This is a genomic window from Pseudomonas sp. RW10S2, from assembly GCF_014268985.1.
Lineage (GTDB): Bacteria > Pseudomonadota > Gammaproteobacteria > Pseudomonadales > Pseudomonadaceae > Aquipseudomonas > Aquipseudomonas wayambapalatensis.
The window spans coordinates 1-45200 of the sequence record NZ_JABWRO010000031.1 but is presented as its reverse complement, the minus strand read 5'-3'; the positions used below and the strand labels follow the sequence as shown (position 1 = coordinate 45200).

The 45200-nt window shown below is 63.3% G+C and carries 42 protein-coding genes and 2 tRNA genes; 34 read left to right on the top strand and 10 right to left on the bottom strand.

Annotated features, from left to right (window positions below; all coding sequences use genetic code 11):
* Nucleotides 1–23: 23 nt before the first annotated feature.
* Genes asd through HU729_RS09555 form a run of 3 tightly spaced genes read right to left on the bottom strand, consistent with a single transcriptional unit; the run spans nucleotide 24 to nucleotide 3287 of the window.
* Nucleotides 24–887 (bottom strand): archaetidylserine decarboxylase, encoded by an 864-nt coding sequence (asd, locus tag HU729_RS09565; RefSeq protein ID WP_186709720.1) that lies wholly within the window; start codon nucleotides 885–887, stop codon nucleotides 24–26.
* Nucleotides 888–896: 9 nt separating this feature from the next.
* On the bottom strand, nucleotides 897–1706 hold the full coding sequence (locus HU729_RS09560; protein ID WP_186709718.1) for a rhodanese-like domain-containing protein: 810 nt from the start codon (nucleotides 1704–1706) through the stop codon (nucleotides 897–899).
* A 45-nt stretch (nucleotides 1707–1751) separates the two neighbouring features.
* Nucleotides 1752–3287: an HDOD domain-containing protein gene (locus HU729_RS09555; RefSeq protein WP_186709716.1), complete on the bottom strand. Its 1536-nt coding sequence runs from the start codon at nucleotides 3285–3287 to the stop codon at nucleotides 1752–1754.
* Between the two features lie 130 nt (nucleotides 3288–3417).
* Between HU729_RS09555 and motA the strand changes: the two genes are divergently transcribed.
* Nucleotides 3418–4269 carry a flagellar motor stator protein MotA gene (gene motA / locus HU729_RS09550; RefSeq protein WP_151926055.1) on the top strand — a complete coding sequence of 284 codons (852 nt, stop codon included), beginning with the start codon at nucleotides 3418–3420 and terminating at the stop codon, nucleotides 4267–4269.
* A 3-nt stretch (nucleotides 4270–4272) separates the two neighbouring features.
* A complete protein-coding gene (gene motB, locus HU729_RS09545) occupies nucleotides 4273–5298 on the top strand; it encodes a flagellar motor protein MotB (protein ID WP_186665912.1) in 1026 nt (341 codons plus the stop codon).
* Nucleotides 5299–5340: 42 nt separating this feature from the next.
* Here motB and rsgA read toward each other — a convergent pair whose 3' ends face one another.
* The gene (rsgA, locus tag HU729_RS09540) at nucleotides 5341–6372 is read right to left on the bottom strand and encodes a small ribosomal subunit biogenesis GTPase RsgA (RefSeq protein ID WP_186665913.1); all 1032 of its coding nucleotides are present in this window, start codon (nucleotides 6370–6372) and stop codon (nucleotides 5341–5343) included.
* Nucleotides 6373–6464: 92 nt separating this feature from the next.
* Between rsgA and orn the strand changes: the two genes are divergently transcribed.
* Both orn and HU729_RS09530 read left to right on the top strand, forming a co-directional pair.
* Nucleotides 6465–7007 (top strand): oligoribonuclease, encoded by a 543-nt coding sequence (gene orn / locus HU729_RS09535; RefSeq protein WP_054893178.1) that lies wholly within the window; start codon nucleotides 6465–6467, stop codon nucleotides 7005–7007.
* Nucleotides 7008–7092: 85 nt separating this feature from the next.
* Nucleotides 7093–7704, top strand: coding sequence for a trimeric intracellular cation channel family protein (locus HU729_RS09530; RefSeq protein ID WP_054893179.1), 612 nt, complete (start codon nucleotides 7093–7095; stop codon nucleotides 7702–7704).
* 127 nt (nucleotides 7705–7831) lie between these two features.
* Here HU729_RS09530 and queG read toward each other — a convergent pair whose 3' ends face one another.
* Nucleotides 7832–8899 (bottom strand): tRNA epoxyqueuosine(34) reductase QueG, encoded by a 1068-nt coding sequence (queG, locus tag HU729_RS09525; RefSeq protein ID WP_186665915.1) that lies wholly within the window; start codon nucleotides 8897–8899, stop codon nucleotides 7832–7834.
* A 65-nt stretch (nucleotides 8900–8964) separates the two neighbouring features.
* Between queG and HU729_RS09520 the strand changes: the two genes are divergently transcribed.
* The 21 genes from HU729_RS09520 (at nucleotide 8965) to HU729_RS09420 (ending at nucleotide 30600) form a co-directional block, all read left to right on the top strand.
* The gene (locus HU729_RS09520) at nucleotides 8965–9825 is read left to right on the top strand and encodes an NAD(P)H-hydrate dehydratase (protein ID WP_186709715.1); all 861 of its coding nucleotides are present in this window, start codon (nucleotides 8965–8967) and stop codon (nucleotides 9823–9825) included.
* Nucleotides 9813–10283, top strand: coding sequence for a tRNA (adenosine(37)-N6)-threonylcarbamoyltransferase complex ATPase subunit type 1 TsaE (tsaE, locus tag HU729_RS09515; RefSeq protein ID WP_186665919.1), 471 nt, complete (start codon nucleotides 9813–9815; stop codon nucleotides 10281–10283). Before HU729_RS09520 ends, tsaE begins: the two co-directional genes overlap by 13 nt.
* 3 nt (nucleotides 10284–10286) lie before the next feature.
* Nucleotides 10287–11732 carry an N-acetylmuramoyl-L-alanine amidase gene (locus HU729_RS09510; protein WP_288374136.1) on the top strand — a complete coding sequence of 482 codons (1446 nt, stop codon included), beginning with the start codon at nucleotides 10287–10289 and terminating at the stop codon, nucleotides 11730–11732.
* A complete protein-coding gene (gene mutL, locus HU729_RS09505) occupies nucleotides 11729–13630 on the top strand; it encodes a DNA mismatch repair endonuclease MutL (RefSeq protein WP_186709706.1) in 1902 nt (633 codons plus the stop codon). The genes HU729_RS09510 and mutL overlap by 4 nt, the downstream gene beginning before the upstream one ends.
* Before the next feature lies 1 nt (nucleotide 13631).
* The gene (gene miaA / locus HU729_RS09500; protein ID WP_186709704.1) at nucleotides 13632–14603 is read left to right on the top strand and encodes a tRNA (adenosine(37)-N6)-dimethylallyltransferase MiaA; all 972 of its coding nucleotides are present in this window, start codon (nucleotides 13632–13634) and stop codon (nucleotides 14601–14603) included.
* A gap of 93 nt (nucleotides 14604–14696) precedes the next feature.
* Nucleotides 14697–14957, top strand: coding sequence for an RNA chaperone Hfq (hfq, locus tag HU729_RS09495; protein WP_023533024.1), 261 nt, complete (start codon nucleotides 14697–14699; stop codon nucleotides 14955–14957).
* A 12-nt stretch (nucleotides 14958–14969) separates the two neighbouring features.
* Nucleotides 14970–16271 (top strand): ribosome rescue GTPase HflX, encoded by a 1302-nt coding sequence (gene hflX, locus HU729_RS09490; protein WP_151926062.1) that lies wholly within the window; start codon nucleotides 14970–14972, stop codon nucleotides 16269–16271.
* A 96-nt stretch (nucleotides 16272–16367) separates the two neighbouring features.
* Nucleotides 16368–17549, top strand: coding sequence for an FtsH protease activity modulator HflK (gene hflK, locus HU729_RS09485; RefSeq protein ID WP_063546405.1), 1182 nt, complete (start codon nucleotides 16368–16370; stop codon nucleotides 17547–17549).
* Nucleotides 17549–18418: a protease modulator HflC gene (gene hflC / locus HU729_RS09480; protein ID WP_054893186.1), complete on the top strand. Its 870-nt coding sequence runs from the start codon at nucleotides 17549–17551 to the stop codon at nucleotides 18416–18418. The genes hflK and hflC overlap by 1 nt, the downstream gene beginning before the upstream one ends.
* Nucleotides 18419–18698: 280 nt before the next feature.
* Complete coding sequence (locus HU729_RS09475; protein ID WP_063546403.1) at nucleotides 18699–19886, top strand: ATP phosphoribosyltransferase regulatory subunit; 1188 nt, start codon at nucleotides 18699–18701, stop codon at nucleotides 19884–19886.
* Between the two features lie 55 nt (nucleotides 19887–19941).
* Nucleotides 19942–21234, top strand: coding sequence for an adenylosuccinate synthase (locus HU729_RS09470; protein ID WP_028688256.1), 1293 nt, complete (start codon nucleotides 19942–19944; stop codon nucleotides 21232–21234).
* Between the two features lie 216 nt (nucleotides 21235–21450).
* On the top strand, nucleotides 21451–23385 hold the full coding sequence (locus HU729_RS09465) for a methyl-accepting chemotaxis protein (protein ID WP_186665925.1): 1935 nt from the start codon (nucleotides 21451–21453) through the stop codon (nucleotides 23383–23385).
* Between the two features lie 256 nt (nucleotides 23386–23641).
* Nucleotides 23642–24352: an autoinducer binding domain-containing protein gene (locus HU729_RS09460; protein WP_186665926.1), complete on the top strand. Its 711-nt coding sequence runs from the start codon at nucleotides 23642–23644 to the stop codon at nucleotides 24350–24352.
* 112 nt (nucleotides 24353–24464) lie between these two features.
* Nucleotides 24465–25085 (top strand): acyl-homoserine-lactone synthase, encoded by a 621-nt coding sequence (locus HU729_RS09455; RefSeq protein WP_186709702.1) that lies wholly within the window; start codon nucleotides 24465–24467, stop codon nucleotides 25083–25085.
* A 47-nt stretch (nucleotides 25086–25132) separates the two neighbouring features.
* Nucleotides 25133–25729 (top strand): NAD(P)H-dependent oxidoreductase, encoded by a 597-nt coding sequence (locus HU729_RS09450; RefSeq protein WP_054893190.1) that lies wholly within the window; start codon nucleotides 25133–25135, stop codon nucleotides 25727–25729.
* Between the two features lie 16 nt (nucleotides 25730–25745).
* The gene (locus tag HU729_RS09445) at nucleotides 25746–26267 is read left to right on the top strand and encodes a DUF2867 domain-containing protein (protein ID WP_186666122.1); all 522 of its coding nucleotides are present in this window, start codon (nucleotides 25746–25748) and stop codon (nucleotides 26265–26267) included.
* A 9-nt stretch (nucleotides 26268–26276) separates the two neighbouring features.
* The gene (locus HU729_RS09440; RefSeq protein ID WP_186709700.1) at nucleotides 26277–27491 is read left to right on the top strand and encodes an AfsA-related hotdog domain-containing protein; all 1215 of its coding nucleotides are present in this window, start codon (nucleotides 26277–26279) and stop codon (nucleotides 27489–27491) included.
* 5 nt (nucleotides 27492–27496) lie between these two features.
* Nucleotides 27497–28636 (top strand): NADH:flavin oxidoreductase, encoded by a 1140-nt coding sequence (locus HU729_RS09435; RefSeq protein WP_186665929.1) that lies wholly within the window; start codon nucleotides 27497–27499, stop codon nucleotides 28634–28636.
* Between the two features lie 11 nt (nucleotides 28637–28647).
* Nucleotides 28648–29421, top strand: a complete 774-nt coding sequence (locus HU729_RS09430; protein ID WP_186709698.1) for an SDR family NAD(P)-dependent oxidoreductase — start codon at nucleotides 28648–28650, stop codon at nucleotides 29419–29421.
* A 7-nt stretch (nucleotides 29422–29428) separates the two neighbouring features.
* Nucleotides 29429–30172, top strand: coding sequence for an SDR family oxidoreductase (locus HU729_RS09425; protein ID WP_186665931.1), 744 nt, complete (start codon nucleotides 29429–29431; stop codon nucleotides 30170–30172).
* Nucleotides 30169–30600, top strand: coding sequence for a hypothetical protein (locus HU729_RS09420; RefSeq protein WP_186709696.1), 432 nt, complete (start codon nucleotides 30169–30171; stop codon nucleotides 30598–30600). The genes HU729_RS09425 and HU729_RS09420 overlap by 4 nt, the downstream gene beginning before the upstream one ends.
* A 38-nt stretch (nucleotides 30601–30638) precedes the next feature.
* Here the strand turns inward: HU729_RS09420 and HU729_RS09415 are convergent, their stop codons facing one another.
* From HU729_RS09415 to HU729_RS09400, 4 genes are all read right to left on the bottom strand, one after another.
* Entirely contained in the window at nucleotides 30639–32204 is a 1566-nt protein-coding gene (locus HU729_RS09415; protein ID WP_186709694.1) for an iron ABC transporter permease, read from the bottom strand.
* On the bottom strand, nucleotides 32204–33217 hold the full coding sequence (locus HU729_RS09410; protein WP_186665935.1) for an extracellular solute-binding protein: 1014 nt from the start codon (nucleotides 33215–33217) through the stop codon (nucleotides 32204–32206). The genes HU729_RS09415 and HU729_RS09410 overlap by 1 nt, the downstream gene beginning before the upstream one ends.
* Before the next feature lie 170 nt (nucleotides 33218–33387).
* A tRNA-Leu gene (locus HU729_RS09405) sits at nucleotides 33388–33474 on the bottom strand.
* An 81-nt stretch (nucleotides 33475–33555) separates the two neighbouring features.
* A tRNA-Leu gene (locus HU729_RS09400) sits at nucleotides 33556–33642 on the bottom strand.
* A gap of 273 nt (nucleotides 33643–33915) precedes the next feature.
* Here HU729_RS09400 and rnr point away from each other — a divergent pair.
* From rnr to HU729_RS09360, 8 genes are all read left to right on the top strand, one after another.
* Nucleotides 33916–36516: a ribonuclease R gene (gene rnr, locus HU729_RS09395; protein ID WP_186665936.1), complete on the top strand. Its 2601-nt coding sequence runs from the start codon at nucleotides 33916–33918 to the stop codon at nucleotides 36514–36516.
* A complete protein-coding gene (gene rlmB / locus HU729_RS09390; RefSeq protein WP_186665937.1) occupies nucleotides 36513–37259 on the top strand; it encodes a 23S rRNA (guanosine(2251)-2'-O)-methyltransferase RlmB in 747 nt (248 codons plus the stop codon). Before rnr ends, rlmB begins: the two co-directional genes overlap by 4 nt.
* Before the next feature lie 316 nt (nucleotides 37260–37575).
* On the top strand, nucleotides 37576–38001 hold the full coding sequence (gene rpsF / locus HU729_RS09385; protein ID WP_029612766.1) for a 30S ribosomal protein S6: 426 nt from the start codon (nucleotides 37576–37578) through the stop codon (nucleotides 37999–38001).
* A gap of 28 nt (nucleotides 38002–38029) precedes the next feature.
* On the top strand, nucleotides 38030–38260 hold the full coding sequence (gene rpsR / locus HU729_RS09380) for a 30S ribosomal protein S18 (RefSeq protein WP_003249563.1): 231 nt from the start codon (nucleotides 38030–38032) through the stop codon (nucleotides 38258–38260).
* Nucleotides 38261–38293: 33 nt separating this feature from the next.
* Entirely contained in the window at nucleotides 38294–39184 is an 891-nt protein-coding gene (locus tag HU729_RS09375) for a hypothetical protein (RefSeq protein ID WP_186665938.1), read from the top strand.
* 20 nt (nucleotides 39185–39204) lie between these two features.
* Nucleotides 39205–39651, top strand: coding sequence for a 50S ribosomal protein L9 (gene rplI / locus HU729_RS09370; RefSeq protein WP_003249568.1), 447 nt, complete (start codon nucleotides 39205–39207; stop codon nucleotides 39649–39651).
* Between the two features lie 111 nt (nucleotides 39652–39762).
* A complete protein-coding gene (gene dnaB, locus HU729_RS09365) occupies nucleotides 39763–41160 on the top strand; it encodes a replicative DNA helicase (protein ID WP_054894540.1) in 1398 nt (465 codons plus the stop codon).
* Between the two features lie 215 nt (nucleotides 41161–41375).
* Nucleotides 41376–43673: a YgiQ family radical SAM protein gene (locus HU729_RS09360; RefSeq protein ID WP_186709692.1), complete on the top strand. Its 2298-nt coding sequence runs from the start codon at nucleotides 41376–41378 to the stop codon at nucleotides 43671–43673.
* Between the two features lie 64 nt (nucleotides 43674–43737).
* Here the strand turns inward: HU729_RS09360 and HU729_RS09355 are convergent, their stop codons facing one another.
* Nucleotides 43738–44325 carry a TIGR00730 family Rossman fold protein gene (locus HU729_RS09355; RefSeq protein ID WP_054894542.1) on the bottom strand — a complete coding sequence of 196 codons (588 nt, stop codon included), beginning with the start codon at nucleotides 44323–44325 and terminating at the stop codon, nucleotides 43738–43740.
* A 372-nt stretch (nucleotides 44326–44697) separates the two neighbouring features.
* Here HU729_RS09355 and azu point away from each other — a divergent pair, with 372 nt between their 5' ends.
* A complete protein-coding gene (gene azu, locus HU729_RS09350) occupies nucleotides 44698–45147 on the top strand; it encodes an azurin (protein ID WP_186665943.1) in 450 nt (149 codons plus the stop codon).
* Nucleotides 45148–45200: the final 53 nt, after the last annotated feature.

The window sequence follows — 45200 nt, the reverse complement described above, 5'->3', positions numbered from 1 at the left end:
CCCCCCCCCCCGCCAATCCTGAGTCAGCCCTGTGCCGGCAGCGCCAGTTGCTCACCCATGCGTACGGCAGACCCGGCGCCCAGGGCTTCGGCCCATTTCACCTGCTCTGGTCCGAACAGCACGATCGCGGTCGATCCCAACTTGAAACGCCCCAGTTCCGCGCCTTTTTCCAGATGGATCGGCGCGCGGCTGGCTTCGTCGTAGCGGAAGGTCTTCAGCTCGCGCTTGGGCGGCGTGACCAGCCCGGCCCAGACCGTCTCGATCGAGGCAACGATCATCGCCCCCACCAGCACTACGGCCATCGGCCCGCGTTCGGTGTCGAACAGGCAAACCACGCGCTCGTTGCGGGCGAACAGTTCCGGGACGTTTTCTGCCGTGGTCTGGTTGACCGAGAACAGGCGGCCCGGTACGTAGACCATTTCACGCAGGGTGCCGGCCAGCGGCATGTGCACGCGGTGGTAGTCCTTCGGCGACAGGTAGATGGTGGCGAACTCGCCGCCCATGAACGGCGCGGCCAGTGCCGGATCGCCACCGAGCAGCTCGAGGGCGCTGAAGCTGTGGCCCTTGGCCTGGAAGATGCGACCGTGCTCGATCGGACCGAGCTGGCTGACCGCGCCGTCGGCCGGGCACAGGATCGCGCCCGGGGTTTCATCCAGGGGGCGCGCGCCGGGCTTGAGGGCGCGGGTGAAGAACGCGTTGAAGTGCTCGTAGGCGGTCAGGTCTTCGACCAGCGCCTCGGACATGTTCACCTGGTAGCGTTTGGCGAACCAGGCGGTGAAGGCATTCTTGAACCAGCGTGCGCGGCACTCGGCGACGCAGCCGGCCAGGCGCGACAGCAGGTGATGCGGCAGCAGGTGCTGGCTGATGATGAACAGACGGGATTTCATGCAGGTTCCTTAAACTTCTACAGGCGTGTCCGGGTGATTGCCCCACTCGCTCCACGAGCCGGCGTAGGCCTTGACCCGTGGATAGCCGAGTGACTTGGCCACCAGGTAGGTGAATCCGGAGCGACGGTGGGTCTGGCAGTGGGTGATCACTTCCTTGTCAGGGGTGATGCCCAACTGCTGCAGTACTTCGGCGATGTCCTTGCGAATGCGCAGGTGGTCGTTGAGGTCCATACCGGCAGTCCACTCGAAGTTGACCGCGCCGGGGATATGGCCGCCCTTGGCTGCCAGGACTTTCTCGCCATTGAATTCCTGCGGGCCGCGGGCGTCCCAGACCACCAGGTCGTCTGCGCCCAGGCGGCTTTGCAGGTATTCGCGAGTGGCGGTGGGTTCGGCGCGCAAGCGCAGGCGTACAGGCGTGCTGGCGGCTGGTGGCACTTCAGTGACGAGCTTGTCCGCGGGCCAGGCCTGGATGCCGCCGTTGAGGTAGTGGTAGCGCGTGTGGCCGATCACGTCGAGCAGCCAGATGAAGCGCCCGGCCCAGCCGCCGCCTTCGTCGTCGTATACCACGTACACCGCGTCGTCCCGATGGCCAAGCTCGCTGAACAGCTTTTCCAGGTCGGCCTGGGTCGGCAGCAGGCCGGGGGCCGGGGGCTGGCCCAGTTGGGTGCGCTTGCCCTCGACGAACCGCGCGCCGGGAATATGGCCGCTGACATAGCGGTTGGCGCTGCTCAGGTCGACCAGGATCAGCTCAGGCGAATCCAGGCGTGGCAGCAGGTCGGCGGCTTCGATCACCAGGGGCAAGCCGGAAAAATCAGTCATCCACGGTCTCCGGGGAGCAAGGGAGGTGCGATTGTAGCGCAAGGCTCAGGCATTGCGGTTGGCGAAGCTGGCCAGCGCGCGCTCGATACACTGTGCGGTTTTCCCGAAGGCCTGCACGCTCACGTCGGCAAGCGGCTTGCCGCCCTGGTCGGCGATCGCCAGCATCAGCACCTGGTCGTTCACGGCCAGCGAGCGCAACAGCAGGTGTTCGCTGGGGAACAGCGCACGCAGCGGTGCGGGCAGCAGGGCGGAAAACTGGGCATGGTTGTCGGGTGTCAGGCGCAGTTGCGCGGCTTTGCTCAGCAGTTTTTGCAGCAGCTTGCTCTGGCCCAGTGCCAACGTCAGCCCTGAGGCTTCGCGCGGCAGGCCGGCGCTTTGCTGGACGCGCAGGCAGTCGTTGGGTTTGTCGAGCAACAACAACAGCACCCGCTGCATGCCGCAAGCCAGCAGCGCCTCGCGTGCCTGGGTGGCCAGGTGCACGGTGTTGGTGAAGGGGCTGGGCTGTGCAAGAAGGTCGCCGCACAGCGTGCGCCAGCGCGCCAGGTCTTGGGCGGGTGGCGGTGGCGGGGTGAGCATGTCCGGGTGCGGACGGCGCTGCTGCCAGGGCCAGATCAGCGCCTCGGCCGGGTGGAACAGCGCATGCCGGGCGTGGTGACGGGCGCTGGCCGCCGCTTGCTGGTGCACTTGCTGCTGCACATCGTCCAGCGTGGTTTGCAGGTACATGGCTGTGAGCAGTTGCCAGCGCAGCAGGTGCGGGTTGTCCCAGCCGACCTGGGCCGACAGCGCGAGGCCGTTGGCCAACAGCACGGTGTTGGCCGGTTGGTTGAACCAGCGGCGCAGCCCGGGCTCTTCGTCCAGTCGATGCTGCTTGCTCAGATCGTCGGGCTCGCGGGCGATGTTCAACACCTGGGCCAGTTGCTCGCGTTCTTCGAGCAGCAGGCGATAGCCCTGGGTGACCCATTCCGGCAGGCGCCAGTGTGTGGCGACGGCGCGGCACAACTCCATGATGCGCACACCAAACAGTGCATGTTCCACCTCTGAAGCTTCTTCGCCCTTGTGAATGACCCGCAGTTCCCAGGTGTCGAGCAGCTTGGGGTAGGCCAGGGCCAGCGCCCACAGTGGCGAGAGGAACAGCAGGCTGCCCCAGTGGATTTCCTGCCACAGGCGTGCCAGGCGGCTGGCGAACAGGCCGTTGGCCTGCTGGGTGGCGTGCTGGCTGATCAGCAGGAACTGGCGCAGTACTGGGGGGATGTCGTCGCCCGGTATCGATGGCAGGCGCCCCATCAGTTGCAGGGTGCGGCTCAGGCCCAGGCGATTCAGGGCGACTTCCAGGCTCTCGGCGGGCTCGGCCTGGCTGGCGTGGGTCGGGTGGTTGGCTTCGCGCATCACGCACAGCACCAGCGACGGGCTGTCCTGCATCAGTTCGGCGATGTCGCGCAGCGAGCGACGGTTGTCGTTGATGGCCGCCAGAACGCGGTCGTGACTCTCTTTGGGCACCGGCACGCGGATGCCGTCGAGCAGCCTTACCCAGGCATCTAGAGAGGAGGGGATCTGCGCTGGCACCTTGGTTTCGATTGGCATTTTGACATCAGTCCGAACTGGCTTTTCGCATTGAGTGGCTATAGTCTGGCGCAGTTCTGCCGATAAGGAGAAGAAGAGTTTCCAAGCTTCCGCCCCTGACCCTGACCACGACAGCAAGTGCTTTCAATCTATGGCTAAAATTATCGGCATCATCGTCGTATTCGCGAGTGTGCTCGGCGGATACGTGCTCTCCCACGGCAAGATCGCGGCGCTGATCCAGCCGTTCGAAGTGCTGATCATCGGCGGTGCGGCCTTTGGCGCGTTTCTCCAGGCCAACCCTGGCTACATGACCATGCACGTCATGAAGAAGTCGCTGAAGATGTTCGGCAGCCGCTTCACCCATACGTTCTACCTGGAAGTGCTGGGCCTGATCTACGAGATTCTCAACAAGAGTCGCCGCGAGGGCATGATGGCCATCGAGGGTGACATCGAGGATCCCGCGGCCAGCCCGATCTTCGCCAAGTACCCTGCGGTCATGGGCGATGCGCGGATGACCGCGTTCGTCTGCGACTACCTGCGCATCATGTCGACCGGCAACATGGCGCCCCATGAGCTCGAAGGCCTGTTCGACATGGAGCTGCTGAGCATGAAGGAAGACCTCGAGCACCCGTCCCATGCAGTGACCAGTGTCGCCGACGCCATGCCCGGCTTCGGTATCGTCGCTGCGGTACTGGGTATCGTGGTGACCATGGCCTCGCTGGGCGATGGCGACCAGAAGTCCATCGGCCTGCACGTCGGTGCAGCGCTGGTCGGCACCTTCTTCGGTATTCTCGCCGCCTACGGCTTCTTCGGCCCGCTGGCCAACTGCCTGCGCCACGATGCCAAGGAAGAACTGAACGTCTACGAGGCGATCAAGGCTTCGCTGGTGGCCTCGGCGTCCGGCATGCCGCCGTCGCTGGCTGTCGAGTTCGGGCGCAAGGTGCTGTACCCGGCGCACCGACCGAGCTTTGCCGAACTGGAACAAGCGGTTCGCGGTCGCTAAGTCATGGAGAACAATCAGCCCATCATCGTCAAGCGCGTCAAGCGCTACGGCGACGGCCACCATGGCGGTTCCTGGAAGATCGCCTTCGCCGACTTCGCCACGGCGATGATGGCGTTCTTCCTGGTGCTGTGGTTGCTGTCCACGGCCACTCCGGAGCAGAAGATCGCCATCGCCGGCTACTTCAAGGACCCGATCGGCTTCTCCGAAAGCGGTACGCCCTACGTCATCGACCTAGGTGGCTCGCCGCAGCTGGCACCGGAAAAGACCATCAACCCGGAAGAGAAGTCCGAGCCGACGCCTGACACCAGCGTGCAGATGGACAAAGACCGGATCGAGACCATGGCCGAGCAGGTCGAGCAGGAGCGTCTGCAACTGCTGCTGCAGGAGCTGCAGAACAAGGTCGAGGAAAATCCGCAACTGCAGAAGTTCAAGGACCAGATCCTGTTCGAGATCACCCAGGACGGCCTGCGCATCCAGATCATGGACGCCGAGAACCGACCGATGTTCGACCTCGGCAGTGCGCGCCTGAAGCCCTACTTCGAAGACATCCTGCTGGCGATGGCCGACACCATCAAGGCTGTGCCGAACAAGATCAGCGTCAGCGGCCATACCGATGCCAAGCCTTATGCCGGCACCGGTGATTTCGGCAACTGGGAGCTGTCGGCCAACCGTGCCAACGCCGCGCGACGTGCGCTGGTGGCGGGTGGTTATCCGGATGGGCAGGTCGCAAGGGTGGTGGGTTACGCCTCCTCGTCGCTGTTCGACCGCGAGAACCCGTTCAATCCGGTCAACCGCCGGATCGACATCATCGTGCTGACCAAGAAAGCCCAGCGGGATATCGAGGGCGAGCAGGGCGCACCTGAAGCACCGGCCAATCCGACCCCGCCTGCCGATGCGGCGCCAGGAGCACCTGGTGCCTCCGCCGCGCCGGCCGATGGCGCGGCGCCGATGCAGCCGCGTGAATTGCGTCAGAAGCTGAACATCTTCGAGGATGGCGTGCTGAAGATGGACGAGCCCAAGGAAAACTGAGCACGTAATCTGCAAGAGCGGCGCAATGCCGCTCCTGCATCTTCAGTAGGTGTCTTGCGTCAGGCTAGCCACGATCGAGCGGTAGCTGTGCATCCGCTGCGCCGAGATACGCCCTTCCTCCAGCCCTTTGAGCAGCGCACACCCCGGCTCGCGGTCGTGCTTGCAGTCGCGGAAGCGGCAGTTGCCGAGCAGTTCGCGGAATTCGATGAAGCCTGCTTCCACATCGTCCCGGCTGACATGCGCCAAACCAAACTCGCGGATACCGGGTGAGTCGATCAGGTCGCCCCCGTTGGGGAAGTGGTAGAGCCGTGCGGTGGTGGTGGTGTGGGTGCCCTGGCCCGACCACTCCGACAGGTCGCCAACCCGCGTCTGTGCCTGCGGCAGCAGGCTGTTGACCAGCGACGACTTGCCCACGCCCGATTGCCCGACGAACACGCTGATGTGCTCGTCCAGTGTCTGCTGCAGGCGTTGCATGCCATCGCCGTGGTGTGCAGACACCTCCAGCAGCGGGTAACCGAGGTCGCGGTACACTGCCAGCAACGCATTGAGCGTCGCTGCGTTGTCGTCGTTGATCAGGTCGGCCTTGTTCAGCAGCAGCAGCGGGCGGATGCCGGCGTGCTCGGCGGCGACCAGGTAGCGGTCGATGAGATTGGCCTGGGGCTCGGGTGCCGGGGCGAAGACGATCACGATCAGGTCGACGTTGGCCGCCACCGGCTTGAGTTGCCCGTGGTTGTTCGGCCGACACAGCTCGGTGCTGCGCGGCATCTGCGCGACGATCACGCCGTTGCCCTGGTTGCCGGCCCGCCAGACCACCTTGTCACCTGTGACCAACGCCGGCAGGTTGGCGCGCAAGTGGCAGCGGAACACCTGGCCTGCGACGTCGCCGTCCTGGGCCTCGACCTCGACCGTGACGCCGAAGTGGGCGATCACCAGGCCCAGTTGTTCAGGCCCCAGGTCGCCGCCTTCGAGCTCCTGCAGGGCGTGCTGCTCGCGTTTGGCGGCGCGGGCGGCGCGTTCACCCTGGATCTTTTCGATGCGCCAGTTCTGGCGGCGGTTGAGCTGGCGTTTGGCCATGGAGGTTCCGTGTTGGCGGGGCAAAAGAAAACGGCAGGCAGTTTAGCACGCTCCACTAGGCTAATATGTCGGCCTATTCGAGGAGCTCATTCATGCACAACCCACAGAACCTGATCTGGATCGATCTGGAGATGACCGGCCTGGATCCGGACAACGACGTCATCATCGAGATGGCCACCATTGTCACCGACAGTGAACTGAACACCCTGGCCGAGGGCCCGGTTATCGCCATTCACCACAGTGACGAAGTACTGGCGCGCATGGACGAGTGGAACACCCGCACCCATGGCGCCTCGGGCCTGACCCAGCGCGTGCGCGAAAGCCGTATCGACATGGCCGAAGCCGAAGCACAGACCATCGCCTTCCTCGAGCAGTGGGTACCCAAGGGCAAGTCACCGATCTGCGGCAACAGCATCTGCCAGGATCGCCGCTTCCTCTACCGCCACATGCGCGCGCTGGAAGGCTACTTCCACTACCGCAACCTCGATGTCTCCACCCTCAAGGAGCTCGCTGCACGCTGGGCACCCGACGTGCGCGACAGCTTCAAGAAAGGCAGCACGCACCTGGCACTGGATGACATCCGCGAGTCGATCGCCGAGCTGCGTCACTACCGCGAACATTTCATCAAGGTCTGATGAATCAAGGGGCGTACATGCGCCCCCTTTTGGTGCCCCGCGCGAGTGAGTAGACTGCGCGCCTTTTCTCGCACGGATCTGCGCCATGCTGTTGATGCTCTACCTCATCGCCATCACCGCCGAAGCCATGACAGGCGCCTTGTCCGCCGGTCGGCGCGGCATGGACTGGTTCGGCGTGGTGCTGATCGCCTGCATCACCGCCCTGGGTGGCGGCTCAGTGCGCGACGTTCTGCTTGGGCACTACCCGCTGACCTGGGTGAAGCACCCTGAATACCTGGTGCTGACCAGTTTCGCCGCATTGCTGACGATCTTCATCGCGCCGCTGATGCGCCACCTGCGCTCGCTGTTCCTGGTGCTCGACGCCCTTGGGTTGGTGGCCTTCACCTTGATCGGCTGCATGACGGCGCTGGAAATGGGGCAGGGGATGCTGGTGGCGTCGATCAGCGGCGTGATCACTGGCGTGTTCGGCGGGATCCTGCGCGACATCTTCTGCAACGATATTCCCTTGGTGTTCCGGCGCGAGCTGTATGCCAGCGTGTCGTTCGCAGCGGCCTGGTTCTATCTGGGCTGCGTGTACTTCAAGGTGCCAGCCGAGCAGGCGATGCTGTTGACCCTGTTTGGCGGCTTCCTGCTGCGGTTGCTGGCGATCCGCTTCCACTGGGAAATGCCCAAGTTCCACTACAACGACGAGCATTGAATCTTCGGGATCGACTGCGGCCTTTTCACGGGCAATCCCGCTCCCACAGGGACTGGCTGGCCTTTAGATTTGAGCAAGACAGTCTCCTGCAAGAGGTGCCGCCCGCGAAAAGGTCGCACTGTGCCTGTCAGCTCGCCGCCTCGTGCCGCGCCAACGCCCACTCCACATGCTCCCTGACCAATGCCGAAGGATGCTCGCGCCGCGCTTTCAGCGCCTCGAGCACGGCAATCGTCGAAGGTGCATTGCCCAGCCCAACCGCCAGGTTGCGCAGCCAGCGCTCGTAACCGGCACGACGCAGCGGCGAGCCTTCGGTGCGGCTGAGAAAGGTCTTTTCGTCCCACAGGAACAGTGCCGCCAACTCGACATTGTCCAGCCCGTGACGCGGCTTGAAGTCGTCCTCGCCAGTCGATTTGGCGAAGCGGTTCCAGGGGCAGACGATCTGGCAATCGTCGCAACCGAACACCCGGTTGCCGATCAATGGACGCAGCTCCACGGGGATCGCGTCCTTGAGCTCGATGGTCAGGTACGAGATGCAGCGCCGCGCATCGAGCTGGTAGGGGCCGACGAAGGCTGCGGTGGGGCAGATGTCCAGGCACGCCTGGCAGCGTCCGCAGTGCTCGCTGGTCTGGGCTTCGTCGGCGGGCACAGGCAGATCGACGAACAGTTCGGCCAGGAAGAAGTAGCTGCCCGCTTTACGGTTGAGCAACAGGGTGTTCTTGCCGATCCAGCCGAGCCCGGCCTGTTGGGCGATGGCTTTTTCCAGTACCGGGGCGCTGTCGACGAAGGCACGGTAGCCGAAGGGGCCGATGGCTTCGTGGATGCGGTCAGCCAGGTGCTGCACGCGCTTGCGCACCAGCTTGTGGTAGTCGCGGCCCAGTGCGTAGCGGGAGATGTAGGCTTTTTCCGGCTGAGCCAGGCGTTGGGCCATCAGCGTATCGCCGGGCAGGTAGTCCATGCGCAGCGAAACCACCCGCAAGGTGCCGGGAATCAGTTCGGCGGGGCGCGAACGTTTCGTGCCGTGCGCTGCCATATAGTCCATCTCGCCGTGATGGCCGGCCTCCAGCCAGCGCTGCAGGTGCTGTTCATGCTCGCCAAGCTCGACATCGGCGATGCCCACGTGGGCAAAACCGAGTTCGCGGCCCCAATCCTTGATCGATTGGGCCAGTGCTTGAAGGTCTAGAGAGGAGGCGGACATGGATGGACAAGGCATTGCAGGCTCAGGTGCGTATAATTCTGCCAGACATCGGAGCCTTTGACCCCATGCCTCAGACCAAACACCCCACCAACACCCCGCAAACGCTCAGCAGCGTGACCGTCGCGCACCTGCCTGCGCGGCCGGCGACTGCCCACAAGGGCGATTTTGGCCATGTGCTGGTGGTCGGCGGCGACCTGGGGACCGGCGGCGCCGTGCTGCTCAGTGCCGAAGCCGCCCTGCGCTGTGGCGCGGGGCTGGTCAGCCTGGCGACACGCCCCGAACATGTGTCCGCGAGCCTCAGCCGCCTGCCGGAAACCATGTGCCTGGGCGTCAGTTCGGCCAACCAGTTGATGGCGGTGCTGGAGCGCGCCTCGGTGCTGGTGGTGGGGCCTGGTCTTGGCCAGGCTGCCTGGGGCCGCAGCCTGCTTTCGGCTGTTGCCAATGCGCACCTGCCGCAGGTCTGGGACGCCGATGCGCTCAACCTGCTGGCGCGCACGCCCCTGGCCTTGCCGAGCGGCAGCATCCTGACCCCGCATCCTGGGGAGGCTGCGCGTTTGCTGGGCGTTTCCACCGAGGCCGTACAGGCCGATCGGCCTGGGGCTGCGCGTAAACTGGCGCGTCGCTACGACAGTGTCTGCGTGCTCAAGGGCGCCGGGACCCTGGTCGCCAACCCGGACGGCCAGTTGCGGCTGTGCGAGCGAGGGCACCCGGCCATGGCCGGTGCCGGCCTGGGCGATGTGCTGACCGGCGTGCTGGCCGCGTTGCTGGCCCAGGGCCTGGACGCCTGGCAGGCGGCGGGCCTGGGCGTGTGGTTGCACGCCTGCGCTGGCGAACGTCTGGGCGCGCAGGGCAGAGGTCTGGCGGCCAGCGATCTGGTTCCGGTCATTCGAGAATTGTTGGAGGAGCATTCAGCGTGTCAGGCATAACCCTGTTTCTGGCCGACGAGCCGGCCACCGTCGCGTTCGGCGCGACACTCGCCAAGGTCACCGGCGGCCATGGCGTGATCTTTCTGGAAGGCGACCTGGGCGCCGGCAAGACCACCTTGTCGCGTGGTCTGATTCGTGGATTGGGTCACACTGGCGCAGTGAAAAGTCCGACCTTCACTGTGGTGGAACCTTATGAAATAGGCGACATCCGCGCCTTCCATTTCGATCTTTACCGCCTGGTCGACCCGGAAGAGCTAGAGTTCATGGGGATTCGCGACTATTTCGAAGGCGATCCGCTGTGTCTTTTCGAATGGCCGCAGAAGGGCGAGGGCGTTTTGCCAAAGCCCGACCTGACCATTACCATAAGCCCCCAGGCGGGCGGCCGCTCGCTGAACCTGTCGCCGCAGGGGGCTCGCGGCGAAGCCTGGTGTGCCGCTCTGGCTGCCGAAAACAAATAGTAAGTGGGGAAAGGTATGCTGCGCATTCGCGCACTGGTCGCCGTCGTTGGACTGCTGCTGACAGCGGTGACCGTTGACGCTCTGGCCGTCACACAAGTCAAGAGCATGCGTCTGTGGCGCGCGCCGGACAACACGCGCCTGGTCTTCGACCTGTCCGGCCCGGTGCAGCACAGTGTCTTCACGCTCAGCGCGCCTGATCGCCTGGTCATCGACATCAATGGTGCGACGCTCGCCTCGCCATTGAATGTCTCCACCTCGAACACGCCTATCACCAGCGTGCGCTCGGCCCAGCGTACCGCCACCGACCTGCGCGTGGTGGTCGACCTGAAAAAGGCGGTCACGCCCAAAAGCTTCACGCTTGCGCCCAACGCCCAGTACGGCAATCGCCTGGTGGTCGACCTGTACGACCAGGAAGCCGATGCGGTTGCCGCCAGCAATCCCACGCCGCCGCCGGTCACCCAGGCACCGGCCACCACGCCTGCGGTGCCAGTGACACCGGCGCAACCGGCGATCAAGCTGCCGCCGGTGCCCAACGGCAAGCGTGACATCGTGGTCGCCATCGATGCTGGCCACGGCGGGGAAGACCCCGGCGCTTCCGGCTCGCGCGGCCAGCACGAGAAAGACATCGTGCTCGACATCGCCCGCGAGCTTCAGCGCCAGATCAACACCGAGAAAGGTTATCGTGCCGAGCTGACCCGTACCGGCGATTACTTCATTCCGCTGCGCAAGCGCACCGAGATTGCCCGCAAGAAGGGCGCTGACCTGTTCATCTCCATCCACGCTGACGCCGCGCCGTCGAAAGCGGCCTTTGGTGCGTCGGTGTTTGCCCTGTCCGACCGTGGCGCCACCTCCGAGACCGCGCGCTGGCTGGCCGACAGCGAGAACCGCTCCGACCTTATCGGCGGCGCCGGCAACGTCAGCCTCGATGACAAGGACCGCATGCTCGCCGGCGTGCTGCTCGACCTGTCGATGACGGCCACGCTCAGCTCCAGCCTCAACGTGGGCCAGAAAGTGCTGGGCAACATGGGCCGCATCACGCCGCTGCACAAGCAGCGCGTGGAACAGGCCGGGTTCATGGTGTTGAAGTCGCCGGACATCCCGTCGATCCTGGTCGAAACCGGGTTCATCTCCAACGCCAACGAAGCCAACAAGCTGGCAACCAAGAGCCACCAGCAGGCGCTGGCCCGCTCGATTCATACCGGTGTGCGCCAGTTCTTCCAGCAGAACCCGCCACCAGGCACCTACATCGCCTGGTTGCGCGATTCCGGCAAGATCGCCCAAGGCCCACGTGAACACAGCGTGCGCCCGGGCGAGACGCTGGCGATGATCGCCGTGCGTTACCAGGTCAGCGTGGCCAGCCTGCGCAGCACCAACAACCTCAAGAGCGATGAGCTCAAGGTGGGTCAGCACCTCGACATCCCGGCCACTACCCTGGCGTCCCAGCAATGAGTGGTGGTTCGCGAATCCAGCTGCTCAGCCCGCGGCTGGCCAACCAGATCGCCGCCGGCGAGGTGGTCGAACGCCCTGCGTCGGTGGCCAAGGAGCTGCTGGAGAACAGCCTGGACTCCGGTGCCCGGCGCATCGACGTGGATGTCGAACAGGGCGGCGTGAAGCTGCTGCGCGTGCGTGACGATGGCAGTGGCATCGCCCCGGACGACCTGCCTCTGGCGCTGGCGCGCCACGCGACCAGCAAGATCCGCGAGCTGGAAGACCTTGAGGGTGTCCTCAGCCTGGGCTTTCGCGGCGAGGCGCTGGCTTCGATCAGTTCGGTAGCACGCCTGACCCTGACCTCGCGTACCGCCAATGCCAGCGAAGCCTGGCAGGTCGAGACCGAGGGCCGTGACATGCTCCCGCGGGTGCAGCCGGCGGCGCACCCGGTCGGCACTTCCGTCGAAGTGCGCGACCTGTTCTTCAACACTCCGGCCCGGCGCAAGTTCCTCAAGGCCGAGAAAACCGAATTCGATCATCTGCAGGAAGTGATCAGGCGCCTGGCGCTGGCGCGTTTCGATGTCGGCTTCCACCTGCGTCACAACGGCAAGAGCATCCTCAGCCTGCACGAGGCGCCCGACGAACTGTCGCGTGCGCGGCGGGTCGGGGCGATCTGCGGGCCCGGCTTCCTCGAGCAGGCGCTGCCGATCGAGGTTGAGCGCAATGGCCTGCGCCTGTGGGGCTGGGTCGGTTTGCCGACCTTCTCGCGTAGCCAGGCGGACCTGCAGTACTTCTTCGTCAATGGCCGCGCGGTGCGCGACAAGCTGGTCGCCCACGCGGTGCGCCAGGCCTACCGCGACGTGCTGTTCAACGGGCGGCATCCGACCTTCGTGCTGTTCCTGGAACTCGACCCCACCGGTGTCGATGTCAACGTGCACCCGACCAAGCACGAAGTGCGCTTTCGTGAAGGGCGCATGGTCCACGACTTCCTGTACGGCACCTTGCACCGTGCACTGGCCGATGTGCGCCCTGAGGACCAGCTCGCGGCGCCGGCGGCGACCACGGAAATCGTGCGTCCCAGCGGCCTGCAGGCCGGCGAGTTCGGCCCCCAGGGCGAGATGCGCCTGGCCGCCTCGGTGCTCGAACAGCCCCAGGCGCAACCGCAGCCGTCGTTCTCCAGCGGTGGCGCCGGTGCAGGCTACCAGTACCAATACACGCCGCGCCCGTCGCAGCCGGTCCCGGCAGCCGAGGCGCAAGCGGTCTATCGCGAGTACTTCGCCCCGCTGGAGAACAGCGCCCAGCCAGCTGTGGCGCTGCCGCAAAGCCAGGGTGACATTCCGCCGCTGGGCTATGCCCTGGCTCAGCTCAAGGGCATCTACATCCTCGCCGAGAACGCCGTGGGCCTGGTGCTGGTAGACATGCACGCCGCCCACGAACGGATCATGTACGAGCGCCTGAAGCTGGCGATGGCCAGCGAAGGGTTGAGCGGCCAGCCGTTGCTGGTGCCCGAATCGCTGGCTGTGAGCCAGCGTGAGGCCGACTGCGCTGAGGAGCATGCCCAGACCTTCCAGCGCCTGGGCTTCGAGCTGCAGCGCCTGGGCCCGGAAACCCTGGCGATCCGCCAGATTCCCGCGCTGCTCAAGCAGGCCGAGGCCAACCGCCTGGTGCAGGATGTGCTCGCCGATCTCATGGAGTACGGCACCAGCGACCGCATACAGGCGCACATCAACGAGCTGCTCGGCACCATGGCCTGCCACGGTGCGGTACGTGCCAACCGACGCCTGGCGATCCCCGAGATGAACGCCTTGCTGCGTGACATGGAAAACACCGAGCGCAGCGGCCAGTGCAACCATGGCCGACCGACCTGGACCCAGATGGGCCTGGATGATCTGGACAAACTTTTCCTGCGCGGTCGATGACATGAGCGGCAAGCCCCCAGCGATTTTTCTCATGGGCCCGACGGCTGCCGGCAAGACCGACCTGGCCATCGCCCTCACCCAGAGCCTGCCGTGCGAGCTGATCAGCGTCGACTCGGCCATGGTCTACCGCGGTATGGACATCGGCACCGCCAAGCCCTCGCCAGAGGTGCTGGCTGCCCATCCGCACCGTCTGGTAGACATCCTCGATCCGGCCGAGAGTTATTCGGCGGCGCAGTTCTGCAGCGATGCGCTGCAGGCCATGACCGAGATCACTGCGCGCGGCAAGATCCCGCTGCTGGTCGGCGGCACCATGCTGTACTACAAGGCGCTGGTGGACGGCCTGGCCGACATGCCGCCCGCTGATGCCGAGGTTCGTGCCGAACTCGAGGCGCAGGCCCGCGAGCTGGGCCTGGGTGAACTGCACCGGCAGTTGGCCGAGATCGACTCGGTATCGGCGGCGCGCATTCATCCGAACGATCCGCAGCGGCTGATCCGTGCGCTGGAGGTGTACCGGGTGAGCGGCCAGAACATGACTGCCCACCGCGAGCGTCAATCAGCCGAAAGCCGCGGTTCAGACGCAGGCGCGGGCGGGCATTTGCCCTATACTGTCGCCAGTCTGGCGATTGCGCCTACAGATCGTCACATTTTGCATGAGCGAATTGCGCTACGATTTTCGCAGATGCTGGAACAGGGCTTCGTCGACGAGGTCCGAGAGCTGCGGGCCAGAAGTGACTTGCATGTCGGGCTGCCGTCTATACGGGCAGTGGGGTACAGGCAGGTATGGGACTATCTGGACAGCAAACTGACAGCCGAGCAGATGCGCGAACGCGGTATCATCGCCACCCGCCAGCTGGCCAAGCGGCAGTTCACCTGGTTGCGTAGCTGGTCCGACGTACATTGGCTGGACAGTCTGGCCTGCGACAATCTGTCCCGCACCTTGAAATACCTGGAATCGGTCTCCATATTGAGCTGAGTCCCTGCAATTGCCGTCTATTCTTGCGACTGACGGCCTTAATGAACGAATTTTTTCAGTTTTTTACTATTGATCCTTACAGGAGTGCGGCATATGTCAAAAGGGCATTCGCTACAAGACCCTTACTTGAACACCTTGAGAAAAGAAAAGGTCCCGGTTTCGATCTACCTGGTCAACGGCATCAAGCTGCAAGGCCAGATCGAGTCCTTCGACCAGTTCGTCGTGCTGCTGAAGAACACCGTCAGCCAGATGGTCTACAAGCACGCGATTTCCACTGTCGTACCTGCCCGTCCGGTTCGTCTGCCAAGCCCTTCCGATTCCGACCACGGCGACAGCGAGCCAGGCAACGCCTGATAGGAGCCTGCATTGTTCTTTGAGCGCCACGGTGGTGGTGAACGGGCGTTGCTCGTTCACTTGGAAGGTCAGAACCCTGAGGCGCGCGAAGACCCGCAGGAGTTTCAGGAGCTGGCACTGTCGGCCGGAGCGGACATCGTCCACCTGGCTACGGTTGCCCGGCACCAGCCCACAGCCAAGTTTCTGATCGGCAGCGGCAAGGTCGAGGAACTGCGCGACCTGGTCAAGGCCGAAGAAGCCGACCTGGTGATTTTCAATCACACCCTCACGCCCAGTCAGGAGCGCAACCTCGAACGCGTCTTCGAGTGCCGCGTGCTTGACCGTACCGGCCTGATTCTCGATATCTTCGCCCAACGAGCACGTACTCACGAAGGCAAGCTGCAGGTCGAATTGGCCCAGCTCGAGCACATGAGCACGCGGCTGGTGCGTGGCTGGACCCACCTTGAGCGGCAGAAGGGTGGTATCGGCCTGCGCGGCCCGGGTGAAACCCAGCTTGAAACCGACCGCCGCCTGCTGCGGGTGCGCCTGCGTCAGATCAAGGCGCGTCTGGAGAAGGTGCGCAGCCAGCGCGAGCAGGCCCGACGCGGGCGCAAGCGCGCGGACATCCCTTCGGTGTCGCTGGTGGGCTATACCAACGCCGGCAAGTCCACGCTGTTCAACGCCCTGACGCAATCGGAGGTCTACGCGGCCGACCAGTTGTTCGCCACACTCGACCCTACATTGCGCAGGCTCGAACTGGATGACCTGGGGCCGATCGTGCTGGCCGACACCGTGGGTTTCATTCGCCACCTGCCGCACAAGCTGGTCGAGGCTTTTCGGGCTACGCTCGAAGAGTCGAGCAACTCCGACCTGCTGCTGCATGTGATCGATGCGCACGAACCCGAGCGCATGGAGCAGATCGAGCAGGTGCTCGCCGTGCTGGGCGAGATCGGTGCCGAAGGCTTGCCGATCCTCGAGGTCTATAACAAACTCGACCTGCTCGAAGATGTCGAGCCGCAGATCCAGCGCGATGCCGACGGCAAGCCGGAGCGGGTATGGGTTTCGGCCCGCGACGGGCGCGGTCTTGAGCTTGTGGGGCAGGCGATAGCCGAATTGCTGGGGGATGATCTGTTTGTCGGAACCCTGCGCCTGGAACAGCGACTTGCACGCTTGCGCGCGCAATTCTTCGAACTGGGGGCAGTGCAAGGCGAAGAACATGATGAACAGGGCAGCAGCTTGCTGAGCGTGCGTCTGCCCCGGGTAGAGCTCAATCGCCTGGTCAGCCGCGCAGGCCTGGAGCCTGAGGTGTTCATCGAGCAACACACTTTGCAATAAATGCCCGTCGAGGTCGCCGGGCAGCCGTGACAGGCATTCTGTAGCATTGGACGGCGCGCCGTGGGCGCGTCTTTGCTTTATCAGATGGAGAGCGCTATGGCTTGGAACGAGCCGGGTGGCAACTCGAACAATCAGGATCCCTGGGGCGGCCGCCGTGGTGGCGGTGGTGGTGGCGACAAGAAGGGACCACCGGATCTCGACGAGGCCTTCCGCAAGCTGCAGGACAGCCTGAACGGCATGTTCGGCGGCAGCAAGAAACGCGGTGGCGGTGGTGACCGCAACATCGGCAAGGGTGGTGGCTACGGCTTGCTAGGCATTGGCCTGGCAGTACTGGCGGCCATCTGGCTGTACAGCGCCGTCTACGTGGTCGACGAGCAGGAGCAGGCCGTGGTGCTGCGCTTCGGCAAGTACTACGAGACCGTGGGGCCGGGCCTGAACATCTACTTCCCGCCGATCGACCGCAAGTACATGGAAAACGTCACGCGTGAGCGTGCGTACACCAAGCAGGGCCAGATGCTCACCGAAGACGAGAACATCGTCGAGGTGCCGCTGACCGTGCAGTACAAGATCAGCAACCTGCAGGACTTCGTGCTCAACGTCGACCAGCCGGAAGTCAGCCTGCAGCATGCCACCGACAGCGCCCTGCGCCACGTCGTGGGCTCCACCTCGATGGACCAGGTGCTGACCGAAGGCCGTGAGCAGATGGCCGTGGATATCCGCGAACGCCTGCAGCGCTTCCTCGACACCTACCGCACCGGTATCACCGTCACCCAGGTCAACGTACAGAGCGCGGCAGCCCCGCGTGAAGTGCAGGAAGCCTTCGACGACGTGATCCGCGCCCGTGAGGACGAGCAGCGTGCGCGCAACCAGGCCGAGTCCTACGCCAATGGCGTGGTGCCTGAGGCCCGTGGTCAGGCGCAGCGCATCATCGAGGATGCCAACGGCTACCGCGATGAAGTGATCGCCCGCGCCAAGGGTGAGGCGGATCGCTTCACCAAGCTGGTCGCCGAGTACCGCAAGGCGCCTGACGTCACCCGTCAGCGTCTGTACCTGGAGACCATGCAGGAGGTGTACAGCAACACCAGCAAGGTCATGGTGGCCACCAAGGACGGGCAGAACAACCTGCTCTACCTGCCACTGGACAAGATGGTCGAAGGCAGCCGCAACACTGCAGCGCCGTCCAGCAGCGTGTCGCCGTCGGTCAACGACGCTGCCACCCGCGCTGTACAGGACCTGCAACAGCAACAACAGCCGCTGCGCACTAGGGAGAGCCGCTGATGAGCAATAAATCGCTGTTCGCCCTGATTGCCGCCGTGGTGCTGGCGATCGTCGCCTGGAACTGCTTCTACATCGTGTCGCAGACCGAGCGGGCGGTATTGCTGCAGTTCGGCCGTGTGGTCCAGGCGGATGTCCAGCCGGGCCTGCATGTGAAGGTTCCGTACGTCAACCAGGTGCGCAAGTTCGACGCCCGTCTGATGACCCTCGACGCCCCGACCCAGCGTTTCCTCACGCTGGAGAAGAAAGCTGTGATGGTCGATGCCTACGCCAAATGGCGCGTGAAGGACGCCGAGCGTTTCTACACCGCGACCTCGGGCATGAAGCAGATCGCCGACGAGCGCCTGTCGCGTCGTCTGGAAAGCGGCCTGCGTGACCAGTTCGGTAAGCGCACCCTGCATGAGGTGGTTTCCGGTGAACGTGACGCGCTGATGGCCGACATCACCGCTTCGCTGAACCGCATGGCCAACAAGGAGCTGGGGATCGAGGTCATCGACGTTCGCGTCAAGGCCATCGACCTGCCGAAGGAAGTCAACCGCAGCGTGTTCGACCGTATGAGCACCGAGCGTGAGCGTGAAGCGCGCGAGCACCGTGCCAAGGGTAACGAGCTGGCTGAAGGTATTCGTGCAGATGCCGACCGTCAGCGCCGTGTGCTGCTGGCTGAAGCCTACCGTGAAGCTGAAGAAACCCGTGGTGATGGCGATGCCCAATCGGCTGCCATCTACGCCAAGGCCTACGGCCAGGACGCTGACTTCTACGTGTTCTACCGCAGCCTGCAGGCTTATCGCGAGAGCTTCGCCAGCAAGAGCGACGTGCTGGTCCTGGATCCGAAGAACGAGTTCTTCCGCTTCCTGGACAAGAGCAAGCCGTAACAGGAAAGACCCCCACCGGGCAGCTAAAACGCCCGGTGGGGTGCATCCCGAATCAAAAGGGGTGTATGATGAGTCAGCCGGGAAATTCCCGGCTTTTTTGCGTCTGCAAGGTTGATTGGCCCCAGGCTTTTTGACGACTTGGACAGGACGCGCGGTTTTTCGAGGGTGTTGGCACGGCGGCGGCGCTGGGATCGGTGCTGCCTGCTGTTGTGCGCCAATGCCTGCTTCACAGACGGCTAACCTGTTGGGCAGCCGCCCGGACCAGAGGGGAAATGGCGTAATGGCAACGGTAGACCGCTGGCTTCTGCCAGATGGCATCGAGGAAGTACTGCCACCTGAAGCGGCGCGCATCGAGATTGCGCGTCGCCAGGTGTTGGACCTGTTCCAGAGTTGGGGTTATGAACTGGTCGTCACCCCGCATATCGAGTACCTGGAGTCGCTGCTCACCGGCGCCGGCCAGGACCTGGATCAGCGTACCTTCAAGGTGGTCGACCCGCAGTCCGGTCGCCTGATGGGTTTCCGTGCCGACTTCACGCCGCAGGTGGCACGCATCGACGCCCACACCCTGCGCCGCGAAGGCCCGAGCCGCCTGTGCTATGCCGGCAGTGTGCTGCACGCCGAGCCGCGTGCGCTGTCGACCTCGCGCAGCCCGATCCAGTTGGGCGCCGAGCTGTATGGCGACGCCAGTCCGACCAGCGACGTCGAAGTGATCAGCCTGATGCTGACCACCTTGCAACTGACTGACGTTGCCGATGTGCACATGGACCTGGGGCACGTCGGTATCTACCGTGGCCTGGCCCGTGCCGCCGGCCTGTCGGGCGCGGTCGAGCAGCAGTTGTTCGATGCGCTGCAGCGCAAGGCTGTCGATGAAGTTCACGAGCTGACCGCCGACCTGCCGAAAGACCTGGGCAACATGCTGCGTGCCCTGGTCGAACTGTGCGGTGGTCGCGAAGTGCTGGCCGACGCCCGTGTGCGTCTGGGCCGAGCCCCGGCCAGCGTGCTGGCGGCCCTGGACGACCTGCTGGCGATCGCCGATCGGCTGGCAGCGCGTTATCCGGACCTGCCGCTGTACTTCGACCTGGGCGAGCTGCGCGGCTACAACTATCACACCGGCGTGGTGTTCGCGGTGTTCGTACCCGGGGTCGGCCAGTCGATCGCCCAGGGCGGGCGCTACGATGACATCGGCGCCGACTTTGGCCGGGCACGTCCGGCCACCGGTTTCTCAACGGATTTGAAGACCCTGGTCACACTGGGGCGAGCGGAGGTCGTATTGCCTTCTGGCGGCATCTGGATGCCGGACAGTGGCGACGCGGCCCTCTGGCAGCAGGTCTGCCAGTTGCGCAACGAGGGCCAGCGCGTGGTCCAGGCACTGCCTGGCCAGCCGCTGAGTGCTGCTCTCGAGGCGGATTGTGATCGGCAATTGATTCAGCAAGACGGGCGCTGGCAGGTTCTGCCGCTGACCCATTGAGATTCTTCGCCGGCAATGGGCCGGCAACCAAGTTGCGTGAATGAGGACAAGTGTTATGGGTAAGAATGTCGTCGTCCTGGGCACCCAATGGGGTGATGAGGGCAAAGGCAAGATCGTCGATCTGCTGACCGAACATGCTGCCGCCGTCGTGCGTTACCAGGGCGGCCACAACGCGGGCCACACCCTGGTGATCAACGGTGAGAAGACCGTTCTGCACCTGATCCCGTCGGGTATCCTGCGTGAAGGCGTACAGTGCCTGATCGGCAACGGCGTCGTCGTCGCGCCGGACGCCCTGATGCGCGAAATCACCAAGCTGGAAGAGAAGGGCGTACCGGTTCGCGAGCGTCTGCGCATCAGCCCGGCTGCTCCGCTGATCCTGTCGTACCACGTGGCGCTGGACCAGGCCCGTGAAAAGGCCCGTGGCGAAGCCAAGATCGGCACCACCGGCCGTGGTATCGGCCCAGCCTACGAAGACAAGGTCGCCCGTCGCGGCCTGCGCGTGGGTGACCTGTTCCACCGCGAGCGTTTCGCCGCCAAGCTCGGTGAGCTGCTGGACTACCACAACTTCCAGCTGGTCAATTACTACAAAGAGCCGGCCATCGACTTCCAGCAGACCCTCGACGAGTGCATGGCCTATGCCGAGCAGCTCAAGCCGATGATGCTCGACGTCACCGCCGAACTGCACAACCTGCGCCGTGCCGGCAAGGACATCATGTTCGAAGGCGCCCAGGGCTCGCTGCTGGACATCGACCACGGCACCTACCCGTACGTCACCAGCTCGAACACCACTGCCGGCGGCATCTCCACCGGTTCCGGCGTTGGCCCGATGTACCTGGACTACATCCTCGGTATCACCAAGGCCTACACCACCCGCGTGGGTTCCGGTCCGTTCCCGACCGAACTGTTCGACGAAACCGGTGCTACCCTGGCCAAGCGTGGCCATGAGTTCGGCTCCACCACCGGTCGTGCCCGTCGTTGCGGCTGGTTCGATGCCGTGATCCTGCGTCGTGCCATCGACGTCAACAGCATCTCGGGCATCTGCCTGACCAAGCTGGACGTGCTGGACGGTCTGGAAACCATCAACATCTGCGTCGGCTACAAGAACGAGAACGGTGCGGTGATCGACGCGCCTTCCGATGCCGACAGCTATATCGGCCTGGAGCCGGTGTACGAAGAGATGCCAGGCTGGAGCGAATCGACCCTGGGCGTGAAAACCCTGGAAGAGCTGCCGCAGGCCGCGCGCAACTACATCAAGCGCATCGAGGAGCTGGTCGGCGCTCCGATCGACATCATCTCCACCGGCCCGGACCGCAACGAGACCATCGTGCTGCGTCATCCGTTCGCCTGATCTGCCTTCTGGCTGATCCAGCGCCGCAGCCCTGCAAGGGGTTGCGGCGTTTTTGTTCCTCGCTGCAGTGGTCTTTCGCGGGTAAGCCCGCTACTACGGTTCATCGGGCTGCTAGACCTTGGCGTATTTCCCTCCTGCTTCAGGCATGACCCTTGCTGTAAGAAGATTCTGTAGATGCCATCAAAGTAATGGCGCCAGAAACACGGGGGTTCAAACGTGTCTGCCATCCTCTCTCTGTTACGAAGCCGCCTCCTGCGGCCTGTTTTTGTTGCACTTGGTATCGCTCTTCTGGTGCAAGTCGTGGTCGCCGTTGTGCTGACCCGCAGCACCGTCACTGCACTGGAGGCCGATTTGGGCGAACGCCTGGGCGCTGACAGTCGCAAGCTGGCAGGTGAGCTGGAGCAGGCGGGGCAAGATGTGCGCTCCGGTCTCGACAGCCTCTCGGCCAGTACCCGGCAACGCCTGAGCGCGGGGCTTTCCACGCGATTACAGAGCGAACAGCAACAGCTACGCACCACGCTGGAGCAAAGCCTCAAGGAGTCGGCCAACGACATGGCCGAGTTGCTGGCCTCGGTGGCACCGAGGGCGATCTGGGACAATGACGTCCCCACGCTATCTGACTTCGCTCGTCGCGCGCAGCGCAATCCCAACGTGCTGTTCGTGATCTACGACAACGCCGAGGGCGAGCACCTTACCCGTTACCTCAACCGCCAGAACCCGATCAATCAGGCACTGATGGAAAAGGGCCAGGGCGAGCGGGCGCTGGACAAGGTGCTCGACGCTGCGCGCCGGGATCCATCGGTGTACTTCGTCGAGGCTTCGATCAGCCCCAATGGCGCCCAGATCGGCAAGGTACTCATGGGGGTCTCCACCGCCGCCGTCGATCAAGAGCTCAAGGCGCTCGACCAGCGCTTTGCCGCCCTGATCGCCAGTAGCGAACAACTGGTCGGCGAGAGCCTCGGCGCTGCCGCAGCGGATAGCGGCAAGACCCTGCAGGCTCGTCTTGAGACGGCGCAGAACAGCGCCACTGCCATGCAGGCCAATACCGCGCAGACGGTTCGCGACGCGGCCGGCGAGCTGCGTTGGCGCATCGGGGTCGGCCTGGTGCTGGTCGGGCTTGGCGTGCTGTTGGTGGTTGCCGTGGTGCTGGGGCGGCGGGTGGTCAGCAAGCTGCGCCTGTTGATCGCTGCCCTCGACGACCTGGCGGCCGGGGAGGGCGACCTGACCAAGCGTGTGGCGCTCGACAGCCGTGACGAGATCGGCGACATGGCGTCGGCAGTCAACCGCTTCGTCGACAAGCTTCAGCCGATCGTCCGCGAAGCCGGTGAAGTGGCCCAGCGTACCGGGGTGGAGATCGGCACCATGGCCGAGCGTAATGCGGGGGCCGATGCAGCGGCAGCGTTGCAGCGCGACGAGGTGGCGGCGAGTCTGCGCGACCTGTCGAGCATGGCCGACGAGGCCCAGGCCGAGAGCCACGCCATGCAGGCGGCGCTGCAGCAGGTCGTGGATATCCGCCAGGCTACCGACGAGAACAGCCGTGCCTCGACCCAACTGGCCAAGCTGATCGAGAAGCTGGCGGGAGAAGTGGAAAGCGGCTCGCAGGTCATCGAGCGCCTTGCCAAGCAGAGCGAGCAGATCGAAGTAGTGCTGACCGTGATTCATGGCATCGCCGAGCAGACCAACCTGCTGGCACTCAATGCGGCGATCGAGGCAGCGCGGGCCGGCGAGACAGGGCGTGGTTTTGCAGTGGTGGCCGATGAAGTGCGGGCCCTGGCGAGCAAGACGCAGAGCTCCACCGGCGATATCCAGGCGCATATCGTTGCCTTGCAGCAGGGGGCGAAAGAGGCTGTGGCCACCATCGGCCAAGCCGGGCGTCAGGCCAGCGAAGGGCTGCTGGTGCTGCGCGATAACGAACGTCGCCAGCAGTCGGTGCAGGCGGCGGTGGAGCAGGTGCATGCCGCAATCGGCCTGGCGACTCGCGCCGCCGAACAGCAAGCCAGCGGCGCCCAGGCGGTGCGGGGGCGGGTCGAGAATATCCACGCGCAGGCAGAGCGCTCGGCCGAAGTGGTGATGCAGACCACTGCCAGCAGCAAGGTGCTGGATGATCTGGCGGCGCAGTTAAGGGCGAGCCTGGGGCAGTTCAGGGCTTGAGCAGGTGTCGATCCAGACAGGCACGAGATATCGTTGAGTTGCGCAGCGGCGGCAGCATTCTCGTAACGCTGTGCTTGTAGCGTCAGCGGTACGGTGCCGAACCGACGGGCTGGCCGCGCGATAAATATCGCGCGACAGCATTCGTCAACGTTGTGGCAAATTGATATCGCTCAAGGCCCGGTTGTTGTAGCTTCGCTAGGCTCGCACCTTTCTGGGTGCGGCTGGGGCGGCTTCACACTCATGGAGAGAATAATTAATGCAATGGATGGGCGACATGCTGTCGGCGGTTTATGACGCGCGCGATACGCAAACGTTGTTGGAAGAGGTCAAGGCAGCCGCACGCCATCTGGGCTTCGATTACTGTGCCTATGGCCTGCGCACGCCGCTGCCAGTCACCAAGCCACGGATCTTCATGCTCAGCAACTACAGCCGGCCATGGTGTGATCATTACCATGCCAATGGGTACCTGCTTCTTGATCCGACGGTCCGCCACTGTCAGCGCTCGATGCAGCCAGTGGTCTGGGGCGACGAAATATTTGCCGACGCTCCGCAATTGTGGGATGAGGCGCGGCAGGCCGGTCTTCGCCACGGGTGGGCACAATCGTGTCTGGAGGGGAGCAAGGGCGGGGGGATGCTGACCCTGGCGCGCTCCGGTGAAGGCATCGGCGAAGGTGAGTTGCGTGCCCATGAGACGCGGATGCGCTGGCTGGCGAATGTCGCCCACCAAGGCTTCTCGCGGCTGCTGTCGGATTCCTGGCAACCGCAGCCGCAGTCCCCGCTTTCCGAACGGGAGCGCGAAGTGCTGCGTTGGGCTGCCGATGGCAAGACGCTCAACGAGGTTGCCGACATCCTCACCTTGTCGATTGAAACGGTGAAATTCCACACCCGCAATGCCGGCGCCAAACTGGGCGCTGCGAATCGTACGGCAGCGGTAGCGCGGGCGGCGCTTCTGGGGTTGCTGGCCTAGCGCGAACGCCCTGCGCTTATGTGCAGAAGTACCCTGCCAAATAGTGCAGTTTTGCTATCACCCTACTTCGAGTCGAATACGCGTCCTTTCCACATTGGCCGGAGGACGCGAGATGGAGATCGTCGTTGGAACACAGCAGGAGCTAGGGCAGACGCGCTTGCAGCAGATGGACCGTTATCGTTATCGGGTATTCGTCGACACCCTGGGTTGGGAGCTGGCTTGTGATCCAGGTCGCGAGCGTGATCAGTTCGACCATGACGAGACGCTCTATGTGCTTGCCTGCAACGATCAGGAGCAGGTCATAGGCACCGCGCGCTTGCTGCCAACCAGCCAACGCTACCTGCTTGCAGAGGTGTTCCCGCAGTTGATGGGCGATCAGACACTGCCATGTGATTCGCGTATCTGGGAGCTGTCGCGCTTCTCCGCCATGGACTTTGGCCTGGCCGGGACGAGCTCTGGAGGCCAATTTTCCTCCGTCGTTGCCACACAGTTGCTGGATGCCGTGTTGCGCTGCGCGGCCGCTCGGGGCGTGCGGCAGTTGATCACCGTGTCACCACTGGGCATCGAGCGGTTGCTGCGCCGTGCAGGCTATCGCGCCCGTCGAGCCGCGGCGCCGATGCGCGTGGGCGATCATTGGCTGTTCGCCTGCTGGATCGACGTCCCGACCCAGGCCTGCACAATTGGGGAGGTTACAGATGCCGCGGACTATCGTTCAATCCACCGCGCCGCATAGAAGCCCCTGGCTGCGGCCTGGACACCATCACTTGAAAGGACTTCTCCATGGATAACATTCTGGTCGTAATCGGTCATCCTGACTTGAGCAGCTCGCGGGCCAATGCCGCCATCGTCGAAGCCCTGCAAGGCAGCAATGTCACACTGCACCCCCTGTCGGCGGCATTGGGCAGCAATGGCTTCGACATTGCCGCCGAGCAGAAGCTGCTGTGCGCCCATGAGCGTATCGTGCTGCTGTTCCCGCTTTACTGGTACTCGTGCCCGGCATTAATGAAGCGCTGGATCGACGATGTCTTCACGCCCGGTTTTGCCTATGCACGCGGTGGCGACAAGCTGCAGGACAAGGAGTTTCTGATCGTCACCACCGTCGGGGCGCCAGCGTCCGGCTACCGCGCGGGCGGGTTCAACCGGTTCACGCTGGATGAGCTTCTGCGACCGCTGCAGCAGACCGTCGCCTACGTGAAAGGTCATTACCTGCCGCCGATTCCGTTGTTCGAGTCGGTGTTCATCGCCGATGAGCCGCTGGACGAGTCGGCGCGTGAAATCGCGGGCTTGATCACCAGCCGCCAGGAGTCGCCCGACGAGGCCTACGAGAAGCTCCTGCTCAAGGCCGAATTGGCTGCCATCGCCCTGCTGCAGCAATGACTGGGGCGTGCAGATGATGCCAGCGGCCCTGATTTGCGCCCCCAAGGATGTTCGTCTGGTCGCCGAGCTTGCGCAGCTGGATTTCCTGCACTGCGCTGCGGTGCGCGTCGGTGGGCGCATCACGGCCCTGCAGGCTTACTGCGCGATGACTGCGCATATCCCGGCGTGGCTGTCTGCGGCTTTTCGCCTTCGTGACTTCGTTTCCCGCCGGTTTCGGGTGGCCGACATCCATGGTTTTACACCCCGAACGGCCGAGCGGGAACCTGCGGTGGGCGAGCGCCTCGACTTCTTCACGGTGGAGGCGATCGATGCGCATCGGCTGGTCCTCACCTCCCGCGATACGCATCTGGCGGTCATGGTCTGCCTCGATCTCACACCTGCGGGCGAGGGGGTGCAGCGCTTGAGCGTGACGACCTCCGTCCAGCGATACAACGCCTTTGGAAGGCTCTACATGATCCCGGTCGGCCCTGCGCACGGCCCCATCGTCAAGCGCATGCTGAAGAACGCTGTGCTCGCCTTCCCCGTCGAACCCTATTAGGTAATCAACATGGAACGTCAGTTACCCCTGACCCCACAGGTCTTGCACAAGGGCACTGTGGACGACGTACTGCTCTCCGGATTTCAGGATCTTCTGCCGGCTCGTCTGACCCTCGAAGAGACCGACTTCCTGCTCGAACATCTCGATGAGCGCGGTTGTGCTGCGTTGGGCGCCCTGTATCGCGACGACGATCAAGGTGGCCGGGTGCTTGCCAGCGTCCCCGCCACACTCGGGCAGGAAGACTTCGATTCCCTCGACAGTTTCGAAATGAATGCCCAGGGCTACTATGCGTTGCACGAGGGCGGCTATCGACTGTCCGCCGCCTGGCTGCCGCGCCAGGTCGAGTGCTACCTGCAGAGGCGTTTCGGGTTGCCGGTTGCAGATCCGGCGTTGGTCACTCAATTGGCCGACACGCTGCACGCGCTGCCGGGCTGGACACGTGCCAACCTGTCGTCGTACGGCCTGATGAACGACACCAACAACTACTTTTTCTACAACAAGCCCCATGAGCACGTGCCCGGCCTGATGCTGATCGAAGTGGCTCGTCAGGCGATGTACCACTATTTCTACAGCCATTCGGGTTACCGGCGCGGTGAAATCTCGATCTCGATCGAAGATTTGTCCGTCTCCTTCAACAACTACACCGAGTCCACCTATGCGGTGGAGGTTGTGGTTCAGCACAGCGCTGGCGAGAAGCGCGCCCAGCCCCGGACGGTGGACAAGACCGCGATGTTCTTCCAGAACGGTAATCTGGTCACCACGCTGCGCCTGCGTGGCAGTGCGATCAAGATGCCGCTGTTCAAGCGCATGCGCACGGTCAACTTTCCGGAGAGCCACTGGTTCGCCCCCTCCGACCGGGTGTTGCCGCAGGTCTTGTTGCACACGGCGCAAGGCACGGCAGTCGAAGGGTTGCTCGAGCATGTTTCATTGCGGGCGGTGAGGTTTCGCATGGAGGAAAACGCGCAGGCCCCTGAGGTGGTGCAACTGTCCATCTATGTACGGGACATGGGTTTCCTGAGCTTCCCGATCGCAGAATGCCGACCTTCGCAACAGCCCTCGGTGCAACTGGCCGTATTCGCCAAGCTTGATCGCGCCACCCTGTCGACGCTCAAGGAAGTCATCAAGTGCCATTGCTTCCACGAGCCCTTGCAGGAGCTGTCGGTGGCTGCCCAGGCGAGCAATGATGCCCAGGGCACGCCTTGCAATGATCGGCAGAGCGGGTAACTGGCGTGGCCTCGGGATACCCGTTGACACGCCAGTCGATCACCCTCGGACGACACCTGAACCTGAAGAACCGTGTGTACTTCGCACCCATGGGTATCGATCTGGGTCGTGAAGGTTGCCTGACGCCGCAGATGCTGACCTTCTACAAGGGCATCATCGACGGAGGCTGCGCCATGGTGGTGTTGGCCAACTCAGCAGTCGATGCATCCACGCGGCTGCACGAGGGAGGGTTGTGCCTGTACGAGCAGCGTCACGTCGAGCACTTGGCGCCGCTGATCGACTACGGGCGGGAAAATGCCTGCCCTGTGGTCGTGCAATTGCAGCACTACGGCAGCCAAGGCGATCTGGCGCGCAGTGGCGGTGTTCTGCTGACGCCCAGCCGGGCGGTGGGTAGTCGAAGCCGTCGCGGTACGAGGGTCATGACTCACGAGGACGCCCGCAGCGTCTGTGCCCAGTTCGCCAATGCCGCACGTCTGGCGCAGCAAGCCGGTGCGCGCATGGTGCAATTGCAGGCCTCCAATGGCTACCTGTTGAGCAGCTTCCTCTCGCCCTACAGCAACCGACGAACGGATCGCTACGGCGGCTCGCCGTTGCGCCGGGCCCGTCTGCTGCTGGAGGTCATGGACGCGATCGTGGAGGCAACCCAGGGCGGAATCGACATCTCCGTGCGTCTGGGTATCGATGATTGCCTGGGTGACAAGGGGCAGCAACCGGCACTGCTCGAGCAGGTGGTCCCTGCGCTGGAGCGTGCAGGTGTGGCGGCCTTGATGTGTTCGGCGGCAATCAAGGAAACGTTCCACTACATGCTGCGTGCCGATCCGCGTGTTCACGCCATGCTGGTGCATGGCGTGAAGCACATCCGCGAACTGACGTCGCTCCCGGTCGGCTTTGCCGGCTTCACAGGCTCGCTGGCCCAGGCCGAGGCCTTGCTCGAGCTGGGCGTCACTGACCTGGTGGGCATGAGTCGTGCCCTGTTCGCTGACAACGACCTGGTGAACAAGTCGTTGCAGGGCAAGCCGGGAAGCGTTCAGGCCTGTCGATTCGAGGGCAACTGTTTCCGTGACAAGAGCAATCCCCAGCTGGATCGCGTGTACTGCTGCGTCAATGAGCGGTACAAGCGGCCAGCCTCTATTCGATATGACTAAGGAGAGTCCAGATGCAGTTCCAGGGAAAGACCATCGTTGTCACCGGTGGCAGCAGTGGTATCGGCCTGAGCATTTCCCGGCGGCTGAGCGAGGAGGGGGCGCGCGTCGTCGTGCTTGGGCGCAGCCTGGAGAAGGGGCGTTCGGCGCTTGAGCAACTGGGCGCGCAGGCCAGTTTCATCCCGTGCGATGTCGCTGAGCCTGGCGCGGTGCGCGATGCCTTCGCCGAGATCGAGGCGCGTTTCGGCGGACTCGACCATGCCGTCAATGCCGCGGGTATCACTGCACCGTATGCGCAGGTCGCCGACCTTCAGGTGCAGGACTGGGAGCGGGTCGTGCGTATCAATCTGAACGGCCCGTTGTTTTGCCTGCAACATGAGTTGCGGTTGATCGCCAGGAAGCCAGGTGGCTCGATCGTCAATCTGTCCTCCTGCGCGGGGGTGATGGCCATGCCCAACCAGGCTGCTTATGTGGCGAGCAAGGCAGGGCTCAACGCCCTGACCCAAGTGGTGGCGATGGAGAATGCCTGCGACCGCGATGGACGCCACGCGGTGCGTGTCAATGCGGTAGCGCCAGGGCCGATTCTTGGCGGGATGAATTCTCCGGAACGGCTGGCGGCCAATCCTGCGGGCACCGAGCGCAAGATCAACGCCACTGTCATGAAGCGCTTCGGCGAGGCAAGCGAGGTGGCTGCTGCAGTGCTGTTCCTGCTTGGCGACGGCGCCAGCTACATGACTGGCAGCGTGTTGAGCGTCGATGGCGGTTATCACATCGGCAAGTTCGAGTGAGGCGCTGATGGCTCACATATTCATTACGGGCGTCAGTTCGGGCATCGGGCTGGCACTGGCCAGGTTGCACCTTGAGCGGGGCGATGAGGTCTGGGGTATTTCGCGACGGATACCAACGGCGCTGCTGGAGCATCCGCGCATGCATTTCCGGGCGCTGGATCTTTGTGCGGGCGAGGCTGTCCAGCCTGTTCTGCAGGCCTTCATCGGTGAGACGACATTCGAAACGGCCTACCTTAACGCCGGAACATTCGGTAGCGCGCCGGAGCTTGCGAGCAATACGCCAGTGGAGTCCTTCCGTTCGGTGCTGGAGCTCAATCTGGTGGCGGTGAAATGGGTGCTTGACCTGCTGCTGTGCCGACAGGCCAAGGTTAGCCAGGTGGTGTTCTCGGCCTCGGTTTCAGGCATCCGTCAGCGCGCAGGCATGCTTTCCTACAGCGTCTCCAAAGCCGCCCTCAACGCCCTGGCCAAGGTCTACCAGTTGGAGAATCCGCAGGTGTTCTTTGCGGTGCTGGGGTTATGCAATGTCGCCACCACCGTGGCGCAAACCATCCTGCAGGCCGACGAGCGCTTTCCCGAACTGGTGGCCTTGCGAGAGCGCTCGACGCAGCCGGGGTACATCGTCAGCGCACAACAACGCGCCGCGCAAATCGTCGACCTGCTTGGCCGACGTCACGCAATCGCGCTGCAATCAGGACAATTCTACGAAGTCAGAGAGCTTCTCGAACGCATGCACATGGAGGTTTGCCAATGAATCAATCCAGTTACGCCAACATCGTCCGGATCGGCGCGATCTATGACATCGTCGCCACCCTGCCATTTGCCGTTCCATTGCTGAGTGCCTGGGCATTCCAGCTTTTTGCAGGGCTCGATGCCTGGCTTGGCCTGGGTACGTCCTTCAGCGTGCTCGACCCCACCTCGATGTTCTTTATCAATCTAGGTGCCCTGGCTTATGTCATCTGGGGTGTGGCGCGCCTGCGCGAACCTTCGGTGGCCAATGGTCGACTCGATGCGTTGCTGCGTCTGTTGGTCGTCGGTCTGCAGATGGTGGCTCTGAGCCAGGGAGCGACGCCGATCCTTTGGGGGCTGGCGGTGGTTCTGTCGATTTTCGCGGTATTGCAACTGCGCAGACCGAACCATGCCGTTAGTGCCGCAGCGGAAAAACGCGCGCTGGGCTATTGAATGGCTGTGCCCGGGCCGCCTGCGCCCGGGCCTCGATGCTACGCCTTGTTCAGGTACATCCGCGTGGTCAGCAGGTATACCGGCAATCCCGATACCAGGATCAGCAACGCCGCATAGGGCGCTGCCGCTGCGAACTCGACGTTGGCCGTGTGCGCCCAGACTTCCGTGGCCAGGGTGGTCATGCCCGTGGGGCTGAGCAGCAGGGTCGCGGTCAGCTCCTTCATGGCGTCCAGGAACACCAGGGCGAAGGCCGCCGCCAGTGCCGGGAAGATGATCGGAAGGGTGACCCGGCAGAACGCCGCGAAGCTGCTGGCGCCCAGGGTGCGGGCGGCTTCCTCGAGTGTCGGCGAGGCCTTGTTCAGCGCTGTGCGCACTGGCGCCTGGGCCAGGGGCAGGAAGAGCAGGGCGTAGGCCAGGATCAGCAGTGCAGTGGTCTGGTAGAGCGCTGGCACGTAGTGCAGGGCGAAGAACACCAGGGTCAGTGCGATCACCAGGCCGGGAAGCGCATGCAGCAGGTAGGGCAGGCGTTCGGCCCAGATCGCCAGACGGCCCTTATAGCGCACCACCAGGAAGCTGATCGGCAATGCCAGCACTACGCAGAAGCCAGCACCGCCAAGCGATACCGACAGGGAGGTGAGCAAGGCCTTGCCGATTGCCGCCGCCGGGAAGGCTGCCGACGAGCCGACACTCAGCCAATAGCCAAGCATGGCCAGCGGAATGCCGCTGCCCAGCACCGCCAGCCCGAGACAGAACAGCTGTGCCGGCAGGCTCCAGCCTTTGAGTCGCAATGGCTGTGCACGACGCGCCACGCCCTGGCCGATGCGCACGTGGCGGGCCTTGCCGCGTACGCGCAGTTCCAGCCAAAGCATCACCAGGCACAGTGCCAGCAGCACAGCCGAGAGCATTGCCGCGTTAGCGTTGCTGAACTCCAGTTCGAACTGCTGGTAGATCGCCGTGGTGAAGGTCTGCAGGCCGAGGATCGACAGTGCGCCGAACTCCACCAGCATGTGCAGGGCGATCAGCAACGCACCGCCGAGCATGGCTGGCCACAGCAACGGCAGGGTGACCTTGAGGAACACGTCCCAGCGGCTGCAGCCGAGGGTGCGGGCCGACTCCTCCAGCGAGGTGTCCAGATTGCGCAGGGTAGCGGCCACCGGCAGGAACACCAGCGGATACTTTGACAGCGCCATCACCAGGATCGCCCCGCCGAGCCCTTCGAAGTCCGAGCTCAGCGACACCCAGGTGAAGCTGCTGACGAACGACGGTACGGCAAACGGCAGGCACAACACCACGCCCCACAGGCGGCGCCCGCGCAGGTCGCTGCGTTCGAGCAGCCAGGCCAGCGCCAGGCCGACCACCATGCACACCAGGGTGACACCGACCATCAGCAGCAAGGTGTTGCGCAGCAACCCCCAGACGAAGGGGCGCCAGAGCAGGCGCAGGGCTTCATGCCAGCCGGCTTCCCAGGCTTTGATGGCGACATACAGCAATGGCAACAGGCTCATCGCCACCAGGAACAGCACAGGCAGCACCACCCACACGGAGGGGCGCTTGCGGCGTGGCACGAAGCGTACCAGGGCCGGGTCGGGCGCGGCGGCAGTCATCAGAGCAGACCGACCTCGCGTTCGAGCTCGATGGCTTCTTCGGCATTGCCGAGGTCTGCCGGGCTGATCTTCGGTGGGCGCAGCTCTTCGAACGGCTTCAGACCGCGGTCAGACACCATGCCTTTGTGCAGTGGATATTCGGCGGTGGTCTGGGTGATCACGCGCTGGCCTTCTTCGCTGGCCATCCAGTTGAGCAGCGCTTGGGCTTCCTTGGGATGCTTGCTGGCCTTGACCGCTGCGGCGCCGGAAATGGTGACCAGGTTGCCGGCATCGCCATCGGCCAGGTAGTACAGCTTGGAGTCGAGCTTGCCGCGCTCGCGCTCCAGGGCGTACCAGTAATAGTTGTTCACCAGCACGGCAGCGACTTCGCCTTTTTCCACCGCTTTCAGGGCGACCATGTTGTTGGTGTAGGTCTTGCCGAACGCCTTCAGGCCGGTGAGCCATTCTTCGGTGGCCTCGCGGCCGTGCATCTTGAGGATGGCCACGGCCTGTTCCTGGAAGGCGCCGCTGGTCGGTACGTAACCGACGCGGCCGTCCCACTCAGGATCGGCAAAGTCCATCACGGTGGTGGGTAGGTCTTTCTCGTCGATCTTCTTCGGGTTGTAGACCACCACGCGGGTGCGCGCGGTCACGCCCATCCAGGTGCCGTTGGCGCCCACGTATTCCTTGGGCAGCATGTCCAGGGTGGCGTCGTCGATTTTCGCCAGCAGGCCCAGTTCGCCCAGGTTGTTCAGGGGTGGGGATTCTTCGGTGTAGATGACGTCGGCAGGCGAGCGTGTGCCTTCCTCGATGATCTGGCTGGCCAGCTGGTTGCTGCTGCCCTTGCGGATATTGATGTGGATACCGGTCTTGGCCTCGTAGGCCTTGGCGATGGCTTCGCCGATTTCCTTGTGCTGGCCGTTGTACAGGGTCAGGCTGACCGGTTCGTCTGCCAGGGCGGCCGGCGCGCCAATCACCAGGCCCAGGACAGCGGCGGCCAAGGTGCGCATCAGCGGTTTCGGGCGGATCGTCATGCGGGTACTTCCTCGCTTACGGCTACATATTTCGAAACAATGGTAAACGAAATCGTTTCTCATGTGGCCGTATGAGGGCAAATAGTCGGGAGGAGGCGGATGCTGGCGCGGCGGGAGGGCAAAAAACGCAGGCAAGAAAAAACCCACTAGCAAGCTAGTGGGTTTTTATATGGTGCCCAGGAGAAGACTCGAACTTCCACGACCGTTAAGTCACTGATACCTGAAACCAGCGCGTCTACCAATTCCGCCACCTGGGCAAAGCTTTTACATCTACTGCATGAAACTTGAATCGTGTTGCTGAATGACAGAAAAACCTGCTATCTATCACTCGAAATATTTGGTGCCCAGGAGAAGACTCGAACTTCCACGACCGTTAAGTCACTGATACCTGAAACCAGCGCGTCTACCAATTCCGCCACCTGGGCACACATTTTGTCGAGGTCACATGATGCTTTACATCAGGTTTCATCTCAACTACAACGTCGGCTGTCCGTCGTTGTGGTGCGCACTATACGGATGCCCCTGAGGGCTGTAAAGCCCCGGATCGAAAAAAATTTCAAAAAATTCAAGTTGTTGATTCCAGTGACCTATTGCCGCTGCCGGGGCGCCCGGCAGGGGCTGTCCAAGGCAAAGATTTCCGGTTTCAATACGCGTATGCCAGAATCCCTATCTATATACCCCAAGGTGAACCCCTTCTGATGGCCGATTGGCAATCCCTCGATCCCGAGGCCGCTCGCGAAGCGGAAAAATACGAGAATCCCATCCCCAGCCGTGAGCTGATCCTGCAGCGCCTTGCCGACCGTGGCGAACCCGCCGCGCGCGAGGAGCTGGCGGCAGAGTTCGGTCTGTACGAAGAAGACCAGATCGAGGCCCTGCGCCGCCGTCTGCGCGCAATGGAGCGTGATGGCCAGCTTATCTATACCCGGCGCGGCACCTATGCCCCGGTAGACAAGCTCGACCTGATCTGCGGCCGTGTCTCCGGCCACCGCGATGGCTTCGGCTTCCTGATCCCCGACGACGGCAGCGAAGACCTGTTCCTCAGCCCTGCGCAGATGCGCCTGGTGTTCGACGGCGACCGTGGCCTTGCCCGGGTCTCTGGTGTCGATCGCCGTGGTCGCCGCGAAGGCGTGCTGGTCGAGATCATCTCCCGCGCCCATGAAAGCGTGGTTGGCCGCTACTTCGAAGAAGGCGGCATCGGCTATGTGACCCCCGACAACCCGAAGATCCAGCAGGAAGTGCTGGTGACTGCGGGGCGCAACGGCGGCGCCAAGATCGGCCAGTTCGTCGAGATCAAGATCACTCACTGGCCGACCCCGCGGTTCCAGCCGCAAGGTGACGTGGTCGAGGTGATCGGCAATTACATGGCGCCGGGCATGGAGATCGATGTCGCCCTGCGCAGCTACGACATTCCGCACGTCTGGCCCAAGGACGTGATCAAGGAAGCGCGCAAGTTCCGCTCCGAAGTCGAAGAGAAGGACAAGGAAAAGCGCATCGACCTGCGTCACCTGCCGTTCGTCACCATCGACGGCGAGGACGCCCGCGACTTCGACGATGCCGTCTATTGCGAGCCTTTGGGCAAGCTGCGCCTGTTCTCCGGCGGCTGGCGCCTGTACGTGGCGATCGCCGACGTTTCCAGCTACGTGCGCCTGGGCTCGGCCCTGGACGTCGAGGCCCAGCAGCGCGGCAACTCGGTGTACTTCCCTGAGCGTGTGATTCCGATGCTGCCCGAGGAACTCTCCAACGGCCTTTGCTCGCTGAATCCGCATGTCGATCGCCTGGCCATGGTCTGCGAGATGACCATCAACAAGGCCGGCCAGATGGTCGACTACCAGTTCTATGAAGGCGTGATCCACTCCCATGCGCGTCTGACCTACAACAAGGTCAGCAGCATGCTCGAGCACTCCCGCACTCGCGAAGGCAAGGCGCTGCGTGAGGAGTACAGCGCAGTCCTGCCGGACCTCAAGCACCTCTACGCGCTGTACAAGGTGCTGGTCGATGCCCGCCATACCCGTGGTGCAATCGACTTTGAAACCCAGGAAACCCGGATCATCTTCGGCGAAGACCGCAAGATCGACGAAATTCGTCCGACCGTGCGCAACGACGCCCACAAGCTGATCGAGGAATGCATGCTGGCGGCCAACGTCGCCACCGCCGAGTTCCTGCAAAAGCACAACGTGCCGTCGCTGTACCGCGTGCACGATGGTCCGCCACCGGAGCGCCTGGAAAAACTGCGCGCCTTCCTCGGTGAGCTGGGGCTGTCGCTGCACAAGGGCAAGGATCCATCGCCGAAGGACTACCAGGCCCTGCTGGCGAGCATCGCCGGGCGCCCGGACTTCCACCTGATCCAGACCGTCATGCTGCGCTCGCTGAGCCAGGCGGTGTACAGCACCGAGAACAACGGCCACTTCGGCCTGAACTACGAGGCTTACACCCACTTCACCTCGCCGATCCGCCGTTACCCTGACCTGCTGGTGCACCGCGCCATCCGCAGCGTGATCCGCTCGAAGATCGATACCCCGCACGTCAAGCGCGCCGGTGCGATGAGCATTCCCAAGGCGCGGATCTACCCGTACGACGAGAACAGCCTCGAGCAGATGGGCGAGCAGTGCTCGATGACCGAGCGCCGCGCCGATGAAGCCACCCGCGACGTGGTCAACTGGCTCAAGTGCGAATACATGCGCGACCGCGTGGGTGAGACTTTCCCAGGCGTGATCACCGCAGTGACCGGTTTCGGCCTGTTCATCGAGTTGACCGACATCTATGTCGAAGGCCTGGTGCACGTCAGTGCGCTGCCGGGCGATTACTACCACTTCGATCCTGTGCACCATCGCCTGGCCGGTGAGCGTACTGGCCGCAGCTTCCGCCTGGGCGACACCATCGAAGTCAAGGTGATGCGCGTCGACCTCGAGCAGCGCAAGATCGACTTCGAGCTTTCCGAGGCCGCGATCAAGGCGCCGGGCGGCCGCAAGCCGCGTAGCGAATCGGCTGACACCGGCAAGCCTGCGGGCACCAAAGGTTCGGTCAGGTCCGAGCCTGCACCGGCTACCGAGGCGAAGATTTCGCCCAAGCCGCGCAGCCGCAAGAGCGAAGCTTCCGAGGCCTACTTCCCGAAAGATGCCGTGCAGCGTAATGCCGAGGTGCGCAAGAGCCGCGAAATGAAGAAGGCGCTGATGGGGGATGCGCGGCAGCACACCAGTGCCAAGGCCGAGAAGGGCACCAAGGCGTCCGGCAAGACCAAGCATCGCAAAGGCCCGTCGAAGTCCGGCGCGCCACGTAAGGGCAAGAGCGGCAAGTCATGAGTCAGCTGGAAAAAATCTACGGCGTGCATGCCGTGCAGGCGTTGTTGCAGCACCATCCCAAGCGGGTCAAGCAGATCTGGTTGTCGGAAGGGCGTAGCGAGCCACGTCTTCAGACGCTGCTGGCGCTGGCTGCAGAAAACCGCGTTGCGGTCGGCCAGGCCGAGCGCCGTGAGCTGGACGCCTGGGTCGAGGGCGTGCACCAGGGTGTGGTCGCCGAGGTGAGCCCCAGCCAAGTGTGGGGCGAGGCGATGCTCGAGGAGTTGCTCGAGCGCACCGAGACGCCGCCGCTCATCCTGGTGCTCGACGGTGTCACCGACCCGCACAACCTCGGCGCCTGCCTGCGCACCGCCGATGCTGCGGGCGCGACGGCCGTGGTGATTCCCAAGGACAAGTCGGCCACGCTCACCGGCGTGGTGCGCAAGGTCGCCTGTGGCGCTGCCGAGGTGATTCCGCTGGTGGCCGTGACGAACCTGGCGCGTACCCTGGAGAAACTCCAGCAGCGTGGCCTTTGGGTGGTCGGCACTGCTGGCGAAGCGGAGCAGGAGATCTATCAGCAGGACCTCACCGGGCCCCTGGTGATGATCATGGGCGCCGAAGGCAAGGGCATGCGCCGCCTGACCCGCGAGCATTGCGACTTCCTGGTGAAGCTGCCGATGGCTGGTAGTGTCAGCAGCCTGAACGTCTCGGTGGCGACCGGGGTGTGTCTGTTCGAGGCGGTGAGGCAGCGTCAGGCCAAGCGTTGAGGGTCTGAAGCGGCGGCGTTCCTTTCGCGGGCAAGTCGGACCGCCGAACCGCCGCTCCCACGGGGCCTGTGCAGGTCTGTAGGAGCGGGCTTGCCCGCGAAAGAGTCACCGCCGCTCTCACATACCCCACCAATATGTTTCCGACTGTTCAAATAATCGCCAATCACCTTGCTTGTCCAACCCGCCTTCTCTACAATTGCGCCCCTTGCCGGGCTGGCAGGTGCGCATGCGCCTTCCCTCAAGCAAGACATACAGTGTCATTCACTCCTTGTCTGACCAGATTCGCTGGCAGACTACTAACCCGTAAGGAGCATTCATGCGTCATTACGAAATCATCTTCCTGGTTCACCCGGACCAGAGCGAGCAAGTCGGCGGCATGGTCGAGCGTTACACCAAGCTGATCGAAGAAGATGGTGGCAAGATCCACCGCCTGGAAGACTGGGGCCGTCGTCAACTGGCCTACGCAATCAACAATGTTCATAAGGCTCACTACGTGATGCTGAACGTTGAGTGCACCGGCAAGGCCCTGGCCGAGCTGGAAGACAACTTCCGCTACAACGATGCCGTGATCCGTAACCTGGTCATCCGTCGTGACGAAGCCGTTACCGGCCAGTCCGAGATGCTGAAGGCTGAAGAGAACCGCAGCGAGCGCCGTGAGCGTCGCGAGCGTCCTGAGCATGCTGACTCCGCCGATGGCGACGACAGCAATGACAGCGACTCCAGCGATAACGCTGACGAGTAATCCACGGACCTTTAGAGGAGCCTATTAAATGGCACGTTTCTTCCGTCGTCGTAAATTCTGCCGCTTCACTGCTGAAGACGTGAAAGAGATCGACTTCAAAGATCTCAACACCCTGAAAGCTTACGTATCCGAAACCGGCAAGATCGTTCCAAGCCGTATCACTGGTACCAAAGCTCGTTATCAGCGTCAGCTGGCTACCGCTATCAAGCGCGCCCGCTTCCTGGCCCTGCTGCCCTACACCGACAGCCACGGCCGCTGAGACCGGGTCGTCGACAAGCAGTAAGGGATAGGCATGCGAGCGTTGGCTGATTTCATCATGCGCGGTCGTGTGCAGGCCACTGTCGTGGTGGCTGGTTGTGCGGCATTGCCGCTGTTGTTCTGGTTGAGTGCCGCCGCCGGGAGCCTGGTGTTCCTGCGGCGTGGTTTCAAGGACGCATCCTCGGTCATCGTGTGGGGCATCTTGCCCGCGCTGGCCTGGTGGGTCTTCGGCGAGCCGCGCACCTTGATGGTGCTGCTGGGGACGCTGGGGCTGGCTGCGCTGTTGCGCGCCGGGCATTCCTGGAACCGGGTGCTGTTGTCCAGCATCGCCTTGGGCCTGTTGTACGGTGTCATCCTCGGTTCAGTGTTCCGCGAACCGATCGAAGCTCTGGCGCGAGCGCTTGAAAAAGCCCTGCCGCAGATGCTCGACGGTCTCTACCAGCAGTTGACGGTAGAGGAGCAGGCACACCTGGGGGCACTCATCGTACCGGTGCTCAACGGCCTGATTGCAGCTTTGCTGCAGGTCGTCAGCGTTCTGGCCCTGATGTTGGGCCGGTACTGGCAGGCCGCGTTGTACAACCCGGGAGGTTTCGGCCGCGAGTTTCAAGCGGTGCGGATTCCCCTGGTGCCGGCACTGGTGCTGCTGGCGTGCATGGTGTTCGGGCCGAACTTCGGTTCCGCCGTCGCCTTGCTTACGCCGCTGTGCAGTGTGCCGCTCATGTTCGCGGGCATCGCCCTGCTGCATGGGCTGGTGGCCCAGAAACGCCTGGCCAGGTTCTGGCTGGTGGGGTTGTACGTCACGCTGGTGCTGTTCATGCAGCTGACCTATCCGTTGCTCGTGGTCTTGGCCATTGTCGACAGCCTGATTGATTTTCGCGGTCGCCACTCCCCCAAGGGGAATGATTCCGCGAACGGTGAAGGTTAAAAGTTAAGAGGTTTTACCAAATGGAACTGATCCTGCTGGAAAAAGTCGCCAACCTGGGCAACCTGGGCGACAAAGTAAAAGTTAAGGCTGGTTACGGCCGTAACTTCCTGCTGCCATTCGGCAAGGCCACCGTTGCCAACGCCGCTAACCTGGCTGCATTCGAAGAGCGTCGCGCAGAGCTGGAAAAAGCCGCTGCCGACAAGAAAGCTTCGGCTGAAAGCCGCGCTGCCCAACTGGCCGAGCTGGAAGTGACCATCACTGCCACCGCTGGCGACGAAGGCAAGCTGTTCGGTTCGATCGGCACCCACGACATCGCTGATGCCCTGACCGCCTCCGGCGTTGAAGTGGCCAAGGCTGAAGTTCGTCTGCCGAACGGCACCATCCGTCAGGTTGGCGAATACGACGTAGCCGTGCACCTGCACAGCGACGTTGAAGCCACCGTACGTGTGGTCGTCGTAGCTGCCTAAGCTGCGCTGACTGACTGGCCCCTCGCGGGCCAGCCGGTTAACATCGGGCACGGTCCTGTTTTTCAGGCCGTGCCCTTTGTCTTTTTGAACCCCCAGAATTCTTGCGTGGCCATGAACGAGATTACCAATCCCGAACAGCTCGACCTGCAAACCGCTGCCCTGAAGGTGCCGCCGCATTCCATCGAGGCCGAACAGGCTGTGCTCGGTGGCTTGATGCTGGATAACAACGCCTGGGAGCGAGTGCTGGACCAGGTGTCCGATGGCGATTTCTACCGGCATGACCACCGCCTGATCTTCCGTGCCGTGCACAAGCTGGCCGATGCCAACCAGCCGTTCGACGTGGTCACCCTGCACGAGCAGTTGGACAAGGAAGGCCTATCGACCCAGGTCGGTGGCCTGGCGTATCTGGCCGAGCTGGCCAAGAACACCCCGTCGGTGGCCAACATCAAGGCCTACGCCGCGATCATCCGCGAGCGGGCGACGCTGCGCCAATTGATCAGCATCAGTACCGACATCGCCGACAACGCCTTCAACCCGCAAGGGCGCAACGCCGAAGAGATTCTCGACGACGCCGAGCGGCAGATCTTTCAGATCGCCGAGGCGCGGCCCAAGACCGGTGGCCCGGTGGGGGTCAACGAGCTGTTGACCATGGCCATCGACCGCATCGACACCTTGTTCAACTCCGACAGCGACATCACCGGTGTGTCCACCGGCTTCACCGACCTGGACGAGAAGACCAGCGGCCTGCAGCCCGCCGACCTGGTCATCGTCGCCGGCCGTCCGTCGATGGGCAAGACCACCTTCGCCATGAACCTGGTCGAGAACGCGGTGCTGCGCAGCGACAAGGCCGTGCTGGTGTTCTCCCTCGAGATGCCTGGCGAATCACTGATCATGCGTATGCTCTCGTCGCTGGGGCGCATCGACCAGACCAAGGTCCGTTCCGGCCAGCTCGACGATGACGACTGGCCGCGCCTGACCTCGGCGGTCAATCTGCTCAATGACCGCAAGCTGTTCATCGACGACACCGCCGGGATCAGCCCCTCGGAGATGCGTGCTCGTACCCGCCGCCTGGCGCGCGAGCACGGCGAGATCGCGCTGATCATGGTCGACTACCTGCAGCTGATGCAGATCCCTGGCTCGGCTGGTGACAACCGGACCAACGAAATTTCCGAGATCTCGCGCTCGCTCAAGGCCCTGGCCAAGGAATTCAACTGCCCGGTCATCGCCCTGTCCCAGCTCAACCGCTCTCTGGAGCAGCGTCCGAACAAACGCCCGGTGAACTCCGACTTGCGTGAATCCGGTGCAATCGAGCAGGACGCCGACGTGATCATGTTCGTCTACCGTGACGAGGTGTATCACCCAGAGACCGAGCACAAGGGCGTGGCGGAAATCATCATCGGCAAGCAGCGTAACGGCCCGATCGGTTTTGTACGCCTGGCCTTCATCGGCAAGTACACCCGCTTCGAGAACCTCGCGCCGGGCATGTACAACTTCGACGACGACGAGTAACCACCCGGAACTGAATCGGCCCCTCTGTGGGAGCGGGTTTACCCGCGAATGCGAGGTTGAACCCGCCATCGCATTCGCGGGTAAACCCGCTCCCACAGAGGGCGATGTTTTTCTGGGCGATCACTATGATTCCGACCGCCACCGTCGGATTTGGTCAAAATTTGTGCTATATTCCGCGCCCGCGATTTCCCTGCACACCAGAACCGGTCACTGACATGCAAGCAGCCAAACCACTCTACGACTATCCCAAGTACTGGGCCGAATGCTTCGGGCCAGCGCCTTTCCTGCCAATGAGCAGGGAGGAGATGGATCAGCTCGGCTGGGACTCCTGCGACATCATCATCGTGACCGGTGACGCCTACGTCGACCATCCGTCGTTCGGCATGGCCATCATCGGCCGCCTGCTGGAAGCCCAGGGCTTTCGCGTCGGCATCATCGCCCAGCCGAACTGGCAGTCCAAAGACGACTTCATGAAGCTCGGCGAGCCGAACCTGTTCTTCGGTGTCGCGGCCGGCAACATGGACTCGATGATCAACCGCTACACCGCCGACAAGAAGGTCCGTTCCGACGACGCCTACACGCCTGGTGGCCTGGCCGGCAGCCGTCCGGACCGTGCCAGCCTGGTGTACAGCCAGCGCTGCAAGGAAGCCTACAAGCACGTGCCGATCGTGCTCGGTGGCATCGAGGCGTCGCTGCGCCGCATCGCCCATTACGACTACTGGCAGGACAAGGTCCGCCACTCGATCCTGGTCGATGCCAGCGCCGATATCCTGCTGTTCGGCAATGCCGAGCGGGCGGTGGTCGAGGTTGCCCAGCGCTTGTCCAACGGCGAGAAGATCGAATCCATCACCGACGTGCGTGGCACTGCGTTCATCCGTCGTGACACCCCCGAGGGCTGGTACGAGATCGACTCCACCCGCATCGACCGTCCGGGCCGTGTCGACAAGATCATCAACCCCTACGTCAACACCCAGGATACCCAGGCCTGCGCCATCGAGCAGGCCAAGGGCGAGGTGGAAGACCCGAACGAAGCCAAGGTCGTACAGATTCTCGACAGCCCGCGCGTGACCCGCGAGAAGTCGGTGATCCGCCTGCCATCGTTCGAGAAGGTACGCAACGACCCGGTGCTCTATGCCCACGCCAACCGCGTGCTGCACCTGGAGACCAACCCGGGCAACGCCCGTGCCCTGGTGCAGAAGCATGGTGAAGTGGATGTGTGGTTCAACCCGCCACCCATTCCCATGAGCACCGAGGAAATGGACTACGTGTTCGGCATGCCCTACGCGCGCGTGCCGCACCCGGCCTACGGCAAGGAGCGTATCCCGGCCTACGAGATGATCCGTTTCTCGGTGAACATCATGCGTGGCTGTTTCGGCGGCTGCACCTTCTGCTCGATCACCGAGCACGAAGGCCGCATCATCCAGAACCGCTCCCACGAATCGATCCTGCACGAGATCGAGGAGATGCGTGACAAGGTGCCGGGCTTCACCGGCGTGGTCTCCGACCTGGGCGGCCCGACCGCCAACATGTACCGCATCGCCTGCAAGAGCCACGAGATCGAGAAGCACTGCCGCAAGCCGTCATGCGTGTTCCCGGGGATCTGCGAGAACCTCAACACCGACCACAGCTCGCTGATTTCGCTGTACCGCAAGGCTCGCGCGTTGCCGGGGGTGAAGAAGATCCTCATCGCCTCGGGCCTGCGTTACGACCTGGCGGTCGAGTCGCCGGAGTACGTGAAGGAGCTGGTCACCCACCACGTAGGTGGCTACCTCAAGATCGCCCCGGAGCACACCGAGCGTGGTCCGCTGGACAAGATGATGAAGCCGGGCATCGGCAGCTACGACCGCTTCAAGCGCATGTTCGAGAAATACTCGAAAGAAGCGGGCAAGGAGCAGTACCTGATCCCGTACTTCATCGCGGCGCACCCAGGCACCACCGACGAAGACATGATGAACCTGGCCCTGTGGCTCAAGGGCAACGGTTTCCGCGCCGACCAGGTGCAGGCGTTCTACCCTTCGCCCATGGCCTCGGCCACGGCCATGTACCACTCGGGCAAGAATCCGCTGCGCAAGGTCACCTACAAGAGCGAGGGTGTGGAGATCGTCAAGAGCGACGAGCAGCGCCGCCTGCACAAGGCATTCCTGCGCTACCACGACCCGAAGGGCTGGCCGATGCTGCGTGAAGCGCTGACCCGCATGGGCCGCGCCGACCTGATCGGCCCGGGCAAGCACCAGTTGATCCCGCTGCACCAGCCGCAGACCGACAGCTACCAGAGCGCCCGTCGCAAGAACTCGACGCCTGCCGGTAGCCACAAGGTGGCCAAGGAGCAGAAGATCCTCACCCAGCACAACGGCCTGCCGCCGCGTGCCAGCGATGGCAGCAAGCCGTGGGACAAGCGCGAGAAGGCCAAGGCCGAGGCATTCGCCCGCAACCAGCAGGCGGCCAAGGAGCGCAAGGAAGCGGCCAAGGGCGGTGGCAAGAAGAAGCCGCGTCAGCCCGTTATCCCGCGCTGACCTCCAAGTCTGCATGGAGCATTGTGGGGGCGAAGCGCTGCCCCCACAGGTTCTGTAAAAGCTGTCAATCAGGCTTGTGATCGACCCACTTCGGTGCCACCGGGGCGATGAAGCTGTCCATGCCATCGAGCAACTCATCCGCCTGCTGACCGAGCAGCAGCATCGCCCGGTGCTGCGGCCGCACGAAACCTTCCTCGACGATATGGTCGAGGAAGCCGCCAAGCTTTTCATAGAAGCCATTCACATCCAGCAGCCCCAGTGGCTTGGCGTGATAGCCCAGTTGGCCCCAGGTCCAGACTTCGAACAATTCCTCCAACGTACCCAGCCCACCCGGCAGGGCGATAAAGGCATCGCTGAGTTCGGCCATGCGCGCCTTGCGAGCATGCATGCCGTCGACCACTTCCAGGCGCGTCAACCCTTTGTGGCCAACCTCGGCGTCCATCAGGCTCTGCGGGATGATGCCGATGACTTCGCCACCTGCCGCCATGGCAGCATCGGCGACGATGCCCATGAGGCCGACGGCGCCACCGCCGTAGACCAGGGTCAGGCCGCGGTGGGCGATGGCCTGGCCGAGGGCGATGGCGGCTTCACGATAGGCTGGGTTGGCGCCGATGCTGGCGCCGCAGAAGACACAGACGGAACGTACGGGCATTGCTTATCTCCAGTGCAGTTCACCCACTGCGCAGGCAGTGGGGCACACAGGGTAAGGCGCAATGGCGCGTGCTCCAAGCGTCGAATTCACTCCGGTCGGGCGAACTCATAGACCGCAGCACCGGTTGCGCCGCACGCATAGGCAGCCAACAGGCCGCGCATGAAATTTCCGAGATTCATGGCACTTGCTCCTAAATGAGAGGTTGTCCCATCGTCTATCAAGCAGGCATGATGTGCTCTTAGATTGTTTGTATACAATCCATTGAACAATACTACTGGCTGGCTCATTGATGGCCCTTGACTCAAATCAGCAAGGGTCTGGCCGGTTTCAGGCAGTCTCGCAATTGATAAAACCCTGCCAAGGAGATTCACGATGTTTGCGAAAGCTGTAGCGGTATCCCTGCTGACCCTCGCCAGCGCTTCTGTGTTCGCCGCCGAGTGCTCGGTGACCGTCGACTCGACTGACCAGATGTCCTTCAACACCAAGGAGTTCACCGTCGACAAGAGCTGCAAGGAGTTCACCGTCAAGCTGACCCACTCCGGCAGCCTGCCGAAGAACGTCATGGGTCACAACCTGGTGATCAGCAAGACCGCCGACATGCAGGCCATCGCCAATGAGGGTATGTCCCAAGGGCTGGACAAGGATTACATCAAGGCTGACAACGCCGCGATCATCGCCCACACCAAGATGATCGGCGCGCCTGAGAAGGAAACCGAAGTGAAGTTCGATGCGACCAAGCTCGAAGCCGGTGGCGACTACAGCTTCTTCTGCACCTTCCCGGGCCACATCTCGATGATGAAGGGCAAGGTTGTCGTCAAGTAATGACAGCTGTGTAGGGCCTTAGGGCCCCATTCGCGGGCAAGCCCGCTCCCACA

Excerpts from the sequence above, each read along its gene's own strand:
- queG (WP_186665915.1), bottom strand. The coding sequence starts at position 8,899 with ATGTCCGCCTCCTCTCTAGACCTTCAAGCACTGGCCCAATCGATCAAG.
- HU729_RS09455 (WP_186709702.1), top strand. The coding sequence starts at position 24,465 with ATGGAGATCGTCGTTGGAACACAGCAGGAGCTAGGGCAGACGCGCTTG.
- hflC (WP_054893186.1), top strand. The coding sequence starts at position 17,549 with ATGAGCAATAAATCGCTGTTCGCCCTGATTGCCGCCGTGGTGCTGGCG.
- HU729_RS09520 (WP_186709715.1), top strand. The coding sequence starts at position 8,965 with ATGCCTCAGACCAAACACCCCACCAACACCCCGCAAACGCTCAGCAGC.
- HU729_RS09355 (WP_054894542.1), bottom strand. The coding sequence starts at position 44,325 with ATGCCCGTACGTTCCGTCTGTGTCTTCTGCGGCGCCAGCATCGGCGCC.
- azu (WP_186665943.1), top strand. The coding sequence starts at position 44,698 with ATGTTTGCGAAAGCTGTAGCGGTATCCCTGCTGACCCTCGCCAGCGCT.
- HU729_RS09425 (WP_186665931.1), top strand. The coding sequence starts at position 29,429 with ATGGCTCACATATTCATTACGGGCGTCAGTTCGGGCATCGGGCTGGCA.
- HU729_RS09445 (WP_186666122.1), top strand. The coding sequence starts at position 25,746 with ATGCCAGCGGCCCTGATTTGCGCCCCCAAGGATGTTCGTCTGGTCGCC.
- rsgA (WP_186665913.1), bottom strand. The coding sequence starts at position 6,372 with ATGGCCAAACGCCAGCTCAACCGCCGCCAGAACTGGCGCATCGAAAAG.
- hflK (WP_063546405.1), top strand. The coding sequence starts at position 16,368 with ATGGCTTGGAACGAGCCGGGTGGCAACTCGAACAATCAGGATCCCTGG.
- HU729_RS09415 (WP_186709694.1), bottom strand. The coding sequence starts at position 32,204 with ATGACTGCCGCCGCGCCCGACCCGGCCCTGGTACGCTTCGTGCCACGC.
- asd (WP_186709720.1), bottom strand. The coding sequence starts at position 887 with ATGAAATCCCGTCTGTTCATCATCAGCCAGCACCTGCTGCCGCATCAC.
- motB (WP_186665912.1), top strand. The coding sequence starts at position 4,273 with ATGGAGAACAATCAGCCCATCATCGTCAAGCGCGTCAAGCGCTACGGC.
- HU729_RS09410 (WP_186665935.1), bottom strand. The coding sequence starts at position 33,217 with ATGACGATCCGCCCGAAACCGCTGATGCGCACCTTGGCCGCCGCTGTC.
- HU729_RS09440 (WP_186709700.1), top strand. The coding sequence starts at position 26,277 with ATGGAACGTCAGTTACCCCTGACCCCACAGGTCTTGCACAAGGGCACT.
- HU729_RS09360 (WP_186709692.1), top strand. The coding sequence starts at position 41,376 with ATGCAAGCAGCCAAACCACTCTACGACTATCCCAAGTACTGGGCCGAA.
- HU729_RS09420 (WP_186709696.1), top strand. The coding sequence starts at position 30,169 with ATGAATCAATCCAGTTACGCCAACATCGTCCGGATCGGCGCGATCTAT.
- HU729_RS09450 (WP_054893190.1), top strand. The coding sequence starts at position 25,133 with ATGGATAACATTCTGGTCGTAATCGGTCATCCTGACTTGAGCAGCTCG.
- dnaB (WP_054894540.1), top strand. The coding sequence starts at position 39,763 with ATGAACGAGATTACCAATCCCGAACAGCTCGACCTGCAAACCGCTGCC.
- rplI (WP_003249568.1), top strand. The coding sequence starts at position 39,205 with ATGGAACTGATCCTGCTGGAAAAAGTCGCCAACCTGGGCAACCTGGGC.
- HU729_RS09555 (WP_186709716.1), bottom strand. The coding sequence starts at position 3,287 with ATGCCAATCGAAACCAAGGTGCCAGCGCAGATCCCCTCCTCTCTAGAT.
- rlmB (WP_186665937.1), top strand. The coding sequence starts at position 36,513 with ATGAGTCAGCTGGAAAAAATCTACGGCGTGCATGCCGTGCAGGCGTTG.
- rpsF (WP_029612766.1), top strand. The coding sequence starts at position 37,576 with ATGCGTCATTACGAAATCATCTTCCTGGTTCACCCGGACCAGAGCGAG.
- HU729_RS09470 (WP_028688256.1), top strand. The coding sequence starts at position 19,942 with ATGGGTAAGAATGTCGTCGTCCTGGGCACCCAATGGGGTGATGAGGGC.
- rnr (WP_186665936.1), top strand. The coding sequence starts at position 33,916 with ATGGCCGATTGGCAATCCCTCGATCCCGAGGCCGCTCGCGAAGCGGAA.
- hfq (WP_023533024.1), top strand. The coding sequence starts at position 14,697 with ATGTCAAAAGGGCATTCGCTACAAGACCCTTACTTGAACACCTTGAGA.
- rpsR (WP_003249563.1), top strand. The coding sequence starts at position 38,030 with ATGGCACGTTTCTTCCGTCGTCGTAAATTCTGCCGCTTCACTGCTGAA.
- miaA (WP_186709704.1), top strand. The coding sequence starts at position 13,632 with ATGAGCGGCAAGCCCCCAGCGATTTTTCTCATGGGCCCGACGGCTGCC.
- HU729_RS09375 (WP_186665938.1), top strand. The coding sequence starts at position 38,294 with ATGCGAGCGTTGGCTGATTTCATCATGCGCGGTCGTGTGCAGGCCACT.
- HU729_RS09475 (WP_063546403.1), top strand. The coding sequence starts at position 18,699 with ATGGCAACGGTAGACCGCTGGCTTCTGCCAGATGGCATCGAGGAAGTA.
- HU729_RS09530 (WP_054893179.1), top strand. The coding sequence starts at position 7,093 with ATGCTGTTGATGCTCTACCTCATCGCCATCACCGCCGAAGCCATGACA.
- HU729_RS09430 (WP_186709698.1), top strand. The coding sequence starts at position 28,648 with ATGCAGTTCCAGGGAAAGACCATCGTTGTCACCGGTGGCAGCAGTGGT.
- HU729_RS09560 (WP_186709718.1), bottom strand. The coding sequence starts at position 1,706 with ATGACTGATTTTTCCGGCTTGCCCCTGGTGATCGAAGCCGCCGACCTG.
- orn (WP_054893178.1), top strand. The coding sequence starts at position 6,465 with ATGCACAACCCACAGAACCTGATCTGGATCGATCTGGAGATGACCGGC.
- HU729_RS09460 (WP_186665926.1), top strand. The coding sequence starts at position 23,642 with ATGCAATGGATGGGCGACATGCTGTCGGCGGTTTATGACGCGCGCGAT.
- mutL (WP_186709706.1), top strand. The coding sequence starts at position 11,729 with ATGAGTGGTGGTTCGCGAATCCAGCTGCTCAGCCCGCGGCTGGCCAAC.
- motA (WP_151926055.1), top strand. The coding sequence starts at position 3,418 with ATGGCTAAAATTATCGGCATCATCGTCGTATTCGCGAGTGTGCTCGGC.